Origin of the sequence: Caulobacter sp. DWP3-1-3b2, assembly GCF_049896325.1 — a bacterium.
Classification (GTDB): domain Bacteria; phylum Pseudomonadota; class Alphaproteobacteria; order Caulobacterales; family Caulobacteraceae; genus Caulobacter.
In genome coordinates this window covers 1-47,124 of sequence record NZ_JAFCUB010000033.1, presented here as the reverse complement: position 1 = coordinate 47,124, position 47,124 = coordinate 1, and the positions used below count along the sequence as shown (strand labels likewise).

The window sequence follows — 47,124 nt, the reverse complement described above, 5'->3', positions numbered from 1 at the left end:
CAGGCTCAAAGACTGGCGGCGCGTCGCAACCCGCTACGACAAACTCGCCGCCATCTTCGCCAGCGCCGTCTTCATCGCCGCAATCATCATCTGGTGGGCTCAATGAGTCTGGACCCTAGAGCATTTTTCGAGCGAAGTGGTTCCGGTTCGCGTGAAGAAAAACGTGTCAAAACAGAATATTAGAGCTCGCGGCCGGACGCAGTCAGGTCGGGAAATGCTCTAGGCGCGCGCGCTGCGCGTCAGGCGAATTTCGACGGGAAGGTTTGGGTGTCTTCCGGCCGCCTCGGGCCTTGTGCGCCCAGATCGACGATTCGCAGCGGCTCGTTATGCGCGAAGAGGCTGGCCAGTCCGATCTCGGACAGGGACCAGTTCTCTTCGCGGGTTTGAGCCGGCGTCACCAAGTCGCCTCGGTAGGCCTCGCGGAACCGCCGGTCACGGAAGGCCAGCAGCTCGTTCCACTGCGAGTGTCTGGGCGGCCCGATGGCCGTTTCCCGAAGCATGGCTTGGCATTCGGGAGTCAGGTCGGGGCTTCGGTGGAGAAGCTTGCCGCTGAGTTTGATGATGGGCGCAACGACGTCGCGTATGCGTTGACGCAGGCTCAACATGGGTTTCTCCGCCCCAGTTCAATCATCGTTAAGCGGCGCATTCTCCTAGTTGGGGCTCCCGCCAAGGGAACCCGCTGAAACTCCGCAGTAGCGACGCCAAGCGTTACCGCAAAGACGCGCCGACGGCCTCCATGCCGAGCATCGCCGCCTTGCGACCCAACCCCCAATGGTAACCGGTCAGCCGGCCGTCCCTCGCGATGGCGCGGTGGCAAGGGATAAGCAGCGAGATAGGGTTGGCGCCGATCGCGCCGCCGGTGGCTTGGTAGGCGCGCGGACTGCCCGCCCAGGCCGCGATCTCGCCATAGCTGCCGGTCTGGCCCGCAGGGATGCGCAACAGGGCCTTCCAGACCTGGATGTTGAACGGCGAGCCGATCAGCACCACCGGCAGGGGCTGGTCACCACCGGCGAAGGCGTGGACCGCCGTGCGGGCCGAGGCCTCGTCATCGCGGCGCCAGTCGGCGGCGGGGAACCGCCGGTGCATATCGGCGAAGGTCGCCTCGTCGTCGCCATCGGAAAAGGCCAGGCCGGCCAGGCCGCGCGGGGCCATGACGAACAGGCCCTTGCCATAGGGGGTCGGCGCCCAGCCCCAGGCCAGATGGAGCCCCTCGCCCCGACGCCGCACGTCGCCCGGCGTCACCGCCTCCTGGGCGATGAACAGGTCGTGCAGGCGCGAAGGGCCGGACAGGCCGGCGTCATAAGCCGCGTCGAGCACGCTGACGCCCTGCTCCAGCGATCGCCGAGCCTCGGCATGGGCGATGGCGGCGACGAAGATCTTGGGGCTGACCCCAGCCCAGCGGCTGAACACCCGCTGGAAATGGAATGGCGACAGGCCGACCGCGTCGGCCGCCTCGTCCAGCGACGGACGCTCCTGCCAGCGGTCGGTCAGCCAGGAAAGGGCCTTGGCCATGCGATCATAGTCCGCCGACCGTTCGGTCAGGTGGGCGAAGGCTTGGGAGGGGGAAACATCGAGCGCCATGGCGAGAAGATAGTGCGCCCCGCCGCCGCCGTCCGCCCGATTCTTGCGCCGTTTAGCGATAGCGTTCGGCCCGGGCGTCGAGGATCGCCCGCTCCAGCGCCCGGGCGAAATCGACACGCTCGAGCGGGCTCAGCGCCCGGGCCAGCGTCAGGCGCCGACGCGACATCATCAGCCGCACCCGCGCCTCGTGCTCGCCCGCCTGCTCGACGCCGACCCGGGTGAAGGCGGTGGGCGATGTCCAGATCACGCGGGCGCCCTTCTCGTCCTCGCGGCTGACGGTCACCGCCTCGGCCGTGACCCGCACGCGCTCTGAACGCTCGGCGGCGCGGAAACTGGCGCGGAGGGCCAGGCCCATGGCCAGCACGTCCAGCCCCAGGAACGGCAGCACCGGCGGGGCGCCCAGGATCAACAGGAAGATCCCCACCATCAGGTTGAAGGCGGTCAGCACGCCAAGCAGCACATAGAGACCCTGCCGGTTCATCGACCGGTTGGGCTTGATCACGGCGTCAAGATATAGCGGCGCGGACATGGGCTTGATTTAGGGGCGGCCCCGACGCTTGGCGAGAGGCGCGCATCACGGCATGGTCGCCGCCCATGGCCAAGCCCGCGTCCACCAAGCCGTTCGTCAGAAAACGCCCTGTCGCCAAGCGCCTAACGCCGGCCGAGCGCGCGCGGATCGAGGTGCTGTTCTCGCGGTTCGAAAGCCTGGAAGACCATCCCAAGACCGAGCTCAACTATTCCAACCCCTACACCCTTGTGACCGCCGTGGCCCTGTCGGCCCAGGCGACGGACGTTCAGGTCAACAAGTCGACCGGTCCGCTGTTCCAGGTCGCAGACAGTCCCGCCAAGATGCTGGCGCTCGGCGAGGAAGGCCTGATCGGCTATATCGCCTCGATCGGCCTCTACCGCACCAAGGCCAGGAACGTCATCGCCTCGGCCCACATCCTGATGGACCATCATGGCGGCGAGGTGCCCTTGAACCGCGAGGCTCTGGAAAGCCTGCCCGGCGTGGGCCGCAAGACCGCCAGCGTGGTGCTCAATGAACTGGATATCGAGCCGGCGATCGCCGTCGACACCCATGTGTTCCGCGTCTCGCACCGGCTGAAGCTGTCAGCCGGCAAGACGCCGGACGCGGTCGAGGACGATCTGATGCGAATCGTGCCGGATCGCTACAAGACCCGGGCCCATCACTGGCTGATCCTGCACGGGCGGTATGTCTGCGTGGCGCGGAAGCCGAAGTGCGAGGTGTGCCGGATCGCGGATCTATGTCCGTCGCGGGAGCTGTTTCTGGGCGCCTAAGCGGCGAACACTTGCCCCTAAGGGTCGCTTCGCGACCGTCTTCCCCCAGAGGGGGAAGAGCCCCGCGTTTCGAGCTCCGCCCCCTACGGGGCGGACAGGCGGCGAAGCCGCCAGGTGGGGGCAAGTCAGTGGGCTAGAGCACCCTAACCACCGCCGCCGCGAACGCCGCGCCGCCATCATGGGCGTGCCCCAGGAACAGGTCCGGCTCGATGACCTCCAGCTCCATCAGCTGGGGCGTACCGTCCAGACCTCGGATCAGGTCGACCCGGGCGTAGGTCAACGGCGTCCCGGCCGCCTTGAGCACCATCGCCGCCGCGTGCAGCGCCTCGGGTTCGGGCGCGACGCCGCTGACCTGGCCGCCGAACTGCGGCTGGACGCGGAAGTCGCCGCCGGTCGCTACCTTGGTCACCGCGTGGCTGAACACCCCGTCGAAATAGAACAGCGAAAGCTCGCCCTCCTCGCTCACCGCCGGAAGGAACGGCTGGATCAGCGCCGGACCAGTGGTGCAGCCCGTCAAACCGTCGGCGTGGCGCAGCTTAACGGTGTCTTGCGATCCGCCGGAGATCTGCGGCTTGGCCACCAGCACGTCGACGCCGAACACCTCGCGAGCCCGATCCAGGTCCTCGAGCGACAAGCGATCCAGAGCGATGGTCGGCACCACCGGCGCGCCCTTCGCCGCCAGTTGGGCCAGATAGGTCTTGGTGGTGTTCCAGCGCAGCACCGACACTGGATTGGCCAGACGCGCGCCAGTGGCTTCAAGGGCGTCGAGCCGCTCGAACCACAGCGGCGCGCGCAGGTGATAGCCCCAGGTCAGCAGCGGCAACACCACGCGGGCTCGGGCCGGGTCGAGCGGTTCGACCCAGCTGGCGTGCTCGACGTCCAGGCCGCGCGCCCGCAGCGGCGCCGCGAGACGCTCGAACAATGGGGTCCAGGCGTGGGCGAACAGGGTTTCGTCGGCGGCGGGCGTGAGGATCAGAACGTCGGTCATGCCCTTGGCGGTAGAGCGACACGATCCTTCGGGCAAGGCTCGCGTTGCCTTGCGCGCCTCGATCCGGTACTCCGCGCGCGTCGCCCTTTCGGAAAAGACCTTTTATGACCGCCCTCTACGACGTCGCCGCCATCGGTAACGCTATCGTCGATGTCATCGCCCAGTGTGACGACGCCTTCCTGGAGCGACAAGGCCTGGTCAAGGGCTCGATGGCCCTGATTGACGTGGCGCGGGCCTCTATCCTTTATGACGTGATGGCGTCGGGCATCGAGGCGTCGGGCGGCAGCGCGGGCAACACCGTGGCCGGCGTCGCCAGCTTTGGTGGCAAGGCCGCCTTCATAGGCAAGGTCGCCGACGACCAGCTGGGCCGCGTCTTCACCCACGACATGCGCGCCATTGGCGCCACCTTCAACACCCCGCCCCTGGCGGAAGGGCCCGCGACGGCCCAGAGCCTGATCAATGTCACGCCAGACGCCCAGCGCACCATGTCGACCTATCTGGGCGCCTGTGTCGAGCTGACCGCCGCCGACGTCGACCCGGCGATCATCGAAGCGGCGCAGTACGTCTATCTGGAGGGTTATCTATTCGATCCGCTGGAAGCCCGCCGCGCCTTCGCCAAGGCCGCCGGCCTGGCCCATGGCGCGGGGCGCAAGATCGTCATCACCCTGTCCGACAGTTTCGTGGTCGAGCGTCACCGCGAGGCCCTGCTGGGCTTCATCGACACCCAGTGCGACATCGTCTTCGCCAATGCCTCGGAAGTCTGCGCCCTGTTCCAGACCACCGACTTCGACGCCGCCGTGAAGGCCTTGGCCGGCAAGGTCGAGATCGCCGCCGTCACGCGCAGCGAACACGGCTCGGTGGTGGCCTCCGGCGGGGCATTGCACGAAATCTCGGCCTATCCCGTCGAAAACGTCATAGACACTACCGGCGCCGGCGACCAATACGCGGCGGGCTTCCTCTATGGCCTCTCCCAGGGCCACCCGCTGCCCGTCTGCGGACAGCTGGGCACCCTGGCCGCCGCCGAGGTCATCGCGCACTACGGTCCACGCCCGCAGGTCAGCCTGCGGGATCTCGCGGCCCAAAACGGAATTTAAGGACGACCATGGCCCGCACCGCTGAAGTGGTCCGCGAGACGAAAGAGACCCAGATCCGGGTCTGGATCGACCTCGACGGGACCGGCGCCTCGACGATCTCGACCGGCATCGGGTTCTACGACCACATGCTGGAGAGCTTCGCGCGCCACGGCGGGTTCGACCTCAAGGTCGAGACCACTGGCGACCTGCACATCGACATGCACCACACGGTGGAAGACACCGGCATCGTGCTGGGCCTGGCGATAAACAAGGCTCTGGATGGCTTCAAGGGCATCCGACGCTTCGGTCACGCCTATATCCCGATGGACGAGACCCTGACGCGCTGCGCCATCGACCTGTCGAACCGGCCCTATCTGATCTGGAAGGTCGACTTCAAGCGGCCCAAGGTCGGCGAGATGGACACCGAGCTGTTCAAGGAATTCCACCACGCCTTCGCGATGAACGTGGGAGCCTGCGTGCATCTCGAGACGTTGTACGGCGACAACACGCACCACGTCGCCGAAAGCGGCTTCAAGGCCCTGGCCCGGGCGCTGCGTCAGGCGGTCGAGATCGACCCCAAGACCGGCGGTCTGGCCCCTTCCACCAAGGGCGTGCTGTAGGGAATTTGATCTCATGCAGACCGTCGCCCTGATCGATTACGGGTCGGGCAATTTGCGCTCGGCCGAAAAGGCCCTGCGCGAGGCGGCCCGCCGTCACGCCATCGACGCTGACATCGTCGTGACGGCCGACCCGTCCATCGTGGCCGCCGCCGACCGCGTGGTGCTGCCCGGAGTGGGCGCCTTCGCGTCTTGCCGCGCTGGCCTCGACGCCTCGGGGGTCTACGAGGCGATGAACGCGGCCGTGCACGGCAAGGGCGCGCCGTTCCTGGGCATTTGCGTGGGCCACCAGCTGCTGGCCTCGCGGGGCCTGGAGTTCGGCGTCACCCCCGGCCTCGGCTGGATCGCCGGCGAAGTGAAGAAGCTCGAACCCCACGACCCCGGCCTGACCATCCCGCACATGGGCTGGAACGCAATCTCGCTCGCCCATGCCCACCCGCTCTTTACCGGCGTCGAGCACGGCGCCCACATGTACTTCGCCAACTCCTTCGCCTTGACGCCTTCGAACCCCGAGGACGTCCTGGCGACCACCGATCACGGCGGCCCGTTCACGGCCGCCGTGGCCAAGGGCAACGTGGCCGGCGTACAGTTCCACCCCGAAAAATCCCAAGCTGCGGGGCTCGCCCTGCTCGCCAACTTCCTGGAATGGCGCCCATGATCCTCTATCCCGCCATCGACTTGAAGGACGGCCAGTGCGTGCGTCTACTGCACGGCGACATGGAGAAGGCCACGGTCTTCAACACCTCGCCGGTCGATCAGGCCGAGCGTTTCGTCAAGGATGGTTTCTCGTGGCTGCACGTGGTCGACCTGAACGGGGCTATCCAGGGCAAGTCGATCAACACCATCGCCGTTCAGTCGATTCTGGAGTCGATCTCGATTCCGGTGCAGCTGGGCGGCGGCATTCGGACCCTCGAAGGCGTCGAGGCCTGGATCGAGGCCGGTGTCTCGCGCGTCATCCTGGGCACCATCGCCGTCCATGACCCAGACCTGGTCCGCAAGGCCGCCCGCCTGTGGCCCGAACAGATCGCCGTGGCTGTAGATGTGCGCGACGGCAAGGTGGCCATCGACGGCTGGACTGGCCTGTCGGACCTGTCGGCCATCGACCTGTCGCGGCGCTTCGAAGACGTGGGCGTGGCCGCCCTGATCATCACCGACATCAGCCGCGACGGCGCCCTGACGGGGGTCAATGTCGACGGCGTGGGCGAACTGGCCGACGCCGTGTCGATCCCGGTCATCGCCTCGGGCGGCGTCGCTTCGACAGCCGACATCGAGCGCCTGAAGGCCCGCGAGGGCGTGGAGATCGCCGGCGCCATCCTAGGCCGCTCGCTCTATGCCGGCACCATCAAGCCGTCCGAAGCCCTGACCATCGCGGCCGCCTGATGCTGAAGACCCGGATCATTCCCTGTCTCGACGTCAAGGACGGCCGGGTGGTGAAGGGGGTCAATTTCGTGGCCCTGCGCGACGCCGGCGACCCGGTGGAGCAGGCCCGCGCCTATGACGCGGCGGGGGCCGACGAGCTGATGTTCCTGGACATCACCGCCTCCAGCGACGGCCGAGGGCTGCTGCTGGACGTCATTTCCCGCACCGCCGAGGTCTGTTTCATGCCGGTCTCGGTGGGCGGCGGCGTGCGCGAGGTGGCCGACATGCGCCGCCTGCTGCTGGCCGGGGCCGACAAGGTGTCGATCAACACCGCGGCCGTCGAGAACCCTGCCCTGGTGTCGGCTGGGGCCGACGCCTTCGGCGCCCAGTGCGTGGTGGTGGCCATCGACGCCAAGGCCCGCCCCGACGGGTCGGGGTGGAACGTCTGGACCTATGGCGGCCGCCGCGACACCGGCCTCGACGTCGTCGAGTACGCGGCCCTCTGCGTCCAGCGGGGAGCGGGCGAGATCCTGCTGACCTCGATGGACCGCGACGGGGCCAAAATCGGCTACGACATTCGTCTGCTCAAGGCCGTGACCGGGGCGGTGACCGTGCCGGTGATCGCCTCGGGCGGGGCGGGCAAGACCGAACACCTGGTCGAGGCCGCTCGCGACGGCCATGCCGCCGCTGTTCTGGCCGCTTCAATCTTCCACTTCGGCGAGATCAGCATCGGCGAGGCCAAGCGGGCCATGGCCGCCGCCGGCATCGCCGTGCGCCTGGACGACCTGCAGGGGGCCGCATGAGCCGATTGTTCGAGGTGCTTGAGCGTCTGGCCGCCACGATCGAGGCCCGCAAGGGTGGCGACCCGTCGGTGTCCTACACCGCCAAGCTGCTGGCCGACCCGGCCCTGGCCGCCAAGAAGCTGGGCGAGGAAGCCGTCGAGACGGTGATCGCCGCCGTCGCCCAGGGTCCGGACGCTTTGGCCAGCGAGAGCGCCGATCTACTGTACCATTGGCTGGTGCTGCTGGCGGCTTCCGGGGTTTCACTGGACGCCGTGGCCGAGAAATTGGCTGGCCGCGAAGGGACGTCGGGGCTGGCCGAGAAGGCGTCCCGCGCCTAGAGCATTTTTCGAGCGAAGTGGTTCCGGTTCGCGTGAAGAAAAATGCCTCAAAACAAAAGATTAGAGCTCACGGCCTGACTCAGTCAGGTCGGGAAATGCTCTAGCCCAGCAGCTTGCTGAGGAGCGCCGAGTGCAGGCTCCAGCCCAGGAAGCCCGCTAGGCCCATGATGACGCCAAGCGCTCCGAAGGCCCAGGACGCCCAGAGCGCCGCCGAGATCTCCACCAACGCCGCCACGGCCGCGATGGAGACGGCGATCGAGATCAGGGCGTCGGAAGCATCGAACTGATCGTCATGGACGTTGAGCGCGTCATATCGAGCGGAAAACCCCTCGGCCCTGGCCTTGAGCATAGGGACCTCCGCCTTGTACTTGGCGATCTCGGTCCCTAGCCGCAGGACCTCGACATCGACCGCCGCCAGCGGGCGCGCGCCAGCGGACAGAGCCAGCAACCGGACCTGGGTTTGGGCCGTCTCGTCGATGTGCAGCTTGGTCTTGGTGGCCTGGTACTCGTTCCAGGCGTCAACGCCATCCGATTGGGCCTGCTGCATCGCCTGGACGATGTTGCCGTCCTTGACCCCGCACAGGCCCATGAAGATCGACAGGGCCACCACGGTGATCGCCACGCGCCGGTTGAAGCTCTTGTCCTTGGCCTCGGCTCCGATTTCGATGTCCATGCGCGTCTCCGGAAGTGCGGCGAAGCTTGGCGCCACAATCGTGGCGACCGCTGGGCGCGTTCAGACCCTAGGCGGCCGCCGCTTCAGCGCCACATAGAAGGCCCCGTCGCCGCCGTGGCGCTTGTCGGCCGGCGAGACGCCCGCCACGATGTCGCGCAGGGCGGGGCCGGCCAGCCACTCAGGCGTCCGTGACCGGAGCACGCCCTGCCCGATCCGGCCCTTGCCGGTAATCACCAGGGCGGCGCGATGGCCGTCTTGCCAGGCGCGGCGCAGGAAGGCCTCAAGCACCGGCTTGGCGCGGTCCTGATCCAGGCCGTGCAGGTCGAGGCGCGCGTCCAACGGCGTGTGCTCGCGGGCGATCTTGCGCTTGCGGTTGGGTTCGATGCCCTCGAGCGGACCGGGCGAGCGCTTGTTTCCCGCCGGCTTGAGGCTGTGAGGGTCGAGCAGCAGCGGGGCAAGCGGCTGGAGCGTCGTGGGCTGGGCCAGCGACTTTTCGGCCTTGCGGGTCCAACCAACGGCCTTCTGGGTCGCCTTGGCCTTCACCGTGGCGGTGACCATCCCCCACAGGCGCATCTCGTCCTGGCGGGGCGGCCGTTTCATCGCTAGCCCCGGGGAACCAACCGGTAGAGCCGCAGCTCATGGCGCACGCGCCCGGCCTCGGCTCCGGCCGCCGCGCCCGTGCCCACATAGAGATCGGCCCGCACGTCGCCCTTGATCGCCCCCCCCACGTCGAGCGCCACCGCCAGGCGGCGGTAGGCGGGGAAGGCGCCGCTGAGCTTGGGCGCGCTGGCGTCGAGCCAGTAGAGCTCGCCCATCGCATGCTTGCTGGGGTCGATGGCGATGGCGCGGCCAGCCGGCAGCGGGATCCCCGCCGCGCCCACCGCCTGCTTGCCGTCGTCGGCCAGGGTCTGGAAGAACACGTAGCGAGGGTTCAACCGCATGATGGCGTCGGCCTCGGGGCCTCGATGGTCAGCCAGCCAGGTCCGGATCGCATCGCCCGAGGTGTTGTTGTCGGGCAGCAGCCCGCGTTCGCGCATGGCGGCGGCGATGCCGACGAACGGCCGGCCATTGCTGCCCGCGAAGGCGGCGCGCACGCGGCGGCCGTCCGGCAGGATCAGCACGCCCGAGCCCTGGATCTGCAGGAAGAACAGCTCCTCGGGCCGCATCCAGGCCAAGGGGCGGCTCTCGGTCGTGGTTTCGATGGCCGCGCGGTCGGGATAGGGCGTGAACTGGCCGCCCTCGACCCGGCCGGTGACCCTCTTGCCCGCGAAGCCGGGTTCGAACTGACCCAGGTCCAACACCACCAGGTCGACGGGCTTGCCCCGAAGAGGGGCGCTGAACTCCGCCGAGCGCGACATCCGCGCCGCGGATTCCGGGGCGAAATAGGCGGTCAGCGTGCCCTGGCCGGGGATCTGCTCGGGTCGGAAATTGATTTCCAGGAAGCGGCGCGCCTCGGCGTCGTCGGCCGGGCGATCGGCGCGGGCCTTGCGGCAGACCTCGGCCATGGCAGGGTCCGTGGCCACGCCGCAGCCCTGGCGAAAGGCGTCCAGGGCGCCGAGGTGGTCTTCCTGCGACCAGCCGGCCAGGTCGGCGAACGCCACGACGCTTCCGGGCGCGGTCGGCGTCGTCTCGACCGACCCATGCCCCACGGCGACGGGTCCGGTCGGCTTGATCGGCGCCGTGGTGGCGCAGGCCGCGAGCGCCAGGACGGCGAAGGCGGCGACCAAGCCTCCTCGAACCCCCCAAAGACGCGGCATCAGGCCTCCGCGACGTCGACGCGGACCAGGGTCCAGTTGGGGTTCTTGCTCTTCAGGTCGCGCTGGAAGGTCCAGAGGTCGGCTGTGCGACGATCGTCGACCGCCTCGCCAGCGGCGCTGGTCGAGCGGGTGCGAACCTCGGCCAAGATGCGCACCACCGCCTTGGCGACGTCGCCCTCTACGGTGATGGAGTCCAGATCGGTGCGCGGAGAGGCCAGGAACTCGGCCTTTTCGGTGCGGCCCTCGGCTTCGCGGGCGGCGATGGCGCCTTCGAAATTGGCCATGACGTCCTCGGCCAGCAACGGCTTGAGCGTTTCGCGATCGCCGGCGGCAAAGGCCTTGACGATCAGCTCATAGGCTTGCCGAGATCCGCTCAGGAAGTGGCCGATATCGAAATCGGACTGCCGGGCGCGCAGGGCGGCCAGGCCGCTGAGCGCCTCGCCGGCCACTTCGGGCCTCTTGACGTCATGCGGCAGGGCGCTAGCCGGCACGGCGGCGGGGGCGTCCTCGGGCTGACGTCCAACCCGGCGACCCAGGGTGGCGTAGAGCTGGTAGAGGATGACCGCGGCCAGAACCGCGAGGATAATCCATTCAAACACGACAGTTTCCGCTCATTCACCAGGGTCGGGCGGCCAAGACGGGCGCCCAGCCGGGACATCTATCCTATATAGGACAGACGAGCTCGCGCGACAGGCGCCCGGCGTTGCGTGCCAGTCGCCCGCGTGTTAGCAGCCCCGCTCTCTCCTAGCGGCCAATTTCGACGCCGAATACGGATTTATCGCCCATGACCGACACGACCGCCGCTCCGACCGCCCCGCAGGACGACACCGCAGGGACGGAAACCGGCATCCGCATCATCGCCCAGTTCGTGCGCGACTTCTCATTTGAGAGCCCGCACGCCCCCGACTCGCTGCGCGCCGGCGGCCCGCCGCCCGCCATCGACATGGGCGTCGAGATGAACGCCCGGGGCCGCACCGACGGCCTGTTTGAGGTGGACCTGAAGCTGTCGGCCCGCGCCACGCGCGACGAACAGCCGGTTTTTCATGTCGAGGTCCTGTACGGCGGCCTGTTCCACATTGGCGGCGTTTCGGAAGCCGATCTGGAACCCGTCCTGCTGATCGAGTGCCCGCGCTTCCTGTTCCCGTTCGCCCGTCGCCTGATCGCCGATGTCACCAGTGAGGGCGGCTTCCCGCCCTTCCTGATCGACCCGATCGACTTCGCCGGAGTCTATGCGGCCCGCAAGGCCCAAGCCGAGGGCGTAGTGATCGGAAACGCCTGATTTCAGGCGGATCGCTGAATTGGAAAAAGTCCCGGTCGCGCACAGCGACCGGGACTTTTTGCTGGGCTGGGGACAGGCGCATGCGCCTTTCCCCAGCCGCCACTCAAGGCTGAAGTCGGTACCCACCCATCTCGGTGATCAAGATCCGCGCCATCGCTGGGTCGGGCTCGATCTTCTGGCGCAGGCGGTAAACGTGGGTCTCCAGCGTATGGGTCGTGACCCCGGCGTTGTAGCCCCAGACCTCGGTCAGCAGTTCCTCGCGCGACACCGGCTTGGCGCCGGCGCGGTAGAGGTATTTCAGGATGTTGGTTTCCTTCTCGGTCAGCCGGACCTTCTTCTGCTTCTCGTCGATCAGCAGCTTGGCGGACGGGCGGAACTCGTAGGGCCCGATCCGGAACAGGGCGTCTTCCGAGGCCTCGTAACTGCGCAGCTGGGCTCGGATGCGGGCCAGCAGCACACCGAAGCGGAAGGGCTTGGTGACATAGTCATTGGCGCCGGACTCCAGCCCTAGGATGGTGTCGCTGTCGCTGGCCGCCGCCGTCAGCATGATCACCGGGGCGGTGACCCCGTTCTTGCGCATCAGCCGGCAGGCCTCGCGGCCGTCCATGTCGGGCAGATCAACGTCCAGCAAAACCAGGTCGGGCTTGAGTTCACGGGCCATCCGCACGCCATCGCCGGCCGTCGGAGCCTCGGCGACGGTGAACTCCTCGTGAAGGGCCAATTGCTCGGCGAGCGCGCCGCGCAGATCATCGTCGTCATCGACCAGGAGAAGGGTTTTGCGTTGCGCCATGAGCGGGAACATGCACCGCTGCGGCCCCCGGCGCCAAGGGCGCTTCTGGACAAGCCGCCGCTCGATGACCTTTCGCGCCCATGCCGACGGCCAGATGACGCTGAACGGTCACACCGTGCGCTGCGCGCTGGGCAAGGCCGGGGTGATCGCGGCGATCGACAAGCGCGAGGGCGATAATCGGAGCCCGCTGGGCGCCTGGCCGATCCGCCGCGTGCTCTATCGGCCGGATGCCTATCCAAACGGCCCGACCACCGCCCTGCCCGCCGCGCCCATCGCACGCCACGATGGCTGGTGCGACGCGCTGGGCGATGGGGCTTATAATCGACCGGTGACCCTGCCCTATCCGGCCAGCGCCGAGCGGATGTGGCGCGATGACGAAATCTACGATCTGGTCCTGGTGCTCGGCCACAACGACGATCCGCCGGTCGACGGCCTGGGTTCGGCGATCTTCCTGCACCTGGCGCGGGACGACTATCCAGGCACCGAAGGCTGCGTCGCCCTGGCGCGGGCCGATGTCGAGGCGCTGCTGGCCGAGGCCAGGCCGGGCGACGCGGTGGAGATCGTCGCCGACTAGAGCATTTTTCGAGCGAAGTGGTTCCGGTTCGCGTGAAGAAAAATGCCTCAAAACAAAAGATTAGAGCTCACGGCCTGACGCAGCAGGTCGAGAAATGCTCTAGGCGCGCGACCCAAACAGCGCCGAACCCACGCGGACCGAGGTGGCGCCGCAGGCGATGGCGATCTCGAAATCGTCGCTCATGCCCATCGAGAGCTCGGACAGGCCGTTGCGCGCCGCGATCTCGCCCAGCATCCGAAAATGCGGCGTGGGATCCATGTCGGCTGGCGGAATGCACATCAGCCCGTCCACGGGCAGATCCAGGCCCCGACAGAGGGCGACGAAGGCCTCGGCCTGATCGGGGAGCACGCCGGCCTTCTGCGGCTCCTCGCCGGTATTGACCTGGACGAACAGGCGCGGCGCCTTGCCCTGGCTCTGGATCTCGCCCGCCAGGGCACGGGCCAGTTTCTCGCGGTCGAGGCTTTCGATGACGTCAAAGAAAGCCACGGCGTCGCGGGTCTTGTTGCTTTGCAAGGGTCCGATCAGCCGCAGCTCGACCTCGGATCGTCGTTCGCTCCAGCGACCCATGGCCTCTTGAACGCGATTTTCCCCGAACACCCGCTGGCCCGCGTCGAGAATGGGGGCGATATGGTCCCAGGGCTGCAGCTTGGACACCGCCACCAAGGTCACGGCGTCGGCCGGTCGGCCGGCTGCGAGCGCGGCGGCCTGGATGCGGGATTGAACCGAGGAGTAGACGTCAGACATGGATTCAAGACGCGCGATCGACGAGATGGAGGTCCTGTCTAGAACGGCTACGCGGTTTCGCCCATGGCTCGTGAGCGGAAAGCCGGCCCCGCGCCTCCTGTTCTTCACCGATCCGCTGCGCACGCCCGATCCCCAAGGCGTAGCCGAGCGCCTGCCTCCCGGCGCCGCTGTGGTGTTTCGAGCCTTTGGCGCTCCGGACGCCGAGGCGCGGGGCCAAAAACTCAGGCAAATCACCTACCGGCGCGGCCTCCTTTTGCTGATCGGCGCGAACGCTGAGCTGGCCGAACGGCTCGGCGCCGACGGCCTGCACCTGCCGGAACGCATGACTGCCGAACTTCCCGCGATTCGCGCGCGTCATGCCCATTGGTGGCTGACCGTGGCCGCTCATGGCGAGGACGCGGCGCGGGCGGGCGCGGCGGCGGGGGCGGATGCGCTGGTGGTGTCGCCGATCTTCTCCAGCGCCAGCCCCTCGGCCGGTCCGCCGCTCGGCGTTGAGGCGCTGAAACGAATCGTCGCGGCCGTCCCGACGCCGGTCTATGCCTTGGGCGGCGTGCGGGCGAGCACGGTCGACCAATTGCTGGATAGCGGGATCATCGGAATAGCAGCAGTGGAAGCCTTCGGCGCCTAGAACTTGAAGGCGGTTTCCAGTTTCACGCGGGGCGCGGTTTCCTGGATCTCGTTCTTGCGGGCGTTCAGGGCGGGGTTGTTGTCGCCCAAGGCCACGGCGCCGCCAACCCGGATCGACGGGGTGACGCTGTAATAGGCCCCTGCCTGGACGTCCTTCAGCTCCATCTCACGATTAAGCGGCCGGTCGAGGTCGAGCTTGAGGCCCCACTTGCCCTTCTTGGCGTCCCACTTCAGGGACTGCTTCGGGCCTTCCGGCGCAAAGGGCGCGATCTGGGCGGGCTTGCTGAAGTCGTTCTTGACGGTGAAGTCCGCGCGAGGCTTGCTTTGGGCATGGACCATCGTCGTCGATCCCAACAGGATCAACGCCGTAGCCCCAGCCATGAAATACCGTGCCGCGAACATCGCTACTCGAACCTGCCCCAACCCGGACCCGATATAGGTCAACCGACATATAGGATTGGGTTCCCTGAAAATCGATTAAAGGCCTGAGTACAACGCGGTCAACCGCCGTTGGATCGGAGCAAGCGTCGCAAGAGTCGATTCAGCGGGCGCCTGTGGCGGTCCTGCCACGCGATTCCTGTTTTGACGCGGCGCGACCATGCTATAGACCGCTTCCGGCTGCGGGGGCGCGCCAGGATGCGCGATCGCGTCGGCGAGACATTGGAGCGAGGTACTATGGCGTTTGAGCGTGGGTCGGTGTTGCGCGGCGTCGCCGCTGGCGTTCTGGCGTTGTCGGTTGTCGTGGGCGTATCCGCCTGCGGAAGCACCAAGGGTCCCAGGACCTTCACCAGCCAAAGCGATGAGCCGGGTTTCAACCCCTTCAATCTCGGACGCTCCAAGCAGGCCCCGGCCGCCTCGGGCGCGATTGGCGTCAACGGCTTCCTGTGGCGCGCCAGCCTGGACACCCTGGCCTTCATGCCCCTGGCCTCGGCCGACCCTTACGGCGGCGTGATCGTCACCGACTGGTACTCCAATCCAGAAAAGCCGGACGAGCGCTTCAAGGCCACGGTCTACATCCTTGACACTCGCCTTCGGGCCGACGGCCTGAACGTCACGATCTTCAAGCAGGTTAAGGACGCCAGCGGGACCTGGAGCGACAGCACGGCCACCGAGCAGACGGCGACCGACGTCGAGAACGCCATCCTGACGCGAGCCCGTCAGCTTCGCCTTTCCAACATCAAGAACTAGGGCTTCCCTGGTTCTTCGTGGGAGCCCTTTGTCCGCGTGACAAAAGGCTCCCGTTCGCACTTTTACAAGGCGCGCCTGGGCCGAAACCGCTTAAGACTTCCGCGGATTACGCCAGAGGCGTGACGCCCCGCACCTACAGTCTGGTTTCATGGCCCGCTACAATCCCAAAGACACCGAGCCCAAGTGGCGCGCCGCCTGGGCGAACGCCAACACCTTCCTGACGCCGATCACCCGCGACGCGCGTCCGAAATACTATGTGCTCGAGATGTTCCCCTATCCCTCGGGGCGCATCCACATGGGCCATGTGCGCAACTACGCCATGGGCGACGTCGTGGCCCGCTATAAGCGCGCCCAGGGCTTCAACGTGCTGCATCCGATGGGCTGGGACGCATTTGGCATGCCGGCCGAGAACGCCGCAATGGAGCGCGGCGTCCACCCCAAGGCCTGGACCTACGACAACATCGCCGCCATGCGCGAGCAATTGAAGGCTCTGGGCCTTTCAATCGACTGGTCGCGCGAGTTCGCCACCTGCGACCCGGCCTATTACGGCAAGCAGCAGGCCTGGTTCCTGCGCCTGCTGAAGCGCGGCCTGGTCTATCGCAAGGAAGCCTCGGTCAACTGGGATCCGGTCGACATGACCGTCCTGGCCAATGAGCAGGTCATCGACGGCAAGGGCTGGCGCTCGGGCGCGACAGTGGAGAAGCGCAAGCTGACCCAGTGGTTCCTGCGTATCACCGACTATGCCGACGCCCTGATCGACGGCCTCAAGACCCTGGATCGCTGGCCCGAGAAGGTCCGGATCATGCAGGAGAACTGGATCGGCCGGTCCAAGGGCCTGCGGTTCACCTTCAAGTTCGACGGCGTCGCGCCCGAGGGTCATGCCACCGGCCTGGAGGTCTACACCACGCGCCCTGACACCCTGTTCGGCGCCAGCTTCGTGGGCATCGCTCCCGAGCATCCGCTGGCCGAGCAACTGGCGGCGGCCGACGCCGCCGTGGCCGCCTTTGTCGCCGAGTGCCGCCGGGGCGGGACGTCGGAGGCCGATATCGAAGGCGCCGAGAAGCTGGGCCGCGACACCGGGCTGCGGGTCGTCCACCCGCTGGACAACAGCAAGACCCTGCCGGTCTGGATCGCCAATTTCATCCTGATGGACTACGGCACGGGCGCGATCTTCGCCTGCCCGGCCCATGACCAGCGCGACCTGGACTTCGCCCGCAAGTACGACCTGCCCGTCCTGCCGGTGGTGCTGCCGCCGGGCGAAGACGCCGCGACGTTCAACGTCGGCAAGGAGGCCTATGTCGGCCCCGGCGCGATCTTCAATTCCGAATTCCTGGACGGTCTGGACATCGAGGCGGCCAAGACCGAGGCGGTGGCGCGCATCGAGGCCATGGACCAAGGCCAGGGCGCGACCGTCTATCGCCTGCGCGACTGGGGCGTCTCGCGGCAGCGCTATTGGGGTTGCCCGATCCCCGTGATCCACTGCGCGGCCTGCGGCCCCGTCGGCGTGCCGGAAGATCAGTTGCCGGTGGTGCTGCCCGACGACGTCGCCTTCGACAAGCCGGGCAATCCGCTGCTGCGGCATCCGACCTGGCGTCACACCACCTGCCCTACCTGCGGCGGCAAGGCTGAGCGCGAAACCGACACGCTGGACACCTTTGTCGACAGCTCCTGGTACTTCGCCCGCTTCACCGACCCGACCGCGGCCGAACCGATCAACAAGGACGCGGCCGACCACTGGATGGCGGTCGATCAATATATCGGCGGCGTCGAGCACGCGGTTCTGCACCTGCTCTATGCCCGCTTCATCACCAGGGCGCTGAAGGACGAGGGCCTGCTGTCGGTGGAGGAGCCGTTCGCTGGCCTGTTCACCCAGGGCATGGTCACCCACGAGGCCTACAAGAACGCCGCCGGGGAGTGGGTTGAGCCCTCGGACATCCGTATCACCGTCGAGGGCAATGCACGCTCGGCCGCCCACGCCACGACCGGCGAGCCGATCACCATCGGCGACATCGAGAAAATGTCGAAATCCAAGAAGAACGTCGTCGCCCCCGAGGACATCTTCGAGGCCTACGGCGTCGACGCCGCCCGCCTGTTCGTGATGAGCGACAGCCCACCCGAGCGCGACGTGCAGTGGACCAACAGCGGTGTCGAAGGCTCCTGGCGATTCACCCACCGCGTGTGGAATGAGTTTGACAGCCAGCCAGCGGGCGATTTCGCCCATGATGACAGCGACGCCGCCGCCCTGGCCCTGCGCAAGGGCGCGCACCGCCTGATCGGCTTCGTCACCGACTCGATCGAGGGCTTCCGCTTCAACAGCGGCGTGGCGCGTCTGTATGAGTTCCTGAACATGCTGAAGGCCGCCCCGGCCGAGGGCGCGTCTCAGGGTGTCCTGGCCGCCCGCGCCGAGGCGCTGGAAATCCTGGCGCGCCTGATCTCACCCTTCACGCCCCACCTGGCAGAAGAGGCCTGGGCCCATCTGGGCGAAAGCGGCATGGTGGTCGACGCGCCGTGGCCCAAGGCCGACGCGGCCCTGGCGGCCGACGACGAGCGCGTGCTGCCGATCCAGATCAACGGCAAGCGTCGCGGCGAGATCAAGGTCAAGGCCGGGACGGCCGAGGCCGAGGTGGAGAAAATCGCTCTGGCGGACGCCGCCGTCCTGGCCCACCTTGGGGGCCTGACTGTTCGCAAGGTGATCGTGGTGAAAGACCGTATCGTCAACATCGTGGCCGGCTGATCGATGAAACGCTTTCCGCTCTTAAAGATCTTTCCGGCGGCCCTGATCGCCGCCTCCGCCGTGGCCCTGGCGGGTTGCGGCTTCACGCCCCTGTACGGACCGCAGGTCGTCACCAAGGGCCTGGGCGCCATAGAGGTGGTCGCGCCCGAAGGCCGCTCAGGCTATCTGGTGCGCGAGCAGCTGGACGACGCCCTGGCGCGCGACGTCAATGTCCTGCCCTCGCACAAGCTGGTCTTCACGCTGAAGGAGATGCGCTACGCTCGCGGCGTGCGCGTCGACAACGTGGCCAACCGCTACGAGCTGAACCTGACGGCCTATTGGCAGCTGCTGGACGCCAAGACCGGCCTGACGGTGCGCGCTGGCACGGCCAACGCCGCAGTGACCTACGACTCCGCCGACCAGCCCTATGCCGCCATCGCGGCTCAGCAGGACGGGCAGGAGCGGGCGGCGACCGAGGTGGCGCGCAAGATCCAGCTCGACCTGGCCGTCTGGTTGGCGGGCAAGGCCAAGGCCTAGGATCCTAGCCCATGATCCTGTCGAAGCGACCGGACATCGAACGCTTCCTGAAGGACCCGTCCCGCGAGATCCGGGCCGTGGTGATCTATGGCCGTGATCGAGGAGTCGTGCGCGATCGCGCCGACCAACTGGCCAAGCGGCTGTTCGAGCGGCCCGACGATCCCTTCGACACCGCCCAGCTGACCGAGAGCGATCTCGACAGCCAGGCTGGCAAGCTGGAGGACGAGCTGTCGGCCCTGTCGATGATGGGCGGGCGCCGCCTGGTGCGCTTGCGGCTGACGGGCGAGAAGGCTGGACCCGACAAACAGGCCGCCGAGGCCCTCGCCCGCCATGTGGAGGGCCAGCTCAACCCGGACGCCCTGTTCCTGATCGAAGCCGGGGCGCTCGACCGCAACTCGGCCCTGCGCAAGGCCGCCGAGAAGTCGACCGGCGCGGCGGTTATCCCCTGTTACGAGGACGAGGCCGGAGACCTGGCCCGCCTGACCCGCGAGACCCTGGCCAAGGACAAGGTCAGTCTGAACGGCGAGGCTCTGGACCTGTTCGTCTCGCGCCTGCCCAAGGAGCGCGGCGTGGCCCGGGCCGAGATCGAGCGCCTGGCGCTCTATCTGAACCCGGGCAGCGGCTTTGTGGCCACCCCGGCCGACCTGACCGACTTCCTGGGGGTCGAGCCCGAGGCCTCGCTGGGCGACGCCGCCGTCGACGCCTTTGGCGGCCGCCTGGGTCCCGCCCAGGCCGGCCTGCGCCGCGCCGCCGCCGAAGGTGAGGGCGGACCCGCAGCGGTGAGAGCCATGGGCTACCATCTGGGCCGCCTCCGCCGCACCTTGACCCTGCACAAAAACGGCATCGACCTGGCCGCAGCCGCCAAGGCGTCGGGCGTGTTCTGGAAGACCGAGCGCGAATTCCTGCGCCAGGCCCGCGCCTGGACGCTGGACCAGCTGCTGATGGTCCAGGCCGAGGTGCTGGCCGCCGACAAGGCCTGCAAGACCTCCGGCTCGCCCGACCAGCTGATTTCCGAGCGTCTGGCCCTGCAGATCGCCGGCAAGGCGCGGCGGCTGGGGCTGTAGCAAGCCGTTGGGGTAAAAGGTCAGCGCCAGATTAGGAGTCGCTTGCGCCGTCAAGCTTCAGCTTAGTTCTAGATCTTCAAAACTGTGGAAAACGACAGATCCGACGGCGACCAATTTCACGCCATTTCCTCAGAATAATACCTATGGATCAATAGGTTGTCGCCCGTTTGCGACCAGATCAATCTCGCCTGTCGAAAACAGAGCCGGCAGGGCCACGGCAACGGTCCGCTCCATGCGCGACAGACGGGTCCGTTTTCGGGCTCAGATGGCGCGGGTCAGGCGACCGCAGAGGTCATCGAGTTGCTCGAGCGTCGCATAGCGGATCGTCAGGGCGCCGGCCCCGCCACGGTCGTCGATCTCGACATCGAGGCCGAGCAGCGACGACAGGTCGGCTTCCAGCGACTGCGTGTCGGTGTCCTTCGACTTGGCGGGACGACCACCGGCCGACTTGGCGCGAACTTCGCCGGCGGCGTGCGGGGTCCGGCGGGCCAGGGCCTCAGCGTCGCGGACCGACAGGCCCTTGGCGATGACTTCCTTGGCCAGCGCCGTCGGATCCGGAGCCGAGGCGATGGCGCGGGCGTGGCCGGCGGTCAGTTCACCCGAGGTCACGTAGGACTGCACCGCGTCGGGCAAGTTCAGCAGGCGCAGGGTATTGGCGACGTGGCTGCGGCTCTTGCCGACGGTCTGGGCGATCGCTTCCTGGGTGCGACCGAACTTCTCTAGCAGCACCTTGTAGCTCAGCGCCTCTTCCAAGGCGTTGAGGTCGGCGCGCTGGACGTTCTCGATGATGCCTATCTCGAGCACCGCCAAATCGTCCAACTCGCGGATCATGATCGGGATGGTCTTGAGGCCGGCGCGTTGCGCGGCTCGCCAGCGGCGCTCGCCGGCGACGATCTGGTACTCGCCTGGGGCGCCAGCGGCGGGGCGGACCAGGATCGGCTGCAGCACGCCCTTCTCGCGGATCGAGTCCGAAAGTTCTACCAAGTCATCCTCGCGGAATGTCCGGCGCGGCTGGTTGGGGTTACGGCGGATCAGTTCGATCGGGGCTTCGCGCGACCCTCCCACGGTATCACCGGGGGCCTGGGCGGGCGCGGATTCGACCTCGCCGAGCAGAGCCGACAGGCCCCGACCCAGACCACGACGACCTTCAGACATCCCCGGCTCTCCCACCACAACCGACTCCCGCACGCGCTCAACATTCAACTCAGACAATGACTTGGATGGTTATCCTCAAGCGGGCTCTACGCCGCTTGGGCCAACCGTGACTTTTCACGCGTGATCACTTCGCGCGCCAGACGCAGGTAAGCCTGGCTGCCGGCGCATTTCAGATCATAGAGCAGCACGGGTTTACCGAACGACGGTGCCTCGGACACCCGGACGTTGCGGGGTATGACCGCGTCATAGACCTTGTCGCCAAAGTGTTGCCGAACATCCCGCGCCACTTGGTCGGACAGACTGTTGCGGCGGTCGTACATGGTCAGCACCACGCCCTGGATTTCCAGCTTGGGATTCAAGCTGCCGCGCACGCGTTCGATGGTTCGCATCAGCTGAGTGAGGCCCTCCAGAGCGAAGAATTCGCACTGCAGCGGCACGAACACGGCGTCGGCGGCGGTCATGGCGTTGACGGTCAACACGTTCAGCGAGGGCGGGCAGTCGATCAGCACATAGGTGTAGGGGCCGCCGGCGCGGAGCGGCTCCAGGGCGTCGCGCAAACGGTAGGACCGGCGCGCTACCTGGCCAAGCTCGATCTCGACGCCCGACAGGTCGGCGTCGGCGGGAATGACGTCCAAGCCCGGCAGCTCGGTGCGGACCGCGGCGTCGACGACCGGTTTCTCGCCCATCAACACGTCATAGAGCGTGGTCTTGCGCTGCATGCGGGTGATGCCCAGGCCCGTCGAGCAATTGCCCTGCGGATCGGCGTCGATCAGCAGCACCCGTTCGCCGCAGGCCGCCAGGGCCGTGCCCAGATTGATCGCGGTGGTGGTCTTGCCGACCCCGCCCTTCTGATTGGCGATCGCCAGGACGCGCAGCGGTTGGTCAGACTTTACGGACACTTTTAAGCCCTTTCACTTGCACGATCTGGCCTCGCGGGTCGCTCAGGGAGGGCCGCAGGTCGGACTCGAATTTCCAATAGGTCGCGGCCTCGACCAGTTCCGCAGCGACATCCTGTCCCTTCAGGAACCAGCCCGTCGCGCCGCGCTTCAGGTAGGGCTGGGCGTAACCCAGAAGTCTGACCATCGGCGCGCAGGCCCGAGCCGTGACGACATCGACCTTGAGGTCGAGCTCCTCGGCGCGACCGTTATGAACCTCAGCGGGCAGCTTCAGGTCATCGACCACCGCGTGCAGGAACTTGCAACGCTTGGTCATGCTCTCGATCAGATGGACCTTGGCGCCCGGCGTGTCCTTCAACAGGATCGCCAGCACCACGCCCGGCAAGCCAGCGCCGGCGCCCAGGTCGGCCCAGATTCTGGCCTCGGGCTCCAGCTTCAGAAGTTGCGCGCTGTCCCAGGCATGGCGGTTCCAGAAGTTTGGTAGCGAGGCCGGCCCCACCAGGTTCATCACGGCGTTCCACTCGGTGAGCAGGGCTTGAAAACGCCGCAGGTCGGACAGCTGGGCCTCGCTACATGCCGTTAACCGCTGGAAGGCGGCTGCGTCGAGGGGCTCGAGCGGTTCGATGATCAGGTCGGTCATGGGATCAGGCTGCACGGGCGCGCCGCACATGGGCCAGCAGCGCCGTCAGGGCTCCTGGCGTCACGCCTTCGATACGGGCCGCCTGGCCCAGGGTGAGAGGTTTGACGCGCTGCAGCTTCTCGCGCACCTCGTTCGACAGACTGCCCACCAAGGCGTAGTCCAGATCGCCCGGCAGGCGCAGATCCTCTTCCCTGCGGAAGGCTTCGGCGTCGATGCGTTGGCGGTCGAGATAGCCGGCATAGGCCGCCTCGATCTCGATCTGCTCGCGGGCCATCGGGCTCCACGTGGAAATCTCCGGCCATACCGAGGTCAGGCCGTCGAGCGTAACCTCCGGTAGGGCGAGCATGGCCAGGACGTCGCGGCGCTGGCCGTCGGCATTAACCTTGAAGCCGGCCCTCACGGCGGCGGCCGGCGTCAGATTGACCGAACGGGCAAAGGCCCGAACGGCCGCAAGCTCGGCCTTCTTCATGGACCAGGCGGTTGCACGGTCCTTCCCCACGCAGCCCAGTTCAAGGCCGCGATCGGTCAGGCGCTGGTCGGCGTTGTCGGCCCGCAGCACCAGGCGAAACTCGGCGCGGCTGGTGAACATGCGATAGGGTTCGGTGACGCCCCGGGTGACCAGGTCGTCGATCATCACGCCGATATAGGCCTCATCGCGGGCGAAGATCGCGGGCTCCTTGCCCTGCCCCGCCCGCGCGGCGTTCAGGCCGGCGACCAGGCCTTGGGCGCCCGCTTCCTCATAACCCGTCGTGCCGTTGATCTGACCCGCCAGGTAGAGTCCGGCCAGGCGCTTGGTCTCAAGGGTCGGGTAGAGCTCGCGCGGGTCGACATAGTCGTACTCGATCGCATAGCCATACCGGATGACCTCGACGGTCTCGAGGCCCGGCATGGTGCGGAGGAACAGCAATTGCGTCTCGGGCGAGACCGAGGTCGATATGCCGTTAGGATAGACCGTGTCGTCGTCCAGGCCTTCTGGCTCCAAGAAGACCTGGTGGCTGGTCTTGTCGGCGAAGCGGACGACCTTGTCCTCGATCGAGGGGCAATAGCGCGGGCCGATCCCGGTGGCGCGGCCGCCATAGACGGCGGATTCGCCCAGGCGGTCGGCGATGATCTTGTGGGTCTCGGCGGTCGTATAGGTAATGCCGCACTGGATCTGGGGCACGTCCACCGTGGAATTGAGAAACGAGAACGGCTCGGGGTCCTCGTCGGCGGCCTGCATTTCCAGGCGATCCCAAGCGATGGTCTTGCCGTCCAGCCGCGCGGGCGTGCCCGTCTTGAGGCGGCCCATGTCAAAGCCGAGCGCGTAGAGCCGGTCCGACAGGCCGATCGAAGGCGCGTCGCCTACACGGCCGGCCGGGGTGCGAGTCTGGCCCTGATGGATCACGCCCTTCAAGAAGGTGCCCGTGGTCAGCACGACGCGCGGCGCGCGATAGGCGCCGCCCTCCCCGTCAACCACACCGGCGACGACGCCGCCCTCGACGATCAAGTCCTCAGCGGCGGCGGCGATCACGTCCAGGTTCACGTGGGAAAACAGCTCGGCCTGCACCGCCTCGCGATAGAGCTTGCGATCGATCTGGGAACGGGGGCCGCGCACGGCGGGCCCCTTGGAGCGGTTCAGGAGTCGATATTGGATGCCGGCCTTGTCCGCCATCCGCGCCATCAGGCCATCCAAGGCGTCGATCTCGCGAACCAGATGGCCTTTGCCCAGCCCGCCGATGGCCGGGTTGCACGACATTTCGCCAACGGTTTCGAGCTTGTGGGTCAGCAACAGCGTGCGCGCGCCGGCCCTGGCCGACGCAGAGGCGGCTTCGCAGCCAGCGTGACCGCCGCCGATGACAATGACATCCCAGGTGTTGGACAAGCGGCGCGCCTCAATGCGAACGCCCCCGTCTCAGCGGGGGCGCAGAGAACCTTATACGCGGGACTCACCGCGTGGGCGAGTCGGTCGCGGCTGTTCCACGTGAAACAGTCGCCATACATCTGTGATTAGGCTGTGGATGGTTCAAGGCGATGTTTCACGTGGAACATCACTTGCCGATGCAGAAGCTTGAAAACACGCGGTCGAGAACATCCTCGGGATCGATCCGGCCCGTGATGCGGGACAGGGCGCGCGCGGCGAGCCTGACGTCCTCTGCCGCGAGCTCCACCTCCAGACCAACATCGGACAGGGCGCGTTGTATAAAGCGGCGGGCCTCGGTCAGGCTTTCGGCGTGACGGATGCGCGTCGCGGCGGGGAACTCCGCGCCAGACAGAGCGTCAACCACGTGGGACGCCAACGCCGCTCGCGCGGCTTCCGCGCCCCCTGGCTTCCGGGCGGCCATCTCGACGACAAGGAACCCCCGGGCGGACAGGGCATCACGCACCTCGCCGAGCCGAGCCTTGTCGACGATGTCGATCTTGTTGATCACCGCCCAGTCTCCGGGGCGGGTGACGTCGTAGTCGTCGCCTTGTTTCACGTGGAACATCGAAGCGTCGACGACCCATAGCCGCAGGTCGGCATCGCGCGCCCAGGCTTGAGCCCGGCGAACGCCCTCGGCCTCGATGGTGTCTTCAGTGGCCCGTAGACCCGCGGTGTCCGCCACCAGGACCTTGTAGCCGCCCAGGATCATCGGGACCTCGATGATGTCTCTCGTGGTGCCTGGCGTTGAGGTGACAATGGCGGCGTCGCGTTCCGCCAGGCCATTGAGCAAGGTGCTCTTGCCGGAATTCGGAGCCCCGACGAGCGCGATGCGAAAGCCGTCTCGAACCCGGCGACCTCGCGCGGCGTCGCTCAACGCCACGCCAATCTCTGCTTCAAGAAGCTTGAGGCCTGGGCGCGCACGCCCCGCGACATCCTCGGGGAGATCCTCGTCAGGAAAATCCACGGCGGCCTCCAACATGGCCAGCGTCTGGACGAGGAGTTCCCGCCACGTCTCATAGCGCTCGCTCAGCGCGCCACCCAGTTGCCCAAGCGCCTGACGGCGTTGCGCCTCGGTCTCGGCGTCAATGAGGTCGGCCACGCCCTCGGCCTGGGTCAGGTCCAGCTTGCCATTCTCGAAAGCGCGGCGCGTGAACTCGCCCGGCTCCGCCAGTCGCAGGCCTTCGGCGCATAAGGCCTGCAGTACAGCCTCGACCACGGCGCGGCCGCCATGCACGTGAAACTCGGCGGCGTCCTCACCGGTATAGCTCGCAGGGCCCTCGAACCACAGAACCAAAGCGTCATCGAGGGCGACGCCAGCATGGCTCAGCTGTCGTAGCGCCGCCCGACGCGGCCTGGGCAGGGCTCCCGCCAGGGCGCGGACGGCGCCGCCGGAACGCGGGCCCGACACCCGAATGACGGCCACCGCCGCCCTCCCCGCGCCGGTGGCCGGCGCGTAGATCGTGTCGTTCATTCGCGCTTGCCGCCCATGCCCCCGACCGCGGCGCCGGCCGCCGCCGTCATCAGCTTGCGGAACTGGTCCTGGGCGCCGCTACCGAACGCCATCCAGTTCTTCATCAGCTCTTCGGGCGCCAGCATGGCCATGTTCGCATCCATGCGGCTCTGCATCTCCTTGACCATATGGTCATTCAGCGCCGTCACGTCGGGAAGGCCGAGAAAGGCTCGCGCCTCGACAGCCGTGCAATCGATCTCGATAGTCATCTTCATGGTTGGTTCCCTTCGGGTAGGGCACGACATTGTTATGCGTCAGGCGCGTCGGACCACGTTAGAGCGCTTCGGTCGAAAGTCCCATCGACGCCTTGCGGATACGGAGAGCCCCCATGAGTGAGACCCTCACGATCGACACCCCGGACGGCGCCTTCTCGGCCTATGTGGCGCGCCCTTCGGTCGAGCCAGCGCCGGCGATCGTCGTCATCCAGGAAATCTTCGGTGTCAACAAGGTCATGCGCGATGTCTGCGACAACCTCGCGGCCCAGGGCTTCATGGCCATCTGCCCCGATCTTTTCTGGCGCATCGAACCGGGTATCGACATCACCGACCAGAGCGAAGCCGAATGGAAGCGGGCCTTCGAGCTCTATAACGCCTTCGACGTCGAGGCCGGCGTCTCGGACATCGCCGCGACCATCGCCGCCGCCCGCGCCTTGCCCGCCGTCAATGGCAAGGTCGGAGCGCTCGGTTACTGCCTGGGCGGGCTGCTGGCCTTCCTGACCGCTGCCCGCACCGACAGCGACGCCACCGTCGCCTATTACGGCGTCGGAATCGAGAAACATGTCGGCGAGGCTGACAAACTGGCCCGTCCGCTGCTGATGCACATCGCCGAGGAAGACCAATTCGTGCCGAAGGAAGCGCAGAAGGTGATCCTGGGCGCGCTGAAGGACCATCTGCAGATCGAGGTTCAAACCTATCCCGGTTGCGATCACGCCTTTGCCCGGGTGGGCGGCGAGCACTACGACGCGAGCGCCGCGGGTAGGGCCAATGCGCGCACCCTGTCCTTCTTCAAGTCCAAGCTGGGCTGACCGTCATGCTGGCCATACAAGCCGCCCGCGCCGGCGGTCCCGAGGTGCTTGAGCGCGTCGATCTCCCGGTCCCTTCGCCTGGGCCTGGCCAGATCCTGGTCCGGCACCAGGCGGTGGGGCTGAACTTCATCGACACCTATCACCGCAGCGGCCTCTATCCGATGAAGATGCCGGCTGTGCTGGGTCTTGAGGCGGCGGGGATCGTCGAGGCAGTTGGAGACGGCGTTACCCGGTTCGTCGTCGGCGACCGCGTCGCCTATAACGGCACGCTCGGCGCCTATGCAGAGGCCGCCGTGGTTCCCGCCAACCGAGCGGTAAAGGTCCCGGACACGGTCAGCCTCGAAACGGCGGCGGCGGTACTGCTGAAGGGTATGACCGCCGAGTTCCTGGTTCGGCGCTGCCACAAGATCGAAGCGGGTCAGACCGCGCTGATCCATGCCGCCGCCGGCGGCGTCGGGTCGATCCTGGTCCAGTGGGCCAAGGCGCTGGGCGCGACGGTCATCGCGACGGTTGGGTCCGAGACCAAGGCCGCCCTCGCCCGGGATCACGGCGCCGACCATGTGATCCTGTACGGCCAGGAGGACGTCTCGGCCCGGGTCGCCGAGATCACCGGCGGCCAGGGTGTAGCCATCGTCTATGACGGCGTCGGCAAGGACACCTTCGAGGCCAGCCTCAAGAGCCTAGGTCGACGCGGCGTTCTGGCCACTTTCGGCAACGCTTCCGGGCCAGCGCCGGCGATCACCCCGCTGGAGCTGGCGGGCAAGTCGCTGTTCCTGACCCGGCCCAGGCTGTTCGACTATATCGTAACGACCGAAGAGCTCGACGAAAGCGCTGCGGCCCTGTTCGCCGTGCTGGCGTCGGGCGAGGTGAAGATCGAGGTCGGCCAGAGCTTCCCACTCGCCGAGGCCCGCGCCGCGCACGAATCTTTGGAAGGTCGACGGACGACGGGCGCGACCTTGCTGATCCCGTGACCGGCGCGCGTCAGAACGCACGGACGAAGATTGAAAAAGGGCGACGGGACCACTCCCGCCGCCCCTGATGTTTCACGTGCGACAATGGGTTCTAGGTATTCATCGACTGGAAGAAATCGCCGTTGGTCTTCGACTGGCGCATCTTCTCGAGCAGGAACTCGATGGCGTCCGAAGCGCCCATCGGGTTGAGGATACGGCGTAGCACATAGGTCTTCTGCAGCTGGTCGCGCGGGGTGATCAGCTCTTCCTTGCGGGTGCCGGACTTCAGCACATCGATGGCCGGGAAGATGCGCTTGTCAGCGACCTTGCGGTCCAGGATGATTTCCGAGTTACCGGTGCCCTTGAACTCTTCGAAGATCACTTCGTCCATACGGCTACCGGTGTCGATCAGGGCGGTGGCGATGATAGACAGCGAGCCGCCCTCCTCCACATTCCGCGCCGCGCCGAAGAAGCGCTTGGGACGCTGCAGGGCGTTGGCGTCGACGCCGCCGGTCAGCACCTTGCCCGACGACGGGACGGTGGTGTTGTAGGCCCGGCCCAGACGGGTGACCGAGTCCAGCAGGATGACGACGTCACGCTTGTGCTCGACCAAGCGCTTGGCCTTCTCGATGACCATCTCGGCCACCTGAACGTGGCGGGTCGCCGGCTCGTCGAAAGTCGAGGCGATGACCTCGCCCTTCACCGTCCGCTGCATGTCGGTGACTTCTTCCGGGCGCTCGTCGATCAGCAGGACAATCAGGTAGATTTCCGGATGGTTGGTTTCGATCGACTTGGCGATGTTCTGCAACATCACCGTCTTGCCGACGCGCGGCGGGGCCACGATCAGGCAGCGTTGCCCCTTGCCCAGCGGCGCCACGATGTCGATGATCCGGCCCGAACGATCCTTGATGGTCGGATCGGGCAGTTCCATGTTGAGTCGCTCTTCGGGATAGAGCGGCGTCAGGTTGTCGAAGTGGATCTTGTGCTTGACGTTGTCGGGGCTCTCGAAATTGATCAGCGTCACGCCGGTCAGGGCGAAGTAGCGCTCGCCTTCGCGCGGCGCGCGGATGGCGCCGTCGATGGTGTCGCCGGTCCGCAGGCCGAACTTGCGGATCTGCGAGGGCGACACATAGATATCGTCTGGACCAGGAAGATAATTAGCTTCCGGTGAACGCAAGAAGCCAAACCCGTCCTGCAGAACTTCCATGGTGCCCGAGCCCGAGATTTCCACGCCTTCCTCGGCGAGGGTCTTGAGGATCGCGAACATCATGTCCTGCTTGCGCATGGAGTTGGCGTTCTCGACCTCGAAGGTCTCGGCGAAGGCCAGCAGGTCGGCTGGGGATTTCTCCTTCAGTTCCTGCAGGGACATGGTCTTCAGGCCCATCGCCGCAACAGTGGCGCCCACTTCGGATTCTTCGTCGCCGCCGGCGTCATCGCCCTGCGGATCGACCGAGGCGGCCAGGGTCGTCGTATCGACGATCGGCTCTTCAGCCTCGTTGGCGCTGTCGTTCTGGTTTTCGGTCTGGTCGGTCATGGTGACACTCAACGTCGCGCGGCCCGCGAAACCGCGAGCCGTGCCTTGGTTCTGATGGTCTCGTCGCGAGGGGCGGCGAGGGGTCGCGCCATGACGACGGCGCGTATCGGATCTGGGGAACGGACTTCGGAGCCAGGCTCCAGGGGCGCATCAGGACGAGCGCCAGCCCGTAGAGGTCAGGATCGCGGAACCTGGGCGCCGCGCCTTTTGGATGGGAACCACAGCAGGACCGCCGGGTCAAGCGGAGCCGCGGGCGTCAGTGGCTCAGGAACTTCGTCGTCACCGACAGCACGATGACGATCGCCGCCAGGAACGGCAGTTCATTGGTCATCCGCCAGAACTTCTCCGAACGGGTGTTGGTCCCATCCGCGAAGCGCTTGCGGGATTTCGACATGAAGCCGTGCCAGGCGAACAGGAAGATCAGGGCGGCGATCTTGGTCAGGGCCCAGGGCTGCAGGACGAAGTCGTGGCCCAGGCGCTCGCTGTCGATCATGCCCAGCAACAGGCCCATCAGCAGGGCCAGGATCATCGCCGGGTTGATGATGATCTTCATGGTCCGCAGCTCGGCCAGCTTGAACACCCCGTCCATGTCCGAGCCTGGCGTGGCCCTCATGTGATAGATGAACAGACGCGGCAGGATCAGCATACCGGCGATCCAGGCCATAACGAAGATGATGTGCAGGCCGCGGATCAGGTTGAAGTACGGCGCCAGCAAATCGATCACGCCTGGGCTCCCTGCTTGTTGGGGCATTGGGTTCGATCGCCGCCACAACGCCAGGCGCAGGCGGTGACGATGGGCTCGGCGGCGGCAAGCGCGTTCTGGACGATCTGGCCCAGACCGCCAATGAACTTCGGCGTGACGCCCAAGGCGGGCGCCCGGACATAGGCGGGGCAGCCGGCCTTGATGGCCACGTCGCGATATTCGTGGTCGAGCTCGACCAGGGTCTCGATATGTTCGGAGACAAAGGCGATCGGCGTGATCACCAGGGCCAGGCCCTGCTCGCTGGCGGCCTTGATCTCCTCCTCGGTCGAGGGACCGATCCACTTCATCGGGCCGACCCGGCTCTGATAGGTCACCCGCCAGTCCCAACCCGCGCCGAGCCGCGCCGTGACTGCTGCGGCGGTGGCTTCGATCTGCTGCTGGTAGGGATCGCCGGCCAGGATGACCTTTTCCGGCAGGCCATGGGCCGAGAACAGCAGACGGGCTGGCCCGGGCCGGCCAGCCTTGTCATAGGCGGCCTGGATCAGCTCGGCATGGGCCTGGATGAAAGCCTCGTCTGTCGGATAGCAACAGACGGTCGAGATTCGGCCCGGTCCCGCATAGGCCTTCTTCCAGGCCTGCAATGAAGAGCCCGTCGTCGTGGTCGAGAACTGGGGGTAAAGCGGCAGCAACACGACCTCATCCGGGGCGAAGGCCTTCACCGCCTTTGCGGTCTGGTCGGTCAGCGGCTTCCAGTAGCGCATGGCGATGAAACATCGGGTCTCGGCGTCTGGGAAACGGGCGGCCAGGTCGGCTTCCAGCGCGCTCGCCTGTTTTTCGGTTTCCGGCAGCAGGGGCGAACCCCCGCCCATGATCGCGTAATTGGCCTGGGCCAGCTTGGTGCGTGTGGTGGAGATCAGCGCCGCCAGCGGATAGCGCGCGATCGCGGGCAGGCCGATGATCGCCTTGTCACGGAACAGGTTGAACAGGAACGGCCGCACCGAGTCCTGGCCGTCCGGGCCGCCCAGGTTGAACAGGACGACAGCGATCTTGCGTCTGTTCCCGCTTAGGGGGCTCACTTGCCAGTGACCCGGGCTAGTACTGCTTCGACATGGGCGATCGGCGTGTCGGGCAGGATGCCATGCCCCAGGTTGAAGATGTAGGGGCCATCACCCCACTGCTCGAGCAGTTGATCGACCCGCGCCAGCAGGGCGTCGCCACCGGCCCGCAACAGCAGCGGATCCAGCGCGCCTTGGATGGTCTTGGTCTTCTGGATAGTCTGGCCCAGCTCGGCCGAGGCCTGGGTGTCCAGCGCCACGCCCTGCACCGGCGTGACGCGAGCATAGCGCTCGACCAAGGCGCCTGCCCCGCGCGGGAAGCCCATCACCGGCGTGGTCACGCCCCGAGCCCGCAGGCCCTCGACGATGGCGGTGTGCGGCTTGATCACCAGCCGTTCGAACAGCGGCTCGGACAAGCCCTCGGCCCAGCTCTCGAACAGCTTCAGCACCTGGGCGCCGGACGCCGCCTGCATGGCCAGGTAATCGATCGTCGCATCGACCAGCACCTGAATCAGTCGGTCGAGGATGTCGGTATTCTGGTAGGCAAAGGTTCGCGCGCCAGAGCGGTCGCTGGAACCGCCTTCGATCATGTAGGTCGCCACCGTCCAAGGCGCGCCGGCGAAACCGATAAGGGCGCGCTCCGGCTCGAGGGCGGCTCGCACGCGGCTCAGGGTCTCGCCCACCGCGCCCAGCGCCTGGCCCGCCTGTCCGGTCAGCTCGGCCATCGACTCGATCGATGGCAGCTCGCCCAGCTTGGGACCCTCACCCGCCTCGAACCACACCTTCTGGCCCAAGGCCTGGGGGATCAGCAGGATGTCAGCGAAGACGATGGCCGCGTCATAGGGAAACCGCCGCATCGGCTGCAGCGTGACCTCGGCGGCCTTTTCCGGATTGAGACAGAAATTGATGAAGGTCGGCTCGGTGGCGCGCACTGCCCGGTACTCCGGCAGATAACGCCCTGCCTGGCGCATGAACCACACCGGCGGTCGCTCAGCCTTCTGGCCATCCAGGACGGAAAGGAGCTTGGGCTTTTGAGACGTGGTCATGAGGGTGTTAAATCCCCTCAGGCGCTCGGGCTCAAGCCCGTATCTCCCCGGAGGTCTCTCTTCCCTTCTTCATTCTTTTAATAAGTTTTTAAGGAAGTTTGCAGAAGGTGATGGGTAAGTGCCTAACGGGGAAAACCCCGTTGCGATGCACCATGCCCCCGCCCGTCGCAGATCCGTCCCAACATGACCCACATGTGGGCGTGAGCCTGTGAACTGTGGGGATAATCCGCTAGCGCTTCGAAATCCCTAACGAAACGTTAAGATGGTGAACAGCGTCCTAACCCTGAGCGCGGATTCATCCCGCGCTTGGGAGAATCGCGACACCACCCTTGTGGGTGCAAACTGAGACTGGGGATTGTCCGGCGTCAACGTGACCGTTTAACACAGGGGGTGCGGCGAGGGCCGTAGCGGCGCGGGATTCACCCACGTTCATCCCCAGAGGCAAGGCACGTGGTTAAGCAACCGTTAACGGATGATCCACAGGAAACCGGCCCCGGTGAGAGCGAGCGGGCCGCGCCGCGGTTCGCCACCTACTTCCATATCCACCTGGTGTCGGACTCGACGGGCGAGACCCTGAACGCCATGGCCCGCGCGGTCTGCGCGCGCTTCACCGACATCCTGCCGATCGAACACATCTACGCGCTTGTCCGTTCCACGCGCCAATTGGACCGGGCCCTGAAGGAAATCGGCGGGGCGCCGGGGGTGGTGATGCACACCATCATCGACCCGACCCTGCGCGCGGCCCTTGAAGAGGGTTGCCGGCGTTTGGAAATGCCTTGCATCGCCGCCCTCGATCCCGTGGTCAGCGCCATGTCGCGCTATCTGGGCGCCCGGATCTCCACCCGGGTCGGGGCCCAGCACGCCCTCAACAATGACTATTTCGACCGGATCGAGGCGCTGGACTACGCCATCGCCCATGATGACGGCCAAGGCGGCCAGGACCTGACCCAGGCCGACGTCATCCTGGTGGGCGTCTCGCGCACCTCCAAGACCCCGACCTGCATCTACCTCGCCCACCGCGGCGTGCGGGCCGCCAATGTGCCGTTGGTGCCGGGTCGTCCGCCGCCCGAAGAGCTGTTCACCCTGAAAAACACCCTGATCGTCGGCCTGATGACCACGCCCGAGCGTCTGATCCAGATCCGTCGCAACCGCCTGCTGTCGCTGAAGGAGAACCGCGAGAGCGACTATGTGGAGACCGACGCGGTGCGCGCCGAAATCATCGCCGCGCGCCGACTGTTCGAGAAACAGGGCTGGCCGATCATCGACGTCACCCGCCGCTCGGTCGAGGAGACGGCGGCGGCGATCATCAACCTGCTGTCGGGCGGCCGTGGCCAGGTCGAGGTTCTGGGATGAGCTCACCACCCATTACCCTGGCGTCGAAGAGCGCGGCGCGGATGGCGATCCTGCGCAACGCCGGCGTGACCTTCGAAGCCGTTGGTTCGGGCGTCGATGAGGAGGCCGCCAAGGCCGGACTGCTGGCCGAGGGCGCCAGCCCCCGCGAAGTGGCTGACGCCTTGGCCGAATTGAAGGCGTTCAAGGTCTCGACCAAGCGGCCCGGCCTGGTCATCGGTTCGGACCAGACGCTGGAACTGGACGGCGCGCTGATCGACAAGGTCGATACGGTCGAAGCGGCCCGCGCGCGATTGATCCAGATGCGGGGCAAGGTCCACAAGCTGCACTCGGCCGTGGTCGTGGCGCGCGACGGCCAACCGATCTGGCGGATCGTCGAGACCTCCAGGCTGTCGGTGCGAAACTTCAGCGACGCCTGGCTCGACGGCTATCTGCAACGCAACAGCCCCGACATCCTGTGGTCGGTCGGCTGCTATCTGCTGGAGGGCGAAGGCGTGCAGTTGTTTGAGCGGATCGACGGCGATTATTTCGCCATACTGGGCCTGCCGGTCACCGGCCTGTTCGACTTCCTCAGGCTGCACGGAGCCCTCCCGACATGAGCGCGACCACGACGGGAGCCGCGATCGTCGCTGGCGTCTGCGGCCAGCCGATCCGCCACTCGATGAGCCCGGCGATCCACAACGCCTGGATCGCCGCCGCCGGCCTGGACGCCGCGTACGTGCCCTTCGCGCCGGGCGAGGAGAATTTCGAGGCTTTCGTCGAGGGCCTGAGGGGCGGCGCGATCCGCGGCCTCAATGTCACGATCCCCTTCAAGGAACAGGCCCTGGCCTGCGCCAACAATTGCAGCGACCTGGCCCGAGTGGCCGGCGCGGCCAACCTGCTGATCTTCGAGGCCGACGGAACCATCCGCGCCGACAATACCGACGGTCCAGGCCTGATCCAGGCGATCGCGGCCCAGGCCCCGGGGTTTGATCTGGCCCTATCGCCGGTGGTCATCATTGGTGCGGGCGGCGCGGCGCGCGGCGCGGCCGCCGCCCTGGCCCTGGCGGGCGCGCCGAGGATCAGCATCGTCAACCGCACCGTGGCTCGGGCCGAAGCCATCGTCCGTTCCATCGGCGGCGTGGTCGAGGCGGTGTCGGACGGTGAACTCGACGCTCTGCTCGGCCAAGCCGGCCTGGTGATCAACGCTACGTCGCTGGGCCTGGGCGGCGGACCCGGACCCGCGGCCCGGTTGGAGCTGACACCTAAAAACGCCGTGGTCGTGGACATGGTCTACAAGCCCCTGCACACGGAATTCCTGAGACGCGCCGAGGCGGCCGGTCGGCGCACCGTGGATGGCCTGGAGATGCTGTTGCGCCAGGCCATCCCCAGCTTCGAGGCGTTTTTCGGGGTGAAACCGCCGATCTCGGTGGACGTCCGCGCCCTGGCTTTGGCGCGGCTGGGCGAGGCCGCCCGATGATCATCCTGGGCCTGACCGGATCGATCGGCATGGGCAAGTCGACGACGTCTAAGATGTTCGCCGATGAGGGTGTGCCGGTCTACGATTCCGACGCCGCCGTGCATGCGCTCTATGCCAGCGGCGGGGCGGCGGTGGCTCCGGTCGAGGCGGCCTTTCCAGGCGTGGTGATCGACGGCGCCATAGATCGAACCCGCTTGAGCCAGGCGGTGGTCGCCAATCCTGAAGCCCTGCAGATCCTGGAATCGATCGTGCATCCCCTGGTCGGCGCCGACCGCGTCGGCTTCTTCGAGGAGGCGAAAAGCGAGGGCGCCGACATCGTGGTGCTCGACATTCCCCTGCTCTACGAGACCGGTGGCGACAAGAAGGTCGACAAGGTCGTGGTGGTCTCGGCCCCGGTCGGCATGCAGCGGGAGCGGGTTCTGGCCCGGACCGGCATGGAGCCCGCCAAGTTCGAGGCTATACTGGCGCGCCAGACGCCCGACGCCGAAAAGCGTGCGCGGGCCGACTTCGTGATCGATACGGGGCGAGGCCTGGACCACGCCCGCGGCCAGGTCCGCGACATCCTGGCTCGTCTTCGCGCCGTGGCTTCGCTTGAAGGCGGCGCCGAACACGCTCATTAGAGTCCGATGGCGCGGGAAATCATCCTCGATACCGAAACCACCGGCTTTGATCCGAAGACCGGTGACCGGCTGGTGGAAATAGGCTGCATCGAGGTGGTCGATTTCATGCCCACCGGGCGGTCGTTCCACGAATATTGCGACCCGCTGCGCGACATGCCGGCCGAGGCCCAGAAGGTGCACGGTCTTTCGATCGAGTTCCTGACCGGCAAGCCCAAGTTCCACGACATCGCCGACCGTTTCCTGGAGTTCGTCGGCGACAGCCCGGTGATCGCCCACAACGCCGCCTTCGACCGCAGCTTCGTCAATTTCGAGCTGGAGAAGTGCAACCGCGGGCCGCTGCCGGAGAGCCGCTGGGTCGACACATTGGCCATGGCCAAGAAGCGCTTTCCGGGCATGTACAACTCGCTCGACGCGCTGTGCAAACGCTTCAAGATCAGCCTCGACAGCCGCGACAAGCACGGCGCCCTGATCGACGCCCACCTGCTGGCCGAGGTCTATCTCGAACTGCAAGGCGGTAAGGAACGGGCCCTGGAACTGACGGCGGTGGTGGCGATCAACGCTGTCTCGGCCGCCCGGGCCGGCTCCTACGGCTCGCGAGCCCGGCCCCTGGCCCCGCGCTCGACCGAGGAAGAACGCCTGGTCCACGCCGCCTTCGTCCAGAAAAACTTCAAAGACAAGGCCGTCTGGATCCAGTTTGGGGTGGGCGTCGCGGCCGAAGGGTAAGCCCACCAGCGGAGAGCGGGTCTCCAATCGCGCTCCGTTCGCGTCGACTTGGGCCGCGAAGCATCGCCAACCCCCCCCAACCTAGCCGGCGCGGAGAGTAGGACCGGCCTGTTGCATGGGCTCGCCATACAATCTTAGATTTACTTTCTGAAATGGTACCGCTAACGTAAGCCCATAAGAAAATTATGGGAGTGAACATGCCGAACGAAGTGGAGGAAATCGTCGTCGTCGGGACAGCCCCGTATAATCCGCCCATTCAGACGCCCGGCTACACCCCTTCGCCGCCCGCCAATGTGCCGCCGCCTGGATCCCCGGGGGGACCGCCGCCGACCACGCTGGAGCCTGCGGCCATCACCTACGCCGCCGCCCGCGTCCAGACCCGTTCGTCCGTAAATCTGGCGGATCCCCAGCAGAAGGCCTGGGTCGACCAAGGCCTTCAGGCGCTGAAGGGCTTATTCTTCAACACTCAGTACGGCAGTAAAACCACGATCGACGGGGCTGGTTCAAAGAACGTTGCGGAGACTAACCTGCTAAATGTTCTGAATCACACGACCTTTGTCTTTCAAACTGACACCATCGTGTATCAGGGCCACGAAGTCGGGGCCAAAACAACTCGCTACACCAGCACCGAGGGCGGAGTTCAGTATGTGGTCTATGTGGATGTTGACCATCCGACCAGCGCGGCGATGCAGGCCCTGGGCGCCGCAGGGATGAACTTCGAGCTGTTCCACGAGATCGGCCATGCAGTCGCCTCGGAGAACAATTGGGGCGGCTCCCAGACGTCCGAGGCCGACGCCAATACCTTTGCGCTTGGCTTGGCCGATTACGCGAATTTCTGGGTGCCAGCTCAGGCGACGCTTGCGGGGATGGGCTATGACTTCATGCCATTCTGAGCGGAGGGCCACAGGCGCGCTCCTCATGCTAAGCTTGGCGCTTGCCGGGTTTCCCGTGCGGGCGGCGCCGCTGCCCGACCTCGGGGCCCCTTCCCATGTCACAAGCGAGGTCAGCGCCGATTTCGACGGCGACGGGCATGTTGACAAGGCGCAGCTGATCGCCGACCCGGCCCAAGAGTCGCTCGTGCTCAGCGTCGACATGGGAAGCGCCCGGCGCCTGACGGCGATGTCTGTGCATCTCGACGGGTCAACGACGGGAATGCGGTTAGAGACGCGTCTTGGCGACGACGTGCGGTGTCCGAATTACCAGGCGCAGTCGACCTGCGGGCGGCCTTTCGATATTGCTCCGGGTCGTCCCGCGCTCGTGATCACAGCGCCCAAGCAACGAGCCTTGATCTTCTATCTGGGCAAGGACGATGGGATCTCGCTGACCCTTGGCTACCTGGACTAGGGCGGGGGTTCACTTTCGTTTTCCGCCCTCGTCGTACGGTTCAGACCAGCAGATCCGCCGTCACTGGCGCGTGGTCGCTGGGGCGCTCCCATTCGCGGACCGTGTCGTGGACCCGCGACGACACCTTGCCGTCGATGAAAGCCGCATCGCGCAGTCCGGGGCTGGCCAAGATGTGGTCAAGCCGCAGGCCACGATTGGATTTGCGGAAGTCGGCGGCGCGGTAGCTCCACCAGCTGAACAGCTTTTCCGGCTCGGGCGTGGCCAGGCGCGGCAGGTCCAGGAAACCGATCGAGTCCACGAGACCCGCGAAGGCTTCCAGCTCGACCGGCGTGTGGCTGACGATCTTCGACATCTGGCGATGGCTCCAGACGTCGTTCTCGCCGGGCGCCACGTTCAGGTCGCCGGTCAGGATCAACGGGGCCTTGGGGTCGCGCTTCTGCATCTCGGCGGTCAGGGTCTGGTAGAAGTCCAGCTTGTGGTCGAACTTGGGGTTCACGGTCCGGTCGGGCGTATCGCCCCCGGCCGGGACATAGAAGTTATGGATCTCGACGCCGGCTACCTTGCCCGAGACACAACGGGCATGGCCTTCGCGGCAGGCGTTGAGGGCCGGGGCGTCCTCGATCGGCAGGCGCGAGGCGATGGCCACGCCGTGCCAGCCCTTCTGGCCCATGATCTTCAGGTGGGGCAGGCCCATGGCGGCAAAGGCTTCGCGCGGGAACTCACCCTCCTGGCACTTGATCTCCTGCAGGCACAGCACGTCGGGCCCCTGCTCATCGACGAAACGAGCGGCCTGCTCGGCGCGGAGGCGGACGGAATTGACGTTCCAGGTGGCGATACGAAGGCGCATGCCGCTCCCTCTAGAGGTTCAGTTCGGGGGCCGGCAACGAAAAACGCCCGGACGCATCAAGCGTCCGGGCGAAAGTTGGGTCTCTCATGCCGCCGCCGGGAGGGGATAGATCCGGCACGGTTGCGAAGGGCGGGTCGGGCGCTCTTCGCCATGCGTGTTAAATCTGCCACGGCCACGGCCTAAGTCAAGAACAATCGCGTTAACAACTTGCATGTTGTCAAATTGTCGCATTTCGAGGCGCTAAACCGCTCAAAATACAACTAAGGCTTACCCACCCGGCGGCGAGGATCGGAAAGCACGAAAAGTTTCGGGTCCAGGCCTGAGGTCTTTTCGAAATCCACCAGCCGCACGCGCGTCTCACCGCCCTTGGCGTCGGTGACCGTCCAGCCCATCAGGGCGGGAGTGTTGCTGAAGTCCAGGCTGATGCGGCCCAGGGTCTGGTGCCTGGCGTCCTGGGCGACGATCGTGAAGCCATCATTGAGCTTGCGCACCTCGGTGATGGTGACGCCACGACCCAGGCGCACCTCGCGAGCCAGCAACAGGGCCAAGGGCGTGCGGCTCAGCGGATAGCTTTCGAAGGTCTTCAGGCGACTGTCGAAGATGTTGACGCTGGAGCCGTTGCTGACCACCAGCAGACCTGTCGGACCGTCATAGGCGAATCGCGCCTTGCCGGGGCGCTGCAGGTAGAAGGTCCCCTGGGTCTGGGTTCCGCGCGCGTCGGTCTGGACGAAGCGGCCCTTGGCCGAGCCCAGGGTCTGGATATAGGCCGAGGCCTGATCGACCAGCGCCTTGTCCTGAGCCGACAGCGGGGCGGCTGGGGCCGGGGCGGCCAAGGCGGCGGCGCCCATGGCGGCGGCCAGGCCGAGGCCAGTGGCGGCGAGAACGAAGCGACGGGTCGGGGTGGTGGTGGTCATGCGATCTCCTAGTCTCCAACCTTTGCCCTGCCCTTGCGACCAGCGAAAGGCCATCGCGCGACCCTTTTCAGGCGCTGGGATGAAGCGCTGTTCAGGTTCGGGCGGTTCGGGCGAGGGGAAACGCCGCTAAACGGCCAAGGTTTCAGGGCGCGCGGTCGGGGACATGCGAATGCGGATGTCCCCGTCAGCATTACGATCGTCGGCTACATCGGCGGCGGCGGCGGGGCGAGGATGTCGCGCTTGCCAGCATGGTTGGCGGCGCCGACCACGCCTTCCTTTTCCATCCGCTCCATCAGGGAGGCGGCGCGGTTGTAGCCGATCTGCAGGCGGCGCTGGATATAGCTGGTCGAGGCCTTGCGGTCGCGGGTGACCACCGCCACGGCGTGGTCATAGAGGTCGTTGGCCCCGCCCTCGCCCGCGAAGGCGCCCTCGACAGCCTCTTCCTGTTCCTCGTCGCCGCCGGCGGTGACCTCTTCCAGATAGTTGGGAATGCCCTGGTCGCGCAGGAACTTGGCCACGGCCTCGACCTCGCCGTCGCTGACGAAGGGCCCGTGCAGGCGGGTGATCCGGCCGCCGCCGGCCATGTAGAGCATGTCGCCCTGGCCCAGCAGCTGCTCGGCGCCCTGCTCGCCCAGGATGGTGCGGGCGTCGATCTTGCTGGTCACCTGGAAGCTGATCCGGGTCGGGAAATTGGCCTTGATGGTGCCGGTGATGACGTCGACCGACGGGCGTTGGGTGGCCATGATCAGGTGGATGCCGGCGGCGCGGGCCATCTGAGCCAGGCGCTGGACCAGGCCCTCGATGTCCTTGCCGGCCACCATCATCAGGTCGGCGACCTCGTCGATCACCACCACCAGATAGGGCATGGCCTCGGGACGGATTTTCTCGGTCTCGTAGATCGGCCGGCCGCCATCATCGAACCCCGTTTGAACCGTGCGTTCAAAATGTTCGCCCTTGGCGGCCGCCTCGTTGGCCTTTTCATTATAGCCCGCGACGTTGCGAACGCCGATCTTCGACATCCGGCGATAGCGATCCTCCATCTCGCGCACCGTCCACTTCAGGGCGACGATGGCCTTCTTGGGGTCGGTGACGACGGGCGCCAGCAGGTGGGGGATGCCGTCATAGACGCTGAGCTCCAGCATCTTGGGGTCGATCATGATGAACCGCACCTGCTCGGGCGACAGCTTGTAGAGGATCGACAGGATCATGGCGTTGACGCCGACCGACTTGCCCGAGCCGGTGGTGCCGGCGATCAGCAGGTGGGGCATCTTGGCCAGGTCGGCGATATAGGGCTCGCCGCCGATCGTCTCGCCCAGGGCCATGGGCAGGGCGTGGCTGGCCTTGTCATAGTCGGCGCTGGACAGCAGGTCGCGCAGATAAACCGTTTCCTTGCGGGAATTGGGCATCTCGATGCCGATGGCGTTGCGGCCCTGGGCCACGGCGACGCGGCAGGAGATGACGCTCATCGAGCGCGCGATGTCGTCGGCCAGGGCCACGACGCGGGCGGTCTTGGTGCCGGCGGCCGGCACCAACTCGTACATGGTGACCACCGGGCCAGGGCGGATCTGGTCGATCTGGCCGCGCACGCCAAACTCCGCCAGCACGCTTTCCAGCAGGCGGGCGTTCTGGCGCAAGGCCTCTTCGTCGAACTCGGCCGAGCGCGGCTTGGGCTTGGCCAGCATGGCCAGCTCGGGCAGCTGGAACCCGCCTTCGGCTTCGAAGTCGAAGGCCTTCTGCTGTTCGCGCTGTTCGCGGCTATTGACCCTGCCCGGAACCTTGGGCTGGGCGATGGCCATGGGACGGGGCTCGAAGCTGGGCGCGAAGGCGTCTTCGTCGGCCGGGGCTGGCGCGGCCTTGGCCGGCTTGGCGGCGCGGCGCGCCGCGACGGGCGCGGTCTCAGGGTCGGCTTCGATCACCGGCGCGGCCCGGCGCGGGGCGCGGGGACGGGCGGCGGCCTCGGGTTGCGGTTCAGGGGCCAGGGCCAGGGGCGCCCGTTCGCGCGGCATCAGGCCGCTCAGGGTCTCGGCGATGGCGTCGGGGTCAAAGCGGCGGAAACCGATGGCGTAGCCCAGGGCCACGGCGGCGCCGAGGGCCAGCAGCAGGGCGGCGATGATCCTTGCGCCGGGCAGGCGGGCGAAGGCCAGCAGGCCGGCCACAGCGTTCAGCAGGCCGTCGCCCCAGAACCCGCCCAGGCCGCGGGCCAACTGCCAGGCGGCGGGATAGGGTGGCGCGGCCAAAAGACCGGCCAGGGCCAGCAGGCCCAGGCCGCCGACCAGGGCGCGCAGCCGCAGATCGCCGCGATGGGCGGAAGGGTCGGGCTGCGAGACGCGGGTCATGCCGAACACCAGCATCAGCAGGGCCGCGACCCAGCCGCTGAGGCCCAGAGACTGCATGACGATGTCGGCCAGGGCCGCGCCGGCTCCGCCCAGGGCGTTGGTGGCCGGCTGTCCGGTGACGGCGTTCAGGCTGGGATCGGTGGCGTTGTAGGTGGCGACCGACAGCAGCAGACCCGCCCCGACCACGCAGACCACCCCGCCCCGGAAGCGCGCCGACCAGGGCTGGCCCCAGCCATAGCGGATAGCGTCCCAGACCAGTTCAACACTCGATCGCCGCGCCGCTCGCGCCATGGCCAGTCACCTTGTACTCTTGGAACCGGGCGAGTCTGGGCCAAGAGGGTTAAGGGGCGTTTACCTCGCCGGCCGATCAGTGTGGTTTGGAGTCGCGGCCAGGGGGGAGCGGGGGGGTGCGACTAGAACATGATGGTCTTGAACTGACCCGTCGCCCCAAGTGTCGTTTCCCCGGCGAAGGCCGGGGCCCAGATCCAACCCTGGGAGGGCGTTGCTTGTGCTGGGTCAGGAGGCGCGTCATCCCAAAACGCTCAGGCTGAATCTGGGCCCCGGCCTTCGCCGGGGAAACGGATTCAAATGACGATTCAACCGCCAATCATCTAGCGTGCGGTCTCCTTGCAGACGTTTACGCCCAGCTGTTTGTCGGGCCTGCATTTCAAGCCGCACTCATAGTCCCAGCCGGTGGGATCGACCATATTCAGAGTGGCGCGCCTTACACCTGAGCGGCACTCGTTCAAGCTCTTGTAGGGGCCGATCTCGATCGACTGCGTAAGGTCGGTTTTGTCGGGGTATATCCAACCGCGCCATGGAGCCTCACCGCACCCCGAAATGAGGAGAAGGGACATCGTGACAAGCGCTTTTAGTCCGGTTCTTCGAATTCTAACCACAGCGCGTCTCCTGCCGCTCTAGCTTAGCGGCTTCTGCACGCTAGACTAGCAAAGAACAAAAGCGGAACATACGTCCGGAGTCGTCGTCCCGTGGAGTCACTCTGGCCCGTAGCCCGCCGTTGGTAGGGGGGTCAGTGGGTGGAGTCATGGATCAGCAGTTATTGGGCCAGTTGGCGGTGGTGTTTTCGGCGGTCGGCGGGGTGATCACGGCCCTGGCGACCTTGGTGTGGGCGTTCCGGCGGCGGCCTTGAGGGGTCGCCGCCGACACATCATGCGGAGCCGAGGTAATCCTTCTTGCCCACCTCGACGCCGTTCTTGCGCAGGATCGCGTAGGCGGTGGTCAGGTGGAAGAAGAAGTTCGGCTGGGCCTGGGTCTGCAGATAGGCCAGGCCCTTGACCACGCTGGTCTCGCCGCGGCGCGTCAGCATGATGTCGCGGTCCTCGGCGTTTTCGAACAGGGCGGAGTCCAGGCCTTCGACATAGGCGATGGCGCGGTCGACGCGGGCGATCAGGCCGGCGAAATCGGTCTCGACGTCGTCCCAGGCCGGAACCTCCTCGCCGGCCAGGCGCGCGGCGCAGCCCTTGGCGAAGTCGGTGGCGATCTGAACCTGGCGCAGCAGCGGGAACATGTCGGGGAACAGCCGGGCCTTCAGCAGGGCGTCGGGGTCGAGTTTCTTCGCGTCAACATGGGCGGCGGCCTTGGTCAGCACGCCTTTCAAGCCCTTGAGGCCCTGGACGAAGACCGGAACGCTGGCCTGGTGAATGGTGATCGACATGAGGAGCTCCTGGATGTGGAGCGGACTTAGCCTGCGTCGGGGTTCGTCGGGAAGCGCCGCGACGGAACGGGCTGCTCGCCTCGGGGTTCTGTCAGGGTCCCATTCACTCCCTCCAGGAGCACTTCCCCATGAAAGTCAGCGACGCGATGACCGGCCAGGTCTCCACCGCCGCCCCCACCGACACCGTGCGCAAGGTCGCCCAAGTGATGGCCCATGTCGAAACCGGCGCCGTGCCGATCGTCGATGAAGACGGCAAGGTGATCGGCCTGGTCACCGACCGCGACATCGTCTTGCGCGTGGTCGCCGAGGGCCGCAGCTTCGACTCGCCGATCTCCGAGGCGATGAGCGACGGCGAGGTCTACAGCGTCAAGGAAGACGACATCCTGGCCGACGCCACCGCCAAGATGGCCAGCCACCAGATCCGCCGCCTGGTCGTGCTCGACGACGCGGGCAAGCTGACCGGCATCCTGTCGCTGGGCGACGTGGCCAAGGACTACGGCGCCAAGCAGGTCGGCAAGACGCTGGAAGACATTTCCCAAGAGGGCGGCGAGGCGGCGCAGTAATCACGGTTGGGGACATGCCCATGGGCATGTCCCCAACCTTGCCACAACGCAAAAGGGCGGCCCGCGAGGAGCCGCCCTTTCTCGTATCCGAAAGCCCTAAAAGCTTAGACCAGCGAGCTGTCGATCGCCTTGCAGGCTTCCATCAGGCCCTTCACCGAAGCGACCGAGGCGGCGAACATGGCCTTTTCCTCGTCATTGGTTTCGAACTCGATGACCCGTTCCGCGCCGCCGGCGCCGATCACCACCGGCACGCCGACATAGAGGCCTTCCAGGCCGTATTGGCCGGTCAGGAAGGTGGCGCAGGGCAGGACGCGCTTCTTGTCCTTGATGTAGCTGGTGGCCATGGCGATCGCGCTTTCGGCCGGGGCGTAGAAGGCCGAGCCGGTCTTCAGCAGGGCGACGATCTCGCCGCCGCCGCCACGGGTGCGCTTGACGATGCCGTCGAGCTCTTCCTGGGTCATCCAGCCTTGCTTGACCAGTTCCGGCAGCGGTAGACCGCCGACCGTCGAGTGGCGAACCATCGGCACCATGTCGTCGCCGTGGCCGCCCAGGGTCCATGCGTGGATGTCTTCGACCGACACGCCGGTCTTCTCGGCCAGGAAATAGGCGAAGCGCGCGGAGTCCAGCACGCCGGCCATGCCGATGACCTTCTCCTTGGGCAGGCCCGAAAACTGCTGCAGGGCCCAGACCATGGCGTCCAGCGGGTTGGTGATGCAGATCACGAAGGCGTCGGGGGCGTGGGCCTTGATGCCCTCGCCGACGGCCTTCATGACTTTCAGATTGATGCCCAGCAAATCATCGCGGCTCATGCCCGGCTTGCGCGGGACGCCGGCGGTGACGATGCAGACGTCGGCCCCGGCGATCTCTTCGTACGAATTGGCGCCCTTCAGGACGACGTCCTTGCCGAACACGGCCGAGGCTTCTGCGATGTCGAGCGACTTGCCCTGGGGCGTGCCCTCGGCGATGTCGAACAGAATCACGTCGCCCAGCTCTTCGCGCGCCGCGATATGGGCCAGGGTGCCGCCGATCATGCCGGCGCCGATGAGGGCGATCTTCGCGCGAGCCATGGGGTCTCCATCAAGGCTGTGGACGAGAAATGTCGGGCGCGGTCTACGCCCGCAACGGCCCGGCCTCAAGCCCCCTTTCCCGTTTCGCCGCAGTGCGGCAAGACTGTGTGAACAACGGCTCGTGACGCCGTTGGGGAGACGCGGGGATGAGCAAGACCGATCCGGGGAACTATTTCGAGGACTTCCGCCTGGGCCAGGTGATTGTCCACGCCACCCCGCGCACCGTCACGGCGGGGGATGTGGCGCTGTATACGGCGCTGTACGGACCGCGTTTCGCGCTGTTCTCGTCGGACGTTTTCGCCACCGATTGCGGGCTCTCCGCCGCGCCGGTCGATCCCCTGATCGCCTTCCACATCGTGTTCGGCAAGACCGTGCCCGACATCAGCCTGAACGCCGTCGCCAACCTAGGCTATGCCGAGGGCCGGTTCCTAGCGCCGGTCCATCCCGGCGACACCCTGACGGCCCGGTCCGAGGTCATCGGGCTCAAGGAGAACTCCAACGGCAAGACGGGCGTCGTCTATGTCCGCACCACCGGCGCCAACCAGCGCGGGGTGGCGGTGCTCAGCTATGTGCGCTGGGTGATGGTGCGCAAGCGCGATCCGGCGGCGGTGGTCGAGGGGCAGGTCACGCCGGTGCTGGCGAGCGCCGTGGCCGCCGAGCACCTGACGCCGCCGCCCGGCCTGGATTTCGGCAAGTACGACTTCGCCCTGGCCGGCGCGCATCATGCCTTCGAGGACTATGCGATCGGCGAGAAGATCGACCATGTCGATGGGATGGTGGTCGAGGAGGCCGAGGCGCAGATGGCCACGCGCCTTTGGCAGAACACCGCCAAGGTCCATTTCAACCAGTTCGAGCGGTCCAAGGACCCGTCGGGCCGGCGGCTGGTCTATGGCGGGGTGGTGATCTCGACCGCCAAGGCTTTGTCGTTCAACGGCCTGCAAAACGCCGGCCTGATCCTGGCGATCAATGGCGGCCGCCATGTCAGCCCCTATTTCGCCGGCGGCACGGTGTTCGCCTGGAGCCAGGTGCTCGACAAGGCCGACCTCAGCCGCTCGGTCGGCGCGTTACGCCTGCGGCTGGTAGCGACGGTCGATCGCCCCTGCGCCGACTTTCCCGACAAGGACGCGGCCGGCGTCTATGCGCCGGGCGTGATCCTCGACTTCGACTACTGGGCGGCGGTTCCGAAACGTGGCTGAGTTCGTCCTCGATCCGGCCTTCGTGGCCACCTCGGCCGCTTTGGGCGATCTGCCGCTAAGCCATGCGCGCCTGCAGCTTGACGCCCGTTATCCGTGGGTGGTGCTGATCCCGCGTGTCGAGGGAATGCGGGAGCTGGAGGATTTGTCGGCCGCCGACCGCGCGGTGCTGATCGAGGAAACCATCCAGGCTGGCGGCGCCGTTCGCGCGGTGGCGGAGATGATGGACCTGGCGATCGACAAGCTCAATGTTGGGGCGCTAGGCAATGTCACCCCGCAGTTGCACGTCCATGTGCTAGGCCGGCGGGTAGGTGATCCGGCCTGGCCGGGTCCGGTGTGGGGACATTCGGCGGGTGTGGCCTATGCGCCAGATGCGCTCAATCGAGCGATCGCGGCGGCGAAGACGGCGTTGTCCCTATAAATCCGCTCATCCCGGCGAATGCCGGGACCCAGATCCTTTGGCGGTCCGGCTGATTGGAGGGGCTTAGCGCTGTTGGCGTCCGCCACAAAGCCCCTCCATCTGGGTCCCCTGAGTTCACAAACGAAGTGCAACACTCTCTGACCGAGGTGTTGCGATGGGACAAGCCTATGATCACCTCACGCTTGAGGAGCGGTGTGAGCTTGCCCGGCGTCGTGA

At 66.6% G+C, this 47,124-nt stretch carries 52 protein-coding genes and 1 pseudogene; 27 read left to right on the top strand and 26 right to left on the bottom strand.

Translation table 11 applies throughout. The annotated features are described in order from the left end of the window. Positions 1-106, top strand: a pseudogene (locus tag ACP7AG_RS17300) (IS5/IS1182 family transposase); the annotation flags it as partial. A 133-nt stretch (positions 107-239) separates the two neighbouring features. On the opposite strand, the gene ACP7AG_RS17295 reads toward ACP7AG_RS17300, so the two are convergent. The 3 genes from ACP7AG_RS17295 to ACP7AG_RS17285 form a co-directional block, all read right to left on the bottom strand. Next, entirely contained in the window at positions 240-605 is a 366-nt protein-coding gene (locus ACP7AG_RS17295) for a hypothetical protein (RefSeq protein WP_426032341.1), read from the bottom strand. Between the two features lie 103 nt (positions 606-708). Continuing rightward, positions 709-1,581, bottom strand: coding sequence for a methylated-DNA--[protein]-cysteine S-methyltransferase (locus ACP7AG_RS17290; RefSeq protein WP_426032339.1), 873 nt, complete (start codon positions 1,579-1,581; stop codon positions 709-711). Positions 1,582-1,633: 52 nt separating this feature from the next. Further along, positions 1,634-2,110 carry a DUF2244 domain-containing protein gene (locus tag ACP7AG_RS17285; RefSeq protein WP_426010348.1) on the bottom strand — a complete coding sequence of 159 codons (477 nt, stop codon included), beginning with the start codon at positions 2,108-2,110 and terminating at the stop codon, positions 1,634-1,636. A gap of 65 nt (positions 2,111-2,175) precedes the next feature. Between ACP7AG_RS17285 and nth the strand changes: the two genes are divergently transcribed. Then, positions 2,176-2,880, top strand: coding sequence for an endonuclease III (gene nth, locus ACP7AG_RS17280; protein WP_426032337.1), 705 nt, complete (start codon positions 2,176-2,178; stop codon positions 2,878-2,880). 133 nt (positions 2,881-3,013) lie between these two features. Here the strand turns inward: nth and ACP7AG_RS17275 are convergent, their stop codons facing one another. Continuing rightward, on the bottom strand, positions 3,014-3,868 hold the full coding sequence (locus tag ACP7AG_RS17275) for an ATP-grasp domain-containing protein (RefSeq protein ID WP_426032335.1): 855 nt from the start codon (positions 3,866-3,868) through the stop codon (positions 3,014-3,016). Between the two features lie 104 nt (positions 3,869-3,972). Here ACP7AG_RS17275 and ACP7AG_RS17270 point away from each other — a divergent pair, with 104 nt between their 5' ends. From ACP7AG_RS17270 to ACP7AG_RS17245, 6 genes are read left to right on the top strand one after another with little or no spacing between them, the layout of a single operon-like run. Further along, a complete protein-coding gene (locus ACP7AG_RS17270; protein ID WP_426032333.1) occupies positions 3,973-4,962 on the top strand; it encodes an adenosine kinase in 990 nt (329 codons plus the stop codon). Positions 4,963-4,970: 8 nt separating this feature from the next. After that, the gene (gene hisB, locus ACP7AG_RS17265) at positions 4,971-5,561 is read left to right on the top strand and encodes an imidazoleglycerol-phosphate dehydratase HisB (RefSeq protein ID WP_426010355.1); all 591 of its coding nucleotides are present in this window, start codon (positions 4,971-4,973) and stop codon (positions 5,559-5,561) included. 13 nt (positions 5,562-5,574) lie between these two features. Beyond that, positions 5,575-6,216, top strand: a complete 642-nt coding sequence (gene hisH / locus ACP7AG_RS17260; protein WP_426010357.1) for an imidazole glycerol phosphate synthase subunit HisH — start codon at positions 5,575-5,577, stop codon at positions 6,214-6,216. Then, complete coding sequence (gene hisA / locus ACP7AG_RS17255; RefSeq protein ID WP_426010358.1) at positions 6,204-6,938, top strand: 1-(5-phosphoribosyl)-5-[(5-phosphoribosylamino)methylideneamino]imidazole-4-carboxamide isomerase; 735 nt, start codon at positions 6,204-6,206, stop codon at positions 6,936-6,938. Before hisH ends, hisA begins: the two co-directional genes overlap by 13 nt. Continuing rightward, the gene (hisF, locus tag ACP7AG_RS17250) at positions 6,938-7,720 is read left to right on the top strand and encodes an imidazole glycerol phosphate synthase subunit HisF (protein ID WP_426032331.1); all 783 of its coding nucleotides are present in this window, start codon (positions 6,938-6,940) and stop codon (positions 7,718-7,720) included. Before hisA ends, hisF begins: the two co-directional genes overlap by 1 nt. After that, positions 7,717-8,037 (top strand): phosphoribosyl-ATP diphosphatase, encoded by a 321-nt coding sequence (locus ACP7AG_RS17245; RefSeq protein WP_426010361.1) that lies wholly within the window; start codon positions 7,717-7,719, stop codon positions 8,035-8,037. The genes hisF and ACP7AG_RS17245 overlap by 4 nt, the downstream gene beginning before the upstream one ends. Positions 8,038-8,137: 100 nt before the next feature. On the opposite strand, the gene ACP7AG_RS17240 is transcribed toward ACP7AG_RS17245, so the two are convergent. Genes ACP7AG_RS17240 through timA form a run of 4 tightly spaced genes read right to left on the bottom strand, consistent with a single transcriptional unit; the run spans position 8,138 to position 11,066 of the window. Then, positions 8,138-8,710, bottom strand: a complete 573-nt coding sequence (locus ACP7AG_RS17240; protein WP_426032329.1) for a DUF4337 domain-containing protein — start codon at positions 8,708-8,710, stop codon at positions 8,138-8,140. A gap of 60 nt (positions 8,711-8,770) precedes the next feature. Next, positions 8,771-9,310 (bottom strand): Smr/MutS family protein, encoded by a 540-nt coding sequence (locus ACP7AG_RS17235; RefSeq protein ID WP_426032327.1) that lies wholly within the window; start codon positions 9,308-9,310, stop codon positions 8,771-8,773. A gap of 2 nt (positions 9,311-9,312) precedes the next feature. Continuing rightward, positions 9,313-10,467, bottom strand: a complete 1,155-nt coding sequence (locus ACP7AG_RS17230) for an MltA domain-containing protein (RefSeq protein WP_426032324.1) — start codon at positions 10,465-10,467, stop codon at positions 9,313-9,315. Further along, entirely contained in the window at positions 10,467-11,066 is a 600-nt protein-coding gene (timA, locus tag ACP7AG_RS17225) for a TIM44-related membrane protein TimA (RefSeq protein ID WP_426010368.1), read from the bottom strand. Before timA ends, ACP7AG_RS17230 begins: the two co-directional genes overlap by 1 nt. A gap of 185 nt (positions 11,067-11,251) precedes the next feature. Between timA and secB the strand changes: the two genes are divergently transcribed. Then, positions 11,252-11,746, top strand: coding sequence for a protein-export chaperone SecB (gene secB / locus ACP7AG_RS17220; protein ID WP_426010370.1), 495 nt, complete (start codon positions 11,252-11,254; stop codon positions 11,744-11,746). A 103-nt stretch (positions 11,747-11,849) separates the two neighbouring features. Here secB and ACP7AG_RS17215 read toward each other — a convergent pair whose 3' ends face one another. Beyond that, positions 11,850-12,536, bottom strand: a complete 687-nt coding sequence (locus tag ACP7AG_RS17215; RefSeq protein ID WP_426010371.1) for a response regulator transcription factor — start codon at positions 12,534-12,536, stop codon at positions 11,850-11,852. Positions 12,537-12,600: 64 nt separating this feature from the next. Here ACP7AG_RS17215 and ACP7AG_RS17210 point away from each other — a divergent pair, with 64 nt between their 5' ends. Next, a complete protein-coding gene (locus tag ACP7AG_RS17210; protein ID WP_426032322.1) occupies positions 12,601-13,110 on the top strand; it encodes a L,D-transpeptidase family protein in 510 nt (169 codons plus the stop codon). Between the two features lie 99 nt (positions 13,111-13,209). Here ACP7AG_RS17210 and ACP7AG_RS17205 read toward each other — a convergent pair whose 3' ends face one another. After that, positions 13,210-13,854: a YggS family pyridoxal phosphate-dependent enzyme gene (locus tag ACP7AG_RS17205; protein WP_426032320.1), complete on the bottom strand. Its 645-nt coding sequence runs from the start codon at positions 13,852-13,854 to the stop codon at positions 13,210-13,212. Here ACP7AG_RS17205 and ACP7AG_RS17200 point away from each other — a divergent pair. Beyond that, positions 13,853-14,482, top strand: a complete 630-nt coding sequence (locus ACP7AG_RS17200; RefSeq protein WP_426032318.1) for a thiamine phosphate synthase — start codon at positions 13,853-13,855, stop codon at positions 14,480-14,482. The two genes, ACP7AG_RS17205 and ACP7AG_RS17200, sit on opposite strands and share 2 nt — an antisense overlap. Here ACP7AG_RS17200 and ACP7AG_RS17195 read toward each other — a convergent pair. Beyond that, positions 14,479-14,862, bottom strand: a complete 384-nt coding sequence (locus ACP7AG_RS17195; RefSeq protein WP_426010377.1) for an NtrZ family periplasmic regulatory protein — start codon at positions 14,860-14,862, stop codon at positions 14,479-14,481. The two genes, ACP7AG_RS17200 and ACP7AG_RS17195, sit on opposite strands and share 4 nt — an antisense overlap. A gap of 279 nt (positions 14,863-15,141) precedes the next feature. On the opposite strand from ACP7AG_RS17195, the gene ACP7AG_RS17190 reads away from it, so the two are divergent. The 4 genes from ACP7AG_RS17190 to holA all read left to right on the top strand — a co-directional run bounded on the left by ACP7AG_RS17190 (position 15,142) and on the right by holA (position 19,983). Beyond that, a complete protein-coding gene (locus tag ACP7AG_RS17190; RefSeq protein WP_426011284.1) occupies positions 15,142-15,669 on the top strand; it encodes a DUF3576 domain-containing protein in 528 nt (175 codons plus the stop codon). 148 nt (positions 15,670-15,817) lie between these two features. Next, the gene (gene leuS / locus ACP7AG_RS17185; RefSeq protein ID WP_426032316.1) at positions 15,818-18,403 is read left to right on the top strand and encodes a leucine--tRNA ligase; all 2,586 of its coding nucleotides are present in this window, start codon (positions 15,818-15,820) and stop codon (positions 18,401-18,403) included. A gap of 3 nt (positions 18,404-18,406) precedes the next feature. After that, the gene (gene lptE / locus ACP7AG_RS17180; RefSeq protein WP_426032314.1) at positions 18,407-18,919 is read left to right on the top strand and encodes an LPS assembly lipoprotein LptE; all 513 of its coding nucleotides are present in this window, start codon (positions 18,407-18,409) and stop codon (positions 18,917-18,919) included. An 11-nt stretch (positions 18,920-18,930) separates the two neighbouring features. After that, positions 18,931-19,983, top strand: a complete 1,053-nt coding sequence (holA, locus tag ACP7AG_RS17175) for a DNA polymerase III subunit delta (protein ID WP_426010381.1) — start codon at positions 18,931-18,933, stop codon at positions 19,981-19,983. A 261-nt stretch (positions 19,984-20,244) separates the two neighbouring features. Here holA and ACP7AG_RS17170 read toward each other — a convergent pair whose 3' ends face one another. The 6 genes from ACP7AG_RS17170 to ACP7AG_RS17145 all read right to left on the bottom strand — a co-directional run bounded on the left by ACP7AG_RS17170 (position 20,245) and on the right by ACP7AG_RS17145 (position 26,299). Continuing rightward, a complete protein-coding gene (locus ACP7AG_RS17170) occupies positions 20,245-21,138 on the bottom strand; it encodes a ParB/RepB/Spo0J family partition protein (RefSeq protein ID WP_426010383.1) in 894 nt (297 codons plus the stop codon). A gap of 86 nt (positions 21,139-21,224) precedes the next feature. After that, positions 21,225-22,037, bottom strand: coding sequence for a ParA family protein (locus ACP7AG_RS17165; RefSeq protein ID WP_426010385.1), 813 nt, complete (start codon positions 22,035-22,037; stop codon positions 21,225-21,227). Further along, positions 22,021-22,674 carry a 16S rRNA (guanine(527)-N(7))-methyltransferase RsmG gene (gene rsmG, locus ACP7AG_RS17160; protein WP_426032312.1) on the bottom strand — a complete coding sequence of 218 codons (654 nt, stop codon included), beginning with the start codon at positions 22,672-22,674 and terminating at the stop codon, positions 22,021-22,023. Before rsmG ends, ACP7AG_RS17165 begins: the two co-directional genes overlap by 17 nt. Before the next feature lie 4 nt (positions 22,675-22,678). Continuing rightward, the gene (mnmG, locus tag ACP7AG_RS17155; RefSeq protein ID WP_426032310.1) at positions 22,679-24,535 is read right to left on the bottom strand and encodes a tRNA uridine-5-carboxymethylaminomethyl(34) synthesis enzyme MnmG; all 1,857 of its coding nucleotides are present in this window, start codon (positions 24,533-24,535) and stop codon (positions 22,679-22,681) included. Positions 24,536-24,701: 166 nt separating this feature from the next. Continuing rightward, positions 24,702-26,045 (bottom strand): tRNA uridine-5-carboxymethylaminomethyl(34) synthesis GTPase MnmE, encoded by a 1,344-nt coding sequence (gene mnmE / locus ACP7AG_RS17150; RefSeq protein WP_426032308.1) that lies wholly within the window; start codon positions 26,043-26,045, stop codon positions 24,702-24,704. Continuing rightward, positions 26,042-26,299: a DUF6489 family protein gene (locus ACP7AG_RS17145; protein ID WP_426010391.1), complete on the bottom strand. Its 258-nt coding sequence runs from the start codon at positions 26,297-26,299 to the stop codon at positions 26,042-26,044. Before ACP7AG_RS17145 ends, mnmE begins: the two co-directional genes overlap by 4 nt. Before the next feature lie 113 nt (positions 26,300-26,412). On the opposite strand from ACP7AG_RS17145, the gene ACP7AG_RS17140 reads away from it, so the two are divergent. Both ACP7AG_RS17140 and ACP7AG_RS17135 read left to right on the top strand, forming a co-directional pair. Further along, positions 26,413-27,108 (top strand): dienelactone hydrolase family protein, encoded by a 696-nt coding sequence (locus tag ACP7AG_RS17140; protein WP_426032306.1) that lies wholly within the window; start codon positions 26,413-26,415, stop codon positions 27,106-27,108. A gap of 5 nt (positions 27,109-27,113) precedes the next feature. Continuing rightward, positions 27,114-28,079, top strand: coding sequence for a quinone oxidoreductase family protein (locus ACP7AG_RS17135; protein ID WP_426032304.1), 966 nt, complete (start codon positions 27,114-27,116; stop codon positions 28,077-28,079). 91 nt (positions 28,080-28,170) lie between these two features. On the opposite strand, the gene rho is transcribed toward ACP7AG_RS17135, so the two are convergent. The 4 genes from rho to hemE all read right to left on the bottom strand — a co-directional run bounded on the left by rho (position 28,171) and on the right by hemE (position 32,396). Further along, positions 28,171-29,592, bottom strand: coding sequence for a transcription termination factor Rho (gene rho / locus ACP7AG_RS17130; RefSeq protein WP_426010395.1), 1,422 nt, complete (start codon positions 29,590-29,592; stop codon positions 28,171-28,173). Positions 29,593-29,848: 256 nt separating this feature from the next. Beyond that, a complete protein-coding gene (locus ACP7AG_RS17125) occupies positions 29,849-30,316 on the bottom strand; it encodes a CopD family protein (RefSeq protein ID WP_426010397.1) in 468 nt (155 codons plus the stop codon). Next, complete coding sequence (gene hemH / locus ACP7AG_RS17120; RefSeq protein WP_426032302.1) at positions 30,313-31,371, bottom strand: ferrochelatase; 1,059 nt, start codon at positions 31,369-31,371, stop codon at positions 30,313-30,315. The genes ACP7AG_RS17125 and hemH overlap by 4 nt, the downstream gene beginning before the upstream one ends. Then, positions 31,368-32,396: a uroporphyrinogen decarboxylase gene (hemE, locus tag ACP7AG_RS17115; protein WP_426032300.1), complete on the bottom strand. Its 1,029-nt coding sequence runs from the start codon at positions 32,394-32,396 to the stop codon at positions 31,368-31,370. Before hemE ends, hemH begins: the two co-directional genes overlap by 4 nt. Before the next feature lie 450 nt (positions 32,397-32,846). Here hemE and ACP7AG_RS17110 point away from each other — a divergent pair, with 450 nt between their 5' ends. The 7 genes from ACP7AG_RS17110 (at position 32,847) to ACP7AG_RS17080 (ending at position 37,892) form a co-directional block, all read left to right on the top strand. After that, positions 32,847-33,749: a pyruvate, water dikinase regulatory protein gene (locus tag ACP7AG_RS17110; RefSeq protein WP_426010401.1), complete on the top strand. Its 903-nt coding sequence runs from the start codon at positions 32,847-32,849 to the stop codon at positions 33,747-33,749. After that, a complete protein-coding gene (locus tag ACP7AG_RS17105; RefSeq protein WP_426032298.1) occupies positions 33,746-34,345 on the top strand; it encodes a Maf family protein in 600 nt (199 codons plus the stop codon). Before ACP7AG_RS17110 ends, ACP7AG_RS17105 begins: the two co-directional genes overlap by 4 nt. Then, complete coding sequence (gene aroE / locus ACP7AG_RS17100; protein WP_426032296.1) at positions 34,342-35,205, top strand: shikimate dehydrogenase; 864 nt, start codon at positions 34,342-34,344, stop codon at positions 35,203-35,205. The genes ACP7AG_RS17105 and aroE overlap by 4 nt, the downstream gene beginning before the upstream one ends. After that, the gene (gene coaE / locus ACP7AG_RS17095) at positions 35,202-35,825 is read left to right on the top strand and encodes a dephospho-CoA kinase (protein WP_426032294.1); all 624 of its coding nucleotides are present in this window, start codon (positions 35,202-35,204) and stop codon (positions 35,823-35,825) included. The genes aroE and coaE overlap by 4 nt, the downstream gene beginning before the upstream one ends. Before the next feature lie 6 nt (positions 35,826-35,831). Continuing rightward, positions 35,832-36,548: a DNA polymerase III subunit epsilon gene (gene dnaQ / locus ACP7AG_RS17090; RefSeq protein WP_426032292.1), complete on the top strand. Its 717-nt coding sequence runs from the start codon at positions 35,832-35,834 to the stop codon at positions 36,546-36,548. A gap of 197 nt (positions 36,549-36,745) precedes the next feature. Continuing rightward, positions 36,746-37,441: a hypothetical protein gene (locus ACP7AG_RS17085; protein WP_426032290.1), complete on the top strand. Its 696-nt coding sequence runs from the start codon at positions 36,746-36,748 to the stop codon at positions 37,439-37,441. Positions 37,442-37,466: 25 nt separating this feature from the next. Then, the gene (locus tag ACP7AG_RS17080) at positions 37,467-37,892 is read left to right on the top strand and encodes a hypothetical protein (RefSeq protein WP_426032288.1); all 426 of its coding nucleotides are present in this window, start codon (positions 37,467-37,469) and stop codon (positions 37,890-37,892) included. A 40-nt stretch (positions 37,893-37,932) separates the two neighbouring features. On the opposite strand, the gene xth is transcribed toward ACP7AG_RS17080, so the two are convergent. From xth to ACP7AG_RS17060, 4 genes are all read right to left on the bottom strand, one after another. Beyond that, positions 37,933-38,739, bottom strand: a complete 807-nt coding sequence (xth, locus tag ACP7AG_RS17075; RefSeq protein WP_426032286.1) for an exodeoxyribonuclease III — start codon at positions 38,737-38,739, stop codon at positions 37,933-37,935. A 260-nt stretch (positions 38,740-38,999) separates the two neighbouring features. Continuing rightward, a complete protein-coding gene (locus ACP7AG_RS17070; RefSeq protein ID WP_426032284.1) occupies positions 39,000-39,653 on the bottom strand; it encodes an outer-membrane lipoprotein carrier protein LolA in 654 nt (217 codons plus the stop codon). Positions 39,654-39,856: 203 nt separating this feature from the next. After that, positions 39,857-42,280, bottom strand: coding sequence for a DNA translocase FtsK (locus tag ACP7AG_RS17065; RefSeq protein WP_426032282.1), 2,424 nt, complete (start codon positions 42,278-42,280; stop codon positions 39,857-39,859). A gap of 877 nt (positions 42,281-43,157) precedes the next feature. Beyond that, positions 43,158-43,664 carry a DUF1993 domain-containing protein gene (locus ACP7AG_RS17060; protein ID WP_426010415.1) on the bottom strand — a complete coding sequence of 169 codons (507 nt, stop codon included), beginning with the start codon at positions 43,662-43,664 and terminating at the stop codon, positions 43,158-43,160. 128 nt (positions 43,665-43,792) lie between these two features. On the opposite strand from ACP7AG_RS17060, the gene ACP7AG_RS17055 reads away from it, so the two are divergent. Further along, positions 43,793-44,227, top strand: coding sequence for a CBS domain-containing protein (locus ACP7AG_RS17055; protein ID WP_426010416.1), 435 nt, complete (start codon positions 43,793-43,795; stop codon positions 44,225-44,227). Positions 44,228-44,331: 104 nt separating this feature from the next. Here ACP7AG_RS17055 and mdh read toward each other — a convergent pair whose 3' ends face one another. Then, on the bottom strand, positions 44,332-45,294 hold the full coding sequence (gene mdh, locus ACP7AG_RS17050) for a malate dehydrogenase (protein ID WP_426010417.1): 963 nt from the start codon (positions 45,292-45,294) through the stop codon (positions 44,332-44,334). 146 nt (positions 45,295-45,440) lie between these two features. Between mdh and ACP7AG_RS17045 the strand changes: the two genes are divergently transcribed. Continuing rightward, positions 45,441-46,490, top strand: coding sequence for a MaoC family dehydratase (locus ACP7AG_RS17045; RefSeq protein WP_426032280.1), 1,050 nt, complete (start codon positions 45,441-45,443; stop codon positions 46,488-46,490). Further along, positions 46,483-46,908 carry an HIT domain-containing protein gene (locus ACP7AG_RS17040; protein WP_426032278.1) on the top strand — a complete coding sequence of 142 codons (426 nt, stop codon included), beginning with the start codon at positions 46,483-46,485 and terminating at the stop codon, positions 46,906-46,908. The genes ACP7AG_RS17045 and ACP7AG_RS17040 overlap by 8 nt, the downstream gene beginning before the upstream one ends. Positions 46,909-47,124 lie beyond the last annotated feature (216 nt).

Coding starts and splice junctions, on each gene's coding strand:
- ACP7AG_RS17295 (WP_426032341.1), bottom strand. CDS start 605: ATGTTGAGCCTGCGTCAACGCATACGCGACGTCGTTGCGCCCATCATC.
- mnmE (WP_426032308.1), bottom strand. CDS start 26,045: ATGAACGACACGATCTACGCGCCGGCCACCGGCGCGGGGAGGGCGGCG.
- rsmG (WP_426032312.1), bottom strand. CDS start 22,674: ATGACCGACCTGATCATCGAACCGCTCGAGCCCCTCGACGCAGCCGCC.
- ACP7AG_RS17080 (WP_426032288.1), top strand. CDS start 37,467: ATGCTAAGCTTGGCGCTTGCCGGGTTTCCCGTGCGGGCGGCGCCGCTG.
- ACP7AG_RS17285 (WP_426010348.1), bottom strand. CDS start 2,110: ATGTCCGCGCCGCTATATCTTGACGCCGTGATCAAGCCCAACCGGTCG.
- ACP7AG_RS17240 (WP_426032329.1), bottom strand. CDS start 8,710: ATGGACATCGAAATCGGAGCCGAGGCCAAGGACAAGAGCTTCAACCGG.
- ACP7AG_RS17210 (WP_426032322.1), top strand. CDS start 12,601: ATGACCTTTCGCGCCCATGCCGACGGCCAGATGACGCTGAACGGTCAC.
- ACP7AG_RS17275 (WP_426032335.1), bottom strand. CDS start 3,868: ATGACCGACGTTCTGATCCTCACGCCCGCCGCCGACGAAACCCTGTTC.
- hisH (WP_426010357.1), top strand. CDS start 5,575: ATGCAGACCGTCGCCCTGATCGATTACGGGTCGGGCAATTTGCGCTCG.
- hisA (WP_426010358.1), top strand. CDS start 6,204: ATGGCGCCCATGATCCTCTATCCCGCCATCGACTTGAAGGACGGCCAG.
- ACP7AG_RS17070 (WP_426032284.1), bottom strand. CDS start 39,653: ATGACCACCACCACCCCGACCCGTCGCTTCGTTCTCGCCGCCACTGGC.
- ACP7AG_RS17065 (WP_426032282.1), bottom strand. CDS start 42,280: ATGGCGCGAGCGGCGCGGCGATCGAGTGTTGAACTGGTCTGGGACGCT.
- ACP7AG_RS17205 (WP_426032320.1), bottom strand. CDS start 13,854: ATGTCTGACGTCTACTCCTCGGTTCAATCCCGCATCCAGGCCGCCGCG.
- lptE (WP_426032314.1), top strand. CDS start 18,407: ATGAAACGCTTTCCGCTCTTAAAGATCTTTCCGGCGGCCCTGATCGCC.
- dnaQ (WP_426032292.1), top strand. CDS start 35,832: ATGGCGCGGGAAATCATCCTCGATACCGAAACCACCGGCTTTGATCCG.
- mdh (WP_426010417.1), bottom strand. CDS start 45,294: ATGGCTCGCGCGAAGATCGCCCTCATCGGCGCCGGCATGATCGGCGGC.
- hisB (WP_426010355.1), top strand. CDS start 4,971: ATGGCCCGCACCGCTGAAGTGGTCCGCGAGACGAAAGAGACCCAGATC.
- ACP7AG_RS17055 (WP_426010416.1), top strand. CDS start 43,793: ATGAAAGTCAGCGACGCGATGACCGGCCAGGTCTCCACCGCCGCCCCC.
- nth (WP_426032337.1), top strand. CDS start 2,176: ATGGCCAAGCCCGCGTCCACCAAGCCGTTCGTCAGAAAACGCCCTGTC.
- ACP7AG_RS17060 (WP_426010415.1), bottom strand. CDS start 43,664: ATGTCGATCACCATTCACCAGGCCAGCGTTCCGGTCTTCGTCCAGGGC.
- ACP7AG_RS17245 (WP_426010361.1), top strand. CDS start 7,717: ATGAGCCGATTGTTCGAGGTGCTTGAGCGTCTGGCCGCCACGATCGAG.
- ACP7AG_RS17135 (WP_426032304.1), top strand. CDS start 27,114: ATGCTGGCCATACAAGCCGCCCGCGCCGGCGGTCCCGAGGTGCTTGAG.
- xth (WP_426032286.1), bottom strand. CDS start 38,739: ATGCGCCTTCGTATCGCCACCTGGAACGTCAATTCCGTCCGCCTCCGC.
- holA (WP_426010381.1), top strand. CDS start 18,931: ATGATCCTGTCGAAGCGACCGGACATCGAACGCTTCCTGAAGGACCCG.
- ACP7AG_RS17045 (WP_426032280.1), top strand. CDS start 45,441: ATGAGCAAGACCGATCCGGGGAACTATTTCGAGGACTTCCGCCTGGGC.
- ACP7AG_RS17145 (WP_426010391.1), bottom strand. CDS start 26,299: ATGAAGATGACTATCGAGATCGATTGCACGGCTGTCGAGGCGCGAGCC.
- hisF (WP_426032331.1), top strand. CDS start 6,938: ATGCTGAAGACCCGGATCATTCCCTGTCTCGACGTCAAGGACGGCCGG.
- ACP7AG_RS17200 (WP_426032318.1), top strand. CDS start 13,853: ATGGATTCAAGACGCGCGATCGACGAGATGGAGGTCCTGTCTAGAACG.
- rho (WP_426010395.1), bottom strand. CDS start 29,592: ATGACCGACCAGACCGAAAACCAGAACGACAGCGCCAACGAGGCTGAA.
- aroE (WP_426032296.1), top strand. CDS start 34,342: ATGAGCGCGACCACGACGGGAGCCGCGATCGTCGCTGGCGTCTGCGGC.
- ACP7AG_RS17140 (WP_426032306.1), top strand. CDS start 26,413: ATGAGTGAGACCCTCACGATCGACACCCCGGACGGCGCCTTCTCGGCC.
- coaE (WP_426032294.1), top strand. CDS start 35,202: ATGATCATCCTGGGCCTGACCGGATCGATCGGCATGGGCAAGTCGACG.
- ACP7AG_RS17170 (WP_426010383.1), bottom strand. CDS start 21,138: ATGTCTGAAGGTCGTCGTGGTCTGGGTCGGGGCCTGTCGGCTCTGCTC.
- secB (WP_426010370.1), top strand. CDS start 11,252: ATGACCGACACGACCGCCGCTCCGACCGCCCCGCAGGACGACACCGCA.
- ACP7AG_RS17270 (WP_426032333.1), top strand. CDS start 3,973: ATGACCGCCCTCTACGACGTCGCCGCCATCGGTAACGCTATCGTCGAT.
- ACP7AG_RS17105 (WP_426032298.1), top strand. CDS start 33,746: ATGAGCTCACCACCCATTACCCTGGCGTCGAAGAGCGCGGCGCGGATG.
- ACP7AG_RS17085 (WP_426032290.1), top strand. CDS start 36,746: ATGCCGAACGAAGTGGAGGAAATCGTCGTCGTCGGGACAGCCCCGTAT.
- ACP7AG_RS17290 (WP_426032339.1), bottom strand. CDS start 1,581: ATGGCGCTCGATGTTTCCCCCTCCCAAGCCTTCGCCCACCTGACCGAA.
- ACP7AG_RS17235 (WP_426032327.1), bottom strand. CDS start 9,310: ATGAAACGGCCGCCCCGCCAGGACGAGATGCGCCTGTGGGGGATGGTC.
- ACP7AG_RS17230 (WP_426032324.1), bottom strand. CDS start 10,467: ATGCCGCGTCTTTGGGGGGTTCGAGGAGGCTTGGTCGCCGCCTTCGCC.
- leuS (WP_426032316.1), top strand. CDS start 15,818: ATGGCCCGCTACAATCCCAAAGACACCGAGCCCAAGTGGCGCGCCGCC.
- ACP7AG_RS17215 (WP_426010371.1), bottom strand. CDS start 12,536: ATGGCGCAACGCAAAACCCTTCTCCTGGTCGATGACGACGATGATCTG.
- hemE (WP_426032300.1), bottom strand. CDS start 32,396: ATGACCACGTCTCAAAAGCCCAAGCTCCTTTCCGTCCTGGATGGCCAG.
- ACP7AG_RS17195 (WP_426010377.1), bottom strand. CDS start 14,862: ATGGCTGGGGCTACGGCGTTGATCCTGTTGGGATCGACGACGATGGTC.